The organism is Actinomadura verrucosospora (genome assembly GCF_039540335.1).
GTDB lineage: Bacteria > Actinomycetota > Actinomycetes > Streptosporangiales > Streptosporangiaceae > Spirillospora > Spirillospora verrucosospora.
The window spans coordinates 57,672-113,468 of record NZ_BAABEV010000024.1 but is presented as its reverse complement, the minus strand read 5'-3'; the positions used below and the strand labels follow the sequence as shown (position 1 = coordinate 113,468).

The 55,797-nt window shown below is 69.3% G+C and carries 54 protein-coding genes and 5 pseudogenes (1 of these 59 cut by a window edge); 23 read left to right on the top strand and 36 right to left on the bottom strand.

Annotation, left to right across the window (positions count from 1 at the left end; translation table 11 throughout):
* Window positions 1–530, top strand: the final stretch of a protein-coding gene (locus ABD944_RS24680) for a SulP family inorganic anion transporter (RefSeq protein ID WP_345180201.1). Its footprint begins 934 nt before the window's first position; the window shows 530 of its 1,464 coding nt (coding positions 935–1,464); its start codon lies off the left edge, out of view; the stop codon is at window positions 528–530.
* A 564-nt stretch (window positions 531–1,094) separates the two neighbouring features.
* On the opposite strand, the pseudogene ABD944_RS24675 reads toward ABD944_RS24680, so the two are convergent.
* Window positions 1,095–1,490, bottom strand: a pseudogene (locus tag ABD944_RS24675) (M24 family metallopeptidase); the annotation flags it as partial.
* A gap of 322 nt (window positions 1,491–1,812) precedes the next feature.
* On the bottom strand, window positions 1,813–2,268 hold the full coding sequence (locus ABD944_RS24670) for a nuclear transport factor 2 family protein (protein ID WP_345180199.1): 456 nt from the start codon (window positions 2,266–2,268) through the stop codon (window positions 1,813–1,815).
* A 364-nt stretch (window positions 2,269–2,632) separates the two neighbouring features.
* On the opposite strand from ABD944_RS24670, the gene ABD944_RS24665 reads away from it, so the two are divergent.
* Entirely contained in the window at window positions 2,633–2,971 is a 339-nt protein-coding gene (locus ABD944_RS24665) for a hypothetical protein (protein WP_345180198.1), read from the top strand.
* A 23-nt stretch (window positions 2,972–2,994) separates the two neighbouring features.
* On the opposite strand, the gene ABD944_RS24660 is transcribed toward ABD944_RS24665, so the two are convergent.
* The 3 genes from ABD944_RS24660 to ABD944_RS24650 form a co-directional block, all read right to left on the bottom strand.
* Window positions 2,995–3,342, bottom strand: a complete 348-nt coding sequence (locus ABD944_RS24660) for a hypothetical protein (RefSeq protein WP_345180196.1) — start codon at window positions 3,340–3,342, stop codon at window positions 2,995–2,997.
* A 410-nt stretch (window positions 3,343–3,752) separates the two neighbouring features.
* Window positions 3,753–4,730, bottom strand: coding sequence for a VOC family protein (locus ABD944_RS24655; RefSeq protein WP_345180194.1), 978 nt, complete (start codon window positions 4,728–4,730; stop codon window positions 3,753–3,755).
* A gap of 2 nt (window positions 4,731–4,732) precedes the next feature.
* Window positions 4,733–5,104, bottom strand: coding sequence for a DoxX family protein (locus ABD944_RS24650; RefSeq protein ID WP_179843825.1), 372 nt, complete (start codon window positions 5,102–5,104; stop codon window positions 4,733–4,735).
* 265 nt (window positions 5,105–5,369) lie between these two features.
* Here ABD944_RS24650 and ABD944_RS24645 point away from each other — a divergent pair, with 265 nt between their 5' ends.
* Window positions 5,370–6,137, top strand: coding sequence for a winged helix-turn-helix transcriptional regulator (locus ABD944_RS24645; protein WP_345180191.1), 768 nt, complete (start codon window positions 5,370–5,372; stop codon window positions 6,135–6,137).
* 348 nt (window positions 6,138–6,485) lie between these two features.
* On the opposite strand, the gene ABD944_RS24640 is transcribed toward ABD944_RS24645, so the two are convergent.
* The 4 genes from ABD944_RS24640 to ABD944_RS42500 all read right to left on the bottom strand — a co-directional run bounded on the left by ABD944_RS24640 (window position 6,486) and on the right by ABD944_RS42500 (window position 10,744).
* Window positions 6,486–7,613 (bottom strand): hypothetical protein, encoded by a 1,128-nt coding sequence (locus tag ABD944_RS24640; RefSeq protein ID WP_345180189.1) that lies wholly within the window; start codon window positions 7,611–7,613, stop codon window positions 6,486–6,488.
* A gap of 116 nt (window positions 7,614–7,729) precedes the next feature.
* Window positions 7,730–8,062, bottom strand: a complete 333-nt coding sequence (locus ABD944_RS24635) for a helix-turn-helix domain-containing protein (RefSeq protein WP_345180188.1) — start codon at window positions 8,060–8,062, stop codon at window positions 7,730–7,732.
* 1 nt (window position 8,063) lies between these two features.
* On the bottom strand, window positions 8,064–9,137 hold the full coding sequence (locus ABD944_RS24630) for a tyrosine-type recombinase/integrase (RefSeq protein WP_345180186.1): 1,074 nt from the start codon (window positions 9,135–9,137) through the stop codon (window positions 8,064–8,066).
* 1,208 nt (window positions 9,138–10,345) lie between these two features.
* Window positions 10,346–10,744, bottom strand: a complete 399-nt coding sequence (locus ABD944_RS42500; protein WP_378190013.1) for a transposase — start codon at window positions 10,742–10,744, stop codon at window positions 10,346–10,348.
* Between the two features lie 337 nt (window positions 10,745–11,081).
* Here ABD944_RS42500 and ABD944_RS24625 point away from each other — a divergent pair, with 337 nt between their 5' ends.
* The 4 genes and pseudogenes from ABD944_RS24625 (at window position 11,082) to ABD944_RS24610 (ending at window position 13,890) form a co-directional block, all read left to right on the top strand.
* Window positions 11,082–11,393: a histidine kinase dimerization/phospho-acceptor domain-containing protein gene (locus ABD944_RS24625; RefSeq protein WP_345180184.1), complete on the top strand. Its 312-nt coding sequence runs from the start codon at window positions 11,082–11,084 to the stop codon at window positions 11,391–11,393.
* Between the two features lie 88 nt (window positions 11,394–11,481).
* Window positions 11,482–12,202, top strand: a pseudogene (locus tag ABD944_RS24620) (IS5 family transposase); the annotation flags it as partial.
* A 58-nt stretch (window positions 12,203–12,260) separates the two neighbouring features.
* Window positions 12,261–12,743 (top strand): ABC transporter ATP-binding protein, encoded by a 483-nt coding sequence (locus ABD944_RS24615; protein ID WP_378190016.1) that lies wholly within the window; start codon window positions 12,261–12,263, stop codon window positions 12,741–12,743.
* A gap of 469 nt (window positions 12,744–13,212) precedes the next feature.
* Entirely contained in the window at window positions 13,213–13,890 is a 678-nt protein-coding gene (locus ABD944_RS24610; RefSeq protein WP_345180182.1) for an FtsX-like permease family protein, read from the top strand.
* Window positions 13,891–14,331: 441 nt separating this feature from the next.
* On the opposite strand, the gene ABD944_RS24605 is transcribed toward ABD944_RS24610, so the two are convergent.
* The 12 genes and pseudogenes from ABD944_RS24605 to ABD944_RS24550 form a co-directional block, all read right to left on the bottom strand.
* A complete protein-coding gene (locus ABD944_RS24605) occupies window positions 14,332–15,477 on the bottom strand; it encodes a thiolase family protein (RefSeq protein ID WP_345180181.1) in 1,146 nt (381 codons plus the stop codon).
* Between the two features lie 80 nt (window positions 15,478–15,557).
* On the bottom strand, window positions 15,558–16,499 hold the full coding sequence (locus ABD944_RS24600; protein WP_345180178.1) for a cyclase family protein: 942 nt from the start codon (window positions 16,497–16,499) through the stop codon (window positions 15,558–15,560).
* A gap of 35 nt (window positions 16,500–16,534) precedes the next feature.
* Window positions 16,535–18,048 (bottom strand): annotated as a pseudogene (locus tag ABD944_RS24595) (amidase).
* A gap of 142 nt (window positions 18,049–18,190) precedes the next feature.
* Complete coding sequence (locus ABD944_RS24590) at window positions 18,191–19,375, bottom strand: acyl-CoA dehydrogenase family protein (protein WP_345180176.1); 1,185 nt, start codon at window positions 19,373–19,375, stop codon at window positions 18,191–18,193.
* Between the two features lie 16 nt (window positions 19,376–19,391).
* Entirely contained in the window at window positions 19,392–19,706 is a 315-nt protein-coding gene (locus ABD944_RS24585) for a DUF7508 domain-containing protein (RefSeq protein WP_345180173.1), read from the bottom strand.
* 19 nt (window positions 19,707–19,725) lie between these two features.
* Window positions 19,726–21,567 carry an acyclic terpene utilization AtuA family protein gene (locus tag ABD944_RS24580; RefSeq protein WP_345180171.1) on the bottom strand — a complete coding sequence of 614 codons (1,842 nt, stop codon included), beginning with the start codon at window positions 21,565–21,567 and terminating at the stop codon, window positions 19,726–19,728.
* Window positions 21,568–21,569: 2 nt separating this feature from the next.
* Window positions 21,570–22,022 carry a MaoC/PaaZ C-terminal domain-containing protein gene (locus ABD944_RS24575; protein WP_345180169.1) on the bottom strand — a complete coding sequence of 151 codons (453 nt, stop codon included), beginning with the start codon at window positions 22,020–22,022 and terminating at the stop codon, window positions 21,570–21,572.
* Window positions 22,019–22,522, bottom strand: coding sequence for a MaoC family dehydratase (locus tag ABD944_RS24570; RefSeq protein WP_345180167.1), 504 nt, complete (start codon window positions 22,520–22,522; stop codon window positions 22,019–22,021). The genes ABD944_RS24575 and ABD944_RS24570 overlap by 4 nt, the downstream gene beginning before the upstream one ends.
* Before the next feature lie 8 nt (window positions 22,523–22,530).
* Window positions 22,531–23,727, bottom strand: a complete 1,197-nt coding sequence (locus ABD944_RS24565) for a CaiB/BaiF CoA transferase family protein (protein ID WP_345180165.1) — start codon at window positions 23,725–23,727, stop codon at window positions 22,531–22,533.
* Between the two features lie 271 nt (window positions 23,728–23,998).
* A complete protein-coding gene (locus ABD944_RS24560) occupies window positions 23,999–24,571 on the bottom strand; it encodes a nuclear transport factor 2 family protein (RefSeq protein ID WP_345180164.1) in 573 nt (190 codons plus the stop codon).
* Window positions 24,568–25,332 (bottom strand): nitroreductase family protein, encoded by a 765-nt coding sequence (locus ABD944_RS24555; protein ID WP_345180162.1) that lies wholly within the window; start codon window positions 25,330–25,332, stop codon window positions 24,568–24,570. The genes ABD944_RS24560 and ABD944_RS24555 overlap by 4 nt, the downstream gene beginning before the upstream one ends.
* A complete protein-coding gene (locus tag ABD944_RS24550) occupies window positions 25,329–26,114 on the bottom strand; it encodes an enoyl-CoA hydratase/isomerase family protein (RefSeq protein WP_345180158.1) in 786 nt (261 codons plus the stop codon). Before ABD944_RS24550 ends, ABD944_RS24555 begins: the two co-directional genes overlap by 4 nt.
* Before the next feature lie 132 nt (window positions 26,115–26,246).
* On the opposite strand from ABD944_RS24550, the gene ABD944_RS24545 reads away from it, so the two are divergent.
* The 5 genes from ABD944_RS24545 to ABD944_RS24525 are packed head-to-tail and all read left to right on the top strand — an operon-like array spanning window position 26,247 to window position 30,886.
* Window positions 26,247–27,029 carry an enoyl-CoA hydratase/isomerase family protein gene (locus tag ABD944_RS24545; RefSeq protein WP_345180157.1) on the top strand — a complete coding sequence of 261 codons (783 nt, stop codon included), beginning with the start codon at window positions 26,247–26,249 and terminating at the stop codon, window positions 27,027–27,029.
* A gap of 35 nt (window positions 27,030–27,064) precedes the next feature.
* Entirely contained in the window at window positions 27,065–27,877 is an 813-nt protein-coding gene (locus ABD944_RS24540) for an enoyl-CoA hydratase/isomerase family protein (protein ID WP_345180155.1), read from the top strand.
* 29 nt (window positions 27,878–27,906) lie between these two features.
* Entirely contained in the window at window positions 27,907–29,058 is a 1,152-nt protein-coding gene (locus tag ABD944_RS24535) for an acyl-CoA dehydrogenase family protein (RefSeq protein WP_345180153.1), read from the top strand.
* The gene (locus ABD944_RS24530) at window positions 29,055–30,131 is read left to right on the top strand and encodes an acyl-CoA dehydrogenase family protein (protein WP_345180151.1); all 1,077 of its coding nucleotides are present in this window, start codon (window positions 29,055–29,057) and stop codon (window positions 30,129–30,131) included. The genes ABD944_RS24535 and ABD944_RS24530 overlap by 4 nt, the downstream gene beginning before the upstream one ends.
* Window positions 30,128–30,886 (top strand): crotonase/enoyl-CoA hydratase family protein, encoded by a 759-nt coding sequence (locus ABD944_RS24525; protein WP_345180149.1) that lies wholly within the window; start codon window positions 30,128–30,130, stop codon window positions 30,884–30,886. Before ABD944_RS24530 ends, ABD944_RS24525 begins: the two co-directional genes overlap by 4 nt.
* Window positions 30,887–30,968: 82 nt before the next feature.
* Here ABD944_RS24525 and ABD944_RS24520 read toward each other — a convergent pair whose 3' ends face one another.
* From ABD944_RS24520 to ABD944_RS24505, 4 genes are all read right to left on the bottom strand, one after another.
* Window positions 30,969–32,057, bottom strand: a complete 1,089-nt coding sequence (locus ABD944_RS24520; RefSeq protein ID WP_345180147.1) for an ABC transporter permease — start codon at window positions 32,055–32,057, stop codon at window positions 30,969–30,971.
* On the bottom strand, window positions 32,054–33,565 hold the full coding sequence (locus tag ABD944_RS24515) for a sugar ABC transporter ATP-binding protein (protein WP_345180145.1): 1,512 nt from the start codon (window positions 33,563–33,565) through the stop codon (window positions 32,054–32,056). Before ABD944_RS24515 ends, ABD944_RS24520 begins: the two co-directional genes overlap by 4 nt.
* Window positions 33,566–33,597: 32 nt before the next feature.
* Entirely contained in the window at window positions 33,598–34,737 is a 1,140-nt protein-coding gene (locus tag ABD944_RS24510; RefSeq protein WP_345180144.1) for a sugar ABC transporter substrate-binding protein, read from the bottom strand.
* Between the two features lie 206 nt (window positions 34,738–34,943).
* The gene (locus tag ABD944_RS24505; protein ID WP_345180142.1) at window positions 34,944–35,861 is read right to left on the bottom strand and encodes an acyl-CoA thioesterase; all 918 of its coding nucleotides are present in this window, start codon (window positions 35,859–35,861) and stop codon (window positions 34,944–34,946) included.
* Window positions 35,862–35,951: 90 nt separating this feature from the next.
* On the opposite strand from ABD944_RS24505, the gene ABD944_RS24500 reads away from it, so the two are divergent.
* Window positions 35,952–36,602: a TetR-type transcription factor C-terminal domain-containing protein gene (locus ABD944_RS24500; RefSeq protein WP_345180141.1), complete on the top strand. Its 651-nt coding sequence runs from the start codon at window positions 35,952–35,954 to the stop codon at window positions 36,600–36,602.
* A 112-nt stretch (window positions 36,603–36,714) separates the two neighbouring features.
* On the opposite strand, the gene ABD944_RS24495 is transcribed toward ABD944_RS24500, so the two are convergent.
* The 6 genes from ABD944_RS24495 to ABD944_RS42495 are packed head-to-tail and all read right to left on the bottom strand — an operon-like array spanning window position 36,715 to window position 42,073.
* Complete coding sequence (locus tag ABD944_RS24495; protein ID WP_345180139.1) at window positions 36,715–37,848, bottom strand: acyl-CoA dehydrogenase family protein; 1,134 nt, start codon at window positions 37,846–37,848, stop codon at window positions 36,715–36,717.
* A gap of 12 nt (window positions 37,849–37,860) precedes the next feature.
* The gene (locus tag ABD944_RS24490; protein WP_345180138.1) at window positions 37,861–38,874 is read right to left on the bottom strand and encodes an acyl-CoA dehydrogenase family protein; all 1,014 of its coding nucleotides are present in this window, start codon (window positions 38,872–38,874) and stop codon (window positions 37,861–37,863) included.
* A gap of 51 nt (window positions 38,875–38,925) precedes the next feature.
* Entirely contained in the window at window positions 38,926–39,690 is a 765-nt protein-coding gene (locus tag ABD944_RS24485) for an SDR family NAD(P)-dependent oxidoreductase (protein ID WP_345180136.1), read from the bottom strand.
* A gap of 37 nt (window positions 39,691–39,727) precedes the next feature.
* Entirely contained in the window at window positions 39,728–40,876 is a 1,149-nt protein-coding gene (locus tag ABD944_RS24480) for an acyl-CoA dehydrogenase family protein (RefSeq protein ID WP_345180134.1), read from the bottom strand.
* On the bottom strand, window positions 40,876–41,769 hold the full coding sequence (locus ABD944_RS24475; RefSeq protein ID WP_425550315.1) for an acetyl-CoA C-acyltransferase: 894 nt from the start codon (window positions 41,767–41,769) through the stop codon (window positions 40,876–40,878). Before ABD944_RS24475 ends, ABD944_RS24480 begins: the two co-directional genes overlap by 1 nt.
* Window positions 41,696–42,073, bottom strand: a complete 378-nt coding sequence (locus tag ABD944_RS42495) for a thiolase family protein (protein ID WP_425550314.1) — start codon at window positions 42,071–42,073, stop codon at window positions 41,696–41,698. The genes ABD944_RS24475 and ABD944_RS42495 overlap by 74 nt, the downstream gene beginning before the upstream one ends.
* Before the next feature lie 381 nt (window positions 42,074–42,454).
* On the opposite strand from ABD944_RS42495, the gene ABD944_RS24470 reads away from it, so the two are divergent.
* The 3 genes from ABD944_RS24470 (at window position 42,455) to ABD944_RS24460 (ending at window position 44,299) form a co-directional block, all read left to right on the top strand.
* On the top strand, window positions 42,455–42,646 hold the full coding sequence (locus ABD944_RS24470) for a helix-turn-helix domain-containing protein (RefSeq protein WP_345180239.1): 192 nt from the start codon (window positions 42,455–42,457) through the stop codon (window positions 42,644–42,646).
* Between the two features lie 29 nt (window positions 42,647–42,675).
* The gene (locus ABD944_RS24465) at window positions 42,676–43,779 is read left to right on the top strand and encodes a tyrosine-type recombinase/integrase (RefSeq protein WP_345180132.1); all 1,104 of its coding nucleotides are present in this window, start codon (window positions 42,676–42,678) and stop codon (window positions 43,777–43,779) included.
* A 130-nt stretch (window positions 43,780–43,909) separates the two neighbouring features.
* Window positions 43,910–44,299: a winged helix-turn-helix transcriptional regulator gene (locus tag ABD944_RS24460; protein ID WP_345180131.1), complete on the top strand. Its 390-nt coding sequence runs from the start codon at window positions 43,910–43,912 to the stop codon at window positions 44,297–44,299.
* 304 nt (window positions 44,300–44,603) lie between these two features.
* Here the strand turns inward: ABD944_RS24460 and ABD944_RS24450 are convergent, their stop codons facing one another.
* Entirely contained in the window at window positions 44,604–45,602 is a 999-nt protein-coding gene (locus tag ABD944_RS24450) for a quinone oxidoreductase family protein (protein ID WP_345180128.1), read from the bottom strand.
* 86 nt (window positions 45,603–45,688) lie between these two features.
* Here ABD944_RS24450 and ABD944_RS24445 point away from each other — a divergent pair, with 86 nt between their 5' ends.
* From ABD944_RS24445 to ABD944_RS24435, 3 genes are all read left to right on the top strand, one after another.
* Window positions 45,689–46,111: a MarR family winged helix-turn-helix transcriptional regulator gene (locus tag ABD944_RS24445; RefSeq protein ID WP_345180127.1), complete on the top strand. Its 423-nt coding sequence runs from the start codon at window positions 45,689–45,691 to the stop codon at window positions 46,109–46,111.
* Between the two features lie 500 nt (window positions 46,112–46,611).
* The gene (locus ABD944_RS24440; RefSeq protein WP_345180125.1) at window positions 46,612–47,244 is read left to right on the top strand and encodes a TetR/AcrR family transcriptional regulator; all 633 of its coding nucleotides are present in this window, start codon (window positions 46,612–46,614) and stop codon (window positions 47,242–47,244) included.
* A gap of 43 nt (window positions 47,245–47,287) precedes the next feature.
* Window positions 47,288–47,599, top strand: a complete 312-nt coding sequence (locus ABD944_RS24435; RefSeq protein WP_345180124.1) for a histidine kinase dimerization/phospho-acceptor domain-containing protein — start codon at window positions 47,288–47,290, stop codon at window positions 47,597–47,599.
* 68 nt (window positions 47,600–47,667) lie between these two features.
* On the opposite strand, the pseudogene ABD944_RS24430 reads toward ABD944_RS24435, so the two are convergent.
* The 3 genes and pseudogenes from ABD944_RS24430 to ABD944_RS24420 all read right to left on the bottom strand — a co-directional run.
* Window positions 47,668–48,117, bottom strand: a pseudogene (locus ABD944_RS24430) (hypothetical protein); the annotation flags it as partial.
* A 514-nt stretch (window positions 48,118–48,631) separates the two neighbouring features.
* Window positions 48,632–49,000, bottom strand: coding sequence for a DinB family protein (locus tag ABD944_RS24425; protein WP_345180122.1), 369 nt, complete (start codon window positions 48,998–49,000; stop codon window positions 48,632–48,634).
* Between the two features lie 914 nt (window positions 49,001–49,914).
* Window positions 49,915–50,787: a LysR family transcriptional regulator gene (locus tag ABD944_RS24420; RefSeq protein WP_345180121.1), complete on the bottom strand. Its 873-nt coding sequence runs from the start codon at window positions 50,785–50,787 to the stop codon at window positions 49,915–49,917.
* Window positions 50,788–50,914: 127 nt separating this feature from the next.
* Between ABD944_RS24420 and ABD944_RS24415 the strand changes: the two genes are divergently transcribed.
* The 3 genes from ABD944_RS24415 to ABD944_RS24405 all read left to right on the top strand — a co-directional run bounded on the left by ABD944_RS24415 (window position 50,915) and on the right by ABD944_RS24405 (window position 53,144).
* Window positions 50,915–51,394 (top strand): cupin domain-containing protein, encoded by a 480-nt coding sequence (locus ABD944_RS24415; protein ID WP_345180118.1) that lies wholly within the window; start codon window positions 50,915–50,917, stop codon window positions 51,392–51,394.
* Window positions 51,391–52,722: an MFS transporter gene (locus ABD944_RS24410; protein ID WP_345180117.1), complete on the top strand. Its 1,332-nt coding sequence runs from the start codon at window positions 51,391–51,393 to the stop codon at window positions 52,720–52,722. Before ABD944_RS24415 ends, ABD944_RS24410 begins: the two co-directional genes overlap by 4 nt.
* A 281-nt stretch (window positions 52,723–53,003) precedes the next feature.
* The gene (locus ABD944_RS24405; RefSeq protein WP_179847650.1) at window positions 53,004–53,144 is read left to right on the top strand and encodes a hypothetical protein; all 141 of its coding nucleotides are present in this window, start codon (window positions 53,004–53,006) and stop codon (window positions 53,142–53,144) included.
* 585 nt (window positions 53,145–53,729) lie between these two features.
* Here the strand turns inward: ABD944_RS24405 and ABD944_RS24400 are convergent.
* Window positions 53,730–53,903, bottom strand: a pseudogene (locus ABD944_RS24400) (transposase); the annotation flags it as partial.
* A gap of 609 nt (window positions 53,904–54,512) precedes the next feature.
* Between ABD944_RS24400 and ABD944_RS24395 the strand changes: the two are divergent.
* Entirely contained in the window at window positions 54,513–55,166 is a 654-nt protein-coding gene (locus ABD944_RS24395) for a TetR/AcrR family transcriptional regulator (RefSeq protein WP_345180237.1), read from the top strand.
* Window positions 55,167–55,797 lie beyond the last annotated feature (631 nt).

Below are 55,797 nucleotides of genomic sequence, written 5' to 3'. Positions count from 1 at the left end.
ACGGGCTCTGGATTCTCTTGTTCGCCGCGGCCTTCCCCGCGGCGCTGGGAATCATCCCGCTCGCCGCCCTCGCGGGCGTGCTCGTGCACGCCGGCTGGAAACTCATGCCTGTCAAGCAGTTGCGCCCCTTGTGGCGCCGTCATCGCGGCGAGGCACTGATCCTCGTCCTCACGGCCACGGCAGTGGTCGTCCTCAACCTGTTCGAGGGAGTGCTGCTCGGCCTGGTGCTGGCTGTGATCAAGACAGCCTGGGAGACCTCGCACATCCAGATCGAGGTGGACGAGAGGGAAGAGGTGACCGGCGCGCACGGGCGTCCGGTGCGTGTCGCCCTGGCCGGCCACGCCACGTTCTTGCGTCTACCGCAGATGTTGGACACCTTGGAGAAGCTCCCCCGAGATCGGCCGGTCCAACTGGACCTCACCGGTCTGCGGCACCTGGACCACGCCTGCCACACGGCGCTGATGAACTGGGTGGAGCGCCACAACCAGGCGAGCCTCGACATGGTCTCGGTCGGAGACGCCCGATCCTGAGGTCCGCACGGAACCCGTGACGGGGGCAGATGCGGGCGTCCTGCCCGCATCTGCCCCCGTCACTCCGTCTCACACGGGCATGTGTGGACCCCCGTCGAGCAGGATGTGCAGGCTGCGCAGGTCAGCCCAGACGGTCAACGTTCGTCCGGCCAGACCCTGGGGAACCGAGAACCGCTGCCGTCCCGGCACCAGAGTCACCCGGCCGCTGGGTGGGACGCGGACCTCGAACCGCACCGCCGACTCCTGTGGCCGGTCGGCCGGTGGCTCGATCACCTCGACCCGCAACGGTGCCGCGGCCTCATCCTGGCTCTCGGGCTCCGGCTCGGGCTCGGGCTCGTCGGGGCGGGGGGAGCCTGCGGACGGAACACGCTGGCCGAAGTTGCCATGTTCAGCGCTTGGTGGGGCCGCTGGCGACCGGCCCTACCTCGCCCCGGCGCTCTACTCGCTGACGGTCGTACCGAGCGACCACGTGCCCGACTCGGCCAAGGCGCTTTGTGGCGAATTGACGTGGATGCACGATGGCCTCCGCGAGCCTCCACCGCGCCGGGACCGGGCGGCGGCTCCCTACGGGCGGGCCTGCTTCGGCAGGGTGAGGATCGCGGCGCCGTCGCCGGTGATCGCGATGGTGTGCTCGCTGTGGGCCGTCCGGCAGCCCGGTGCGCTTCGGAGCGTCCACCCGTCGGCGTCGGTGACGAGCTCGGCGGTGTCCGCCATGATCCACGGCTCCAGCGCGAGCAGCAGCCCGGGGCGCAGCCGGTACCCGCGGCCGGGGCGCCCGGTGTTCGAGATGTGCGGGTCCTGGTGCATCGTCGAGCCGATGCCGTGGCCGCCGAACTCGGTGTTGATCGAGTAACCCGCCTCCCGGAGCACCGAGCCGATGGCGTGCGAGATGTCCCCGGTGCGGGCCCCGGGCCCGGCGGCGGCGATCCCCGCGCTCAGGGCGCGCTCGGTCGCGCCGATCACCCGTGCCTCGGGCCGCAGCATCTCCATCACCCACCGAACGATCAAGAACGATCGCCTCGCCGCCGCAGGGTTCGTCTGGGCCTTCACCGCTTCCACCAACTACGAACCCGCACGGGCCCACTATCAGCGACGCCGAGAGAACGGGGACAAACACCCCGGCGCCCTGCGGCACCTGTTCAACCGGATGCTCGGCCAGCTCTTCCACTGCCTCCACACCGGCCAGACCTACGACGCCGGCAATGCCTTCACCCGCGCTCTGCCGACCGCAGCATGACGGCTTAGCGCCATCGGAGGTCTCGCTCCGCCACCGGCGGCCCGATCAGATATCTGATCGCCTATCTTGCGCCGCCCGGCCGGAAGCATGGAGACGGTGTCCGAGGGCGTCGAGCACGGCGGCGGTGTCCAGATAGAAGGGACGCATCTCGCGGATCAACCCGTTCTCCAACGTGAACCACTGCATCACCGAGGTCTTCAGGGCACGGCCAGTCGCGCGGGCCCGCAGCATCCCCCTGTTGTAGACCGCGACAGTGGGACCGTCGGCGGCGAATCGCTGCTCTAGGAATTCCAGCGAGGTCCACTCCTCGCTCATCGCCGCCATGAAGGACTCGATGCCGGCGGGCCCGGTCCATTCACCCCCGTACGGCAGGCTCCCGGCCTGATACATGACGACGTCCGGGTGCAGGTGCGCGGCCATCCCGGAGAAGTCGGCCTTGCCGGGGCCACCGGCGGTCACGTAGGCGGCCTCGGCCGCGAAGAAGTCCTTGAGCGTCCTCAACGAGTCGTTCATGGACAGGCGAACACCACGGCGGGCGAGCGGGTTGCAACCAGCCAGGGCCGGTCGCCGTCCTCCTGGCGCTCGTCCTCGTCCGCCGTCCGCTCTTTCGGCAACGCTCGCCGGAAGTCCTGCAAGGCGTCCCTGGGGACGCGCTGAGACGTCCTCTAGCGGGCGGTGGACGTCTAGAGCTTGCTCGAAGTGGCCTCGACCACGCGCTCGAACGCTTGACCTGGCCGGCGGAGCGAAGCCGGAGGCGAGCGGAACCGGGCGGATAGCGAAGCGATGCCGCATTCGCCCAGGCCCGGTCACGGAGCGAGCCGCCAGGCGAGCGAAGTGGGCCGGGACTTCGAAACACTGCCTAGCCGTGAAGCCCAGCGAAATGCCCGGCCACTCCACCTGCGCGAACGTGATCCGCGACGTCCTGGCCTCCAAGGGCGCAGAGATCACCGTCGGCACCGCGCCGCCGGTCGTGCACAACCCCTACGTCACCGACCCGATCCTTCTGCCCGCACAAGGTCGCCTTCTGGATCGAGCCGGCCGGCGAGCAGATTGCCCAGTGGGCCAAGGACGCCGACCAGGAGGACCGATGAACCCCGCGGTGCCGGACGACCTGCTGCTCGTCGCCCTGTCCGCATGGACCGGCAAGACGCTGCGCAGCCTCTACGACCTGATCGAGGACGCCGCCGCCGGGTTCACCGGCTAGGCGCATCCACATCAAGGCCACGCTCACCCGCCCACTCCGGTCAATGCTCCGAGGTAGGGCTGCAGGGTCTGCACCAGCCGCTGGGGGTCGACTCCGGCCACTCCCTGCAGCTGGCCGGGGCTGACACCGACCAGCAGGTAGGCGTTGCCTTCGCACCACTGCGCGGCCACCTCCGGATCCCGGTTGGCGAAACCCAGGATCTGCCGGACCAGATGCAGCAGCCCGGGCTGCGAGGTCAGGTCCAGCGTGCTCTTCCACTCCACCCACAGCGACTCGTCCTTGTCGTCGGCGGCGCGCACGGCCTCGACCAGACGCCGCAGCTCACTCGGGCGGCGGAACGGACGGGACAGGTCCTCGATCGGAAACGGCACAGCCCGCAACGCTACGCCGCCCATCCGGAGGCGACCAGCGGTTTTGCGTCGAACCGCCCTCTATGGCCAACTGCGGCAGCTGACCGTCCGGTGCGGTCGCCCGGGGCCGGGCGCGTTCAAGGCTGCCGGGCAGGTCCCGGTGCCGGCGGCGGACAGCAGGTGCGCAGGTAGGCCTGCAGCTGCTGGATCGACGCTCGTACTTTGTGAATCCGAGCTTGGCGTACAGCTTGAGGGCAGGCGTGTTTGTGTCCTTGATGTCCCGTAGGACGTACTCCTCGTAGCCGGGCAGAGCCAGCAGGTGCTGCAATGGTGCCTGGCCGACCTCGGTCTCACCTTGTCGAGGAGGTCCACACCGACGACATCTACGCGCGTCTTGCCGAGCTCGACCACTCGGCCAGCTGACCGCCGGTTCAGCTCGTCATCGCCGCACCGACATCGAACTCCGTGCCGAACGGGTCCGTGATGTGAGCGACCCGCCCGTAGATCATGTCGTAGGGCTCGGCCGAGGTCCCACCCGCGTCGACCGCTCGCCGCGCCGCCGCATCGGCGTCGTCCACCTGGAACAAGGTCCCCCAACGGGACTTCGTGGCCTTTGGGTCACCGGCGATGCCGCCGATCTCGTGGCCATCCGGTCTGCGCAGGAACGTGAAGTCGAGCTCAGGCATGTCCGGGTTGGCATCCAACGTGTAGCCGAAGACCGCGACGTAGAAGTCGCGCGCGGGCCCGGATTCCGCGGTGACCAGGTCGTTGCGGAGCAGGGCGTTCGGCTCGTTGACGATCTCGCAGCCGATGTGGGCACCGGCCTGCCACAGTCCACACTGCGCACCGGTGGTGTCCTTGATGATCGCCGTCCGGCCCTGGTCCAGCACGTCCATCGGGCCGGTGATGATCGAGCCGCCCGCGTCCCGCGCTCGGGCGGCCGCGGCGTCACAGTCATCCGTCGCGAAGTAGACGTTCCACCAGAAGTCCGTGGCGTCGGGATCGGGGTTCGGCCTGATGGCCGCGACGGGTCTGCCCCGTAGCAAGCACTGGGTGTAGTGGCCGAACTCCGCCGGTCCCACATCGAACTCCCAACCGAACAACGCGCCGTAGAAGGTCATCGCGCGGTCGAGATCCGGGATGCCCAGGTCGATCCAGGTCGGTGTGCCAGCCGGCTGCGTGGTGGTCAGCTCGCTCATCGTCTCTCCTTGTCGTGTCCCCATCTTGTCCCGCATGACCCCGGAACCTAAAGCACCGGTGTAAACCCAGCTCACACCGACGTGGGCTGCCCCCTCCCTCACTTGCACTTCGGGCCGCGCATAGGCCGTGACGTCGTGGCCGCGCTCCAGGAGTTCGACGACGGTCAGGGAGCCGATCGCTCCCGTCGCGCCGAAGACGGTGACGGTCATGCTCAGAACGACCAGGGACCGAACCGGGCCACGGCCACGAAGGCCGCGACGACGAACAGCACGCCGGGGAACGCGATGGCGCCGGGCTCGTGGCGGCGGCGGTGGGCGTTCATCGCCAGGAGCATGGTGATTGCCAGGCCGGTTGCTGCGAGCGGCGTGAGGATCGGGGCGATGTCCAGAGCGGCCGGGAGGATCAGGCCGATCGCGCCGAGGAACTCCGCGGTGCCGATGAAGCGCACGGTGCCGGTCGAGTAGTCCTCCACCCACGGCAGCTTCTCGAGAAGCTTCTCCTTCGACTGGGTCGTCTTCATGACGCCGGCCATCAGGAACATCGCGGCCAGGATCCCCTGGAGCACCCACAGGAACACGTTCATCAGTCAAGGTCCTTCTCGTTCGAGACTTAGTGGCGCGGACGCTCCGGGTCGGTGTTGCGAACGGATTAGTTGAGCACGGTGCGCGGCCAGCGCCTCGGCGAGTGGGGCGTTCTCCGTTCCGTCGTCGAGACCGCCCCCGACCAGGATCACCGGGGCCCGTCGCCGTGCCGTGTGTAGCCGAAGGTGGTGCCGTCGACGGAGGTCACAGTGTTCATGCTCCTAATTTAGGAGCATTCACACCTGGTGCGCAAGTACACTCGGGTGCATGAGCAAGAAGCGGCTGTTCGACGACCCCTGCGGCATCGCGCGAGCGCTGAACGCGGTCGGCGAGCGGTGGGCGTTGCTCGTCGTGCGGGAGCTGGTCTTCGGCCCGAAGCGCTACTCCGACCTGCACCGCGGGCTGCCGCAGATGAGCCAGAACGTCCTCGCGCAGCGGTTGCGCGAGCTCGAAGCCGACGGCCTGGTGCGGCGAAGGCGCCTGGGACCGCCTGCGCCCGCCGCCGTGTATGAACTCACCGAGCGCGGGCAGGAACTGGAGCCCGTGCTCCGCGCGCTCGCCCACTGGGGCAGCCGCGCACCGCTGCCCGAGGACGGCGCGGCGGAACTGAGCGTCGACGCGCTGCTGTTCGCCCTGCGCGCCACCTTCGATCCGGCACTGGCGGGTGAGCTGTCGCTGCGCTGCCAGCTGGACGTCGCGGGCGATCGGTTCCGCATCACCGTTGCGGGCGGGCGCCTCGATCTGGACCGCGGTGAGCACGCCGAACCCGAGGCGTGGCTGAACGTGCCGGAGGCGGCGACATTGCGCGATCTGGTGTTCGCCGGTGCGGCGCTGCACGACGCCGTCGAGCGGGCAGACACCGAGGTGACGGGCGATACCGCGCGGCTCGCCGCACTGCTGCGCTGCTTTCCCGCAGCCGTGCGGTATCCGGCACCACAGGACCCCGGGCCGCCGGATCCCGTGTCGCCGGGCCTCGGGTCACCGAACGCCGAACTCCCGGATCCCGCCGTCAGCGCAGGAAGTCGTCGGGGGTGAGCGGCAGTCCGCGGACCCTGGACACCGGTGGCGAGGTTACGCCGGCCGACAGTTCAGACTCCGCGGGCTCGTGGAACTCATCGCCGAGACGAAGACGCACCACTTGGATAGCGACCAGCAGCTCAACGCCTGGCGCTGGTCCACGACCGAGCATGATCGACTTGTTGCAGTAGCCCATCCCCTAACGGACACGCACATCGGAACGGAATGTCACGCCAGCGTCAGCCGGAACGACCGCCTAACGAGACTTTTCGTTCCGATGCTGGTCGACCCTCCTCCTTTGAACCCCAGGCTAGTCGAACATGTTTTCGGTTCCGGCTGCAGGGTGGGAACCGGGCGGGTTCTAGCTCAGGGCGCCAGGATGCGCCGGGCGACCGCGGCGTAGCGGGCAGCCGTGGTGTGGGAGACGTTGAAGACCATTGCCAGGTGCAGCGGGTCCGGCGCCGCGGTCAGCGCCTCGTGCAGCAGCCGGTCGCGGCGGATGCGTTCCAGGTCCACACCGCGCCGGGACACGTTCGCCTTCAGGAAGGCCGACGAGACCGGCCCCTGGCCGAGCGCGGATTTGGCTGACAGCACCAGGTGCGGGTTCGGGGTGGAGGGCCAGGTCGCGTGGCGGTGGTCAAGCCAGGTCACCAGCGTGCGGTAGGGCAACTCGCCCAGGCGCTGCCGGTGCCCGGCCAGAGTGATGCGCCGGTTGGGCAGGTCGACGTCCGGCAGGGCAAGGAGCCGGATCGCCTTCGGCCGTGCGGCGTGGACGGCGGCCAGGGCGACCACCATCCGTTGCAACGGGGTGGTGGTGAGCTGCTCAACGGCCCGGATCTCCTCCTCCGTCATCGGAAGGAAGCTGGGATCGACGGTGGGCAGGGTCAGCCGGGTCGTGGGATCGGTGAAGATCAGGCCGCGTCGCTTAGCGAAGCGGAACAGCGATCGCAGGGCGTTGATCGCAAGGCAGCGCTGGGCGACGGTCAGCGGATCGAGTCCGGCGGTGATGTCGGTCGCGGTGATCTCCCGCAGATGGCGGCGGCGCACCGCCCAATCCATCAGCAACGGCCGGACCGCGCCGAAGTAGGCGTAGATGCTGGAGTGGGCCCGCGGCCGGGACCGATCCTCCCCGTCCAGCAAGACCAGCAGCCACGCGCGCACGTCGTCGGCGAACCCGGCGGGCAGTTGCCCGGTGCGCCGGTCGATCCAGGCGCGGATCGGCGCGACGGTGTCGTCAACGACGATCAACCCGATATCGCTGAGTACCTCGCATATCCGGGGAGTAGACCCGGGCCCCCGCAGGGCGTGGATATCGCTGAGCGTGATCTGCCGGTCCGAGACGGGTCGGGCGAGCACCGCGGTCAGACCGTCGAGGGTCTTGAGCAAGGTCGTAGGCGACCAGCCGTGCAACTCGGTCAGTTCCTGCGCTCGGGCGGCGGCGGCCGCCAGGACGGGATCGTCGGCGGTGAGCGCGGGATGCCGCCAGCGCCCCATGGGCGCCAGTCCGCGGGCCTGCCGGGCGCGGCCACAAGCGTCACGGCAGCGCCGGTCGCAGAAGAGCCGATCGCGGCGTGAACCTCCCGGCAGCGGACTGCCGCAGTGCCGGCAGTTCACCGGGGCGGCAGTGAGCGACCGCTCCGGGGTCGAGGAGTCACCGAGGGCGCCACCGAGGGCGGCTGCCCGGCGGCTTTGCGTTGCTGGTCATCGGCTTCTGGAGCGGGGACGCTATCGGGTTCAGGCAGCAGCAGCTCCTGCACGCCGCAGCCGAGCACGGCGCAGATGACGTCCAGCTCGTCCAGGCGGACGCTGTTGGGCTGGCCCGACCACAGTCCCGACATCTTCCCCGCGCTGATGACCATGCCGCGCTCGGCAAGCATCCGTTGCAGCTCGCTGGCCTTCCAGATGCCGCGGTTGGCCGCGGCCAACCGCAGGTTCCACTTCATATCAGGCCAGTCCCTTCCATCGGTCGGTCGCGCGCTGCTGCCCCTGCACCCAGGCGTCCTCGACATGAGTGTGGTTGACGTGGACGTATCGGACCGTGGTGCCGGTCCAGGCGTGTCCGAGGAGTTCCTGGATAGCCAGCAGGCTCATCCCTCCCCTGTACCGCTGGGACGCGGAGTAGTGCCGAAGCACGTGCGGAGTGAGCCGACCCGTCCACTCCGGGAGGTGCTTTGTGGTCGCTTTGGCCAGCGACCTGCGGAAAACGTCCGCCGTTACCCGGCAGCTCGAACCGTCCTGGTTCTTGCGCTCAGAGGGGAACAGCGGGGCGCCGGGCCGGGCGTGGTCCAGGTCGAAGTAGCCCCACACGTCCTCGATGAACCAGCGAAGGCTGCGGTCGGCGCCGTTGATGAGCGGCACGAGCCGCTGCTTGGGGCCGCGCCGCCGGGCGCCCTTGCCATGCCGGACGTTCAGCTTCCCGAACCGGCCCAGGCCCCAGCGGACATCGTGCAGATCCAGCATCCGCGCCTCGTTGATCCGCAACCCCACATCGGCCGCCAGGCGCGCAGCCGCGTAGTTGCGCGCCGTGGGCGCGAACTTGCGGCAGACCGCCAGGTCCTGCCGCCACCCGGCGAACAGCGCCTCGATCTCGGCCTCCGAGGGAGGCACCCGCAACTGCAGCTCGATCGACAACTGCGGTCGGTTGATCTCATCCAGCGGGCACTCGACCCGTCGCCCGACGATGTTGTACAGCTCCACGGCATGCCGCAGCTCCAGAAACTGGAAGTACACCGTCAGTGCGCTGGCGCGCCCCTTGCGCGTTGCGGGGCTGGCGTCCCGCAGCACCTTGCCGAAGTAGACATCGGCATCAGCCGGCTCCATCTCCCACAGCGGGCGATCGAACCAGCGCCGCATCATCTCCAGCTGAAGCACGTCCGAGCGGATCGTGCCGTCAGCAAGTCCGGCCGAAGACCGCGCCAGCACGAACCCGGCCAGCACATCGGTCTCGAAGTCGAGGAGCTCTTCCTGGCTCGCCGGAACCCGCTGGTCACGTAGATCACGGACAAGCGCCAGAGTCACCCGAACCTCCTTGACTTCACCCACACCATGGGATCGTCAGGGAGCATGGAGATGTTTCACTCAGGCTGAAGTTTGCTCAGACAGCCCACGGGTCGCTGGGCAGGCGCTTCACCCCAGGTCCAGCGGCGATGGGAACCTGAGCCTCGATTCGAACCCACCGGTTGTTGCTCAACTGACGACCCGAAAACGGGATGTTGCCAGAGCCAGTTTTCACGTGTCGCCGACACACCCGACCTGTTGGGCACACCGCGATGCAGACGACAGCCCAACCCGGCTGGTGGACCTGAGCGGACATGGCGGCGAACGCTCAGCCCGCTATCGACCACACAGAGTGACAGGTAGTGCGGTCTTCTTGTGGCCTCGTTCACGGTGGGCGAAGGATGATCTCCCAGATTCCTCCCACCGGACCACTGATGGCCTGCCCCGGAGGCGGAGATGGCCCCGTGGGGTCGAGGCGGTGCGCTGCCGGTTCGGAACCCGTGACCTCTTCGGAGCTGCGACAACGCCAAAGAGGCCTGCTCTTCATCCGAGCAAGCCTCTGAGCTGGGGAAACGTGGGCGATACTGGGTTCGAACCAGTGGCCTCTTCGGTGTGAACACGATCAATCAAGCCCAGGGGAAGCCACCTCTTAACAAAGTCGCAGGTCAGGCAGTGTCCTTCGCTTCACCACAGCGCACTTTAGGGAAGATCAAGTACGTTGCGATCTCCCACAGTTAACGCCGCCGCTGCCACGACCGCGGTAACCCACGGTAGCCGGAGGTGCCAGGCCTGTCCGGACTCATTGAGAAGCCGCTCCGGTCTTGTTTATGGGCATGTCACTCCCTGACGCGTCCGAACTAGCCCGCCAGCGACAGGGTGATGACCACCACAACAAACGCGCAATGCCCGGCCCAGCGGCCGCAGTGCGCCAACGCTCTATCTCGGCGTCGTAGCTCCATTCACGGCAGCGGCGTGGTCGTGGCCATCATCCGGACTCATCCTCTGACGTGGCCTGGGCGGGCGGTGGCGGGGACGTGACCCTTCGGACGACGCAGGGCAGGCCCTTGGCCCCAGGTACGTGCACGTAGAGCAGAACGGCTAACGATCAGCAGCCAGACGATCGAGGGCGCAAGTCGTCCGGGCGGGCGAGCAGAGCTCAGGCTAGGCGAATCTGGCGGGCGTCAGCGTCAGCGACACACCAAGCCGCTGTCCGCGGAGGCAAGCGGCAGCTAGAAGACTGCTGAAGATCTTGTTAGAGGGGCTGTCCGCCGTGGGCTGGACAGCCCTCTGTGGTCAGGCTTGGGCCGAGGACAGGTGCCAGGTGTGGTTGGTTCGGGTGAGTCCGAGGTTGATGAGGCGGCGGAGGTTGGGGCGGCGGCTCGGGTGTGGAGCCAGGCGTCGGCATTGATGGTGCCTCGGTGGCGGAGGCGGCGGTTGCCGTGGTGGACGAGCCAGGCGACGGCGCGTTCGACCGGTGGTCTCCAGCGGCGGTAGTCGGCTTGCCAGTCCGGGTCGCCGGCCGCCTGTCGGCGGGCGGCGGCTTGGAGGTCGTGGTGGGGGCGGATGGTCAGGATCCGGCCGGTCTTGGCGTTAGTGCACTGCTCGCGCAGAGGGCAGCCCGTGGACATCGAAGCTGGTCATTGACGTAGAAAAACCTACTGGGTAGCATGTTATTTGGGTGATGCACACCACTTCGCCGGGGCGCGGTCCGCTCCGAGCTCCAGGCCCGCGGCCGGGGTCGGGAGGCCGAGCGGAGTGGAACGTCGCAAACGCGGTCCCGAGCGACATCGCTCGACGAGCCGAAAAGAGATGGCATGCGAACAAGGCTCCGCACCCCTGTCTCCACACTCGCCGCCGGCGCGCTCTGCCTCATGGCCGCCGCCTGCGGCAGCGGCGGTAACGCCGACTCCCCCGGCCCTCCATAGGAGGGGCGTACACCCGCCGCACCAGCGAAAGGACCCGCAATTGCGCCAGGACATCGAGTTCACCTCGGCCGGGACGACCGAGGTAGGCAAGAGCTTCGACGCCGACCGGCGCGCCCTGTTCAACGGCGAGGCGCCGGCCGAGAGGCAGCGCCGATTCGTCGTCCAGGCTTCGCACGAGATGCGCACACCGCTTGCCGCGCTGCGACTGGAGTTGGAAGAAGCCCTGACCAACAGGGATGTCGCCGACCCTTTCGCGGCGTTGAAGGAAGCGTTGCAGAGCGTCGAGCGCTTGGAGAACACGGTCATCGCCCTGCTCTGGTCGCTCCAAAGGGACGCTTCGAAGCGCCCTTAGAGGTAATAACAAAATGTGTATGTGAAGTGACACCGCGTGGTGTCGGGTGTGGTGTGGGCGGGTGCGTAAGGGTGAGCAACCTCCATGGATCGTGGCCGACAGTTTGTGGGAGCGGGTTGAGCCGCTGCTGCCGAAGGTCGAGCGCCGCAAGCGCCATACCGGCCGCAAACGGCTGGACGACCGCAAGGTGCCTTGCGGGATCCTGTTCGTGCTGCACACCGGGATCCGGTGGGAGTTCCTGCCCCAGGAGCTGGGGTTCGGCTCGGGGATGACGTGCTGGCGGCGGCTGGCCGAGTGGCACCAGGCAGGCGTGTGGGACAGGCTGCACCGGCTGCTGCTGGAGGAGCTGCACGCCGCCGAGCAGCTGGTTTGGTCCAGGGCGGTGATCGACAGCTCGCATGTCCGGGCTTTGAAGGGCGGCCCAAAACCGGGCCGAGCCCGGTCGACCGCGGCCGGCCGGGCACCAAACACCACGTGCTGACCGACGGGCACGACACCCCGCTCATGGTGTCGTTGACCGGCGGAACCGTAACGACGTCACCCAGTTGATGCCGCTGCTGGACAAGGTGCCGCCCCTGCGAGGCCGGGTTGGACGGCCCCGCCGAAGACCTGAGCGGCTGCTGGCCGACCGCGGCTACGACCACAACAAATACCGCCGACTCGTCTGGGCCAAGGGCATCAAACCGGTCATCGCCCGCCGCGGCAGCCCGCACGGCTCGGGACTGGGCATCCACCGCTACGTCGTCGAGCGCACCATCGCCCTGCTCCACTGGTTCCGCCGCTTACGCATCCGCTGGGAGATCCGCAGCCATCCTCTGCTGGCGCCGCCTCGTCCGCTGATTCTGTTACGACCTCTTAGCTCCCGGGATGACGGCGTTGGACAACGTCGCCGATGGCCTGCTCTACGCGGGGCTGCCGCCGCGGGAACGCCGCCGCCGCGCCGCCGGCGTCCTGGAACGCGTCGGGCTGGCCGACCGCACCGGGCACCGCCCGCACGAGCTGTCGGGCGGCCAGCAGCAGCGCGTCACCATTGCCCGCGCCGTCGTCGGCGCGCCCGACCTGCTGCTGGCCGACGAGCCGACCGGCGCGCTCGACACCGCCTCAGGGGAGGCCGTCATGGAACTGCTGCGCGAACTGAACGCCAGCGGCACCACCGTTGCCGTCATCACTCACGACAACGAGATCGCCGCCGCGCTGCCCCGCCAGGTGCAGGTCCGCGACGGTCGCCTGGTCGCCGACACCCCGGCGGGCACGCCGCGAGGGGGCAGCGGCTGCGCCCCGCCCGGCTCAGCCCGCGCGACGTGCTGCGCGTCGGCTCGGCCGGCCTGCGCTCGCGACCCGCCCGGGTAGTCCTGTCGGCGCTGGGCATCGCCATCGGCATCGCGACGATGATCTCCATGGTCGGGGTCTCCGCCTCCAGCCGGGCAGGGTGGTGCGGGAGCTGGATTGGCTCGGCACCAACCTGCTGGTCGCCTCCCCGGGCGAGTCGATGTTCACCGGCAAGGAGACCAAGCTCCCCAAGGGCGCCGAATGGATGGTGGGCCGCATCCCCGGCGTCGAGCACTCCGCCGCGACCGGCACGACCTCCGCCACTGCCCGCCGCACCGACCGGGGTCTCCAAGGACCAGACCGGCGGCATCGCCGTCCAGGCGACCACCGAGGACCTGCCGGCCACGCTGCGCGGGCGCGTACGCCAGGGGACCTGGCTGAACGCCGCGACCGGCCGCTACCCCGCCGTTGTGCTCGGCTCGGTCGCCGCACGACGCCTGGGGGTCACCGCACCCGGCGAGCTGGTCTTCATCGGCGACCGCTACTCACCGTGATCGGCATCCTGGACCCGCTGCCGCTTGCGCCCGAGATCGAACGCTCCGCCCTGGTGGGCTGGACGACCGCCCAGAAGCTCCTGAACTTCGATGGCCCCCCCACCTCGGTCTACCAGCGCTCCTCCGATGCCACCGTGGCGCACGTCCACACGCTGCTGCCCCGCACGATCAACCCCGAGAACCCGCAGGACGTCCAGGTCACCGACTCCTCGCAGGCGCTCCAGGTCAAGGCCACGGCGACCGGCGCGTTCACGAACCTGCTGCTCGGGCTCGGCGCGGTGGCGCTGCTGGTCGGCGGCGTCGGCGTTGCCAACACCATGGTCATCTCGGTGCTGGAACGCCGCCACGAGATCGGCCTGCGGCGTTCGCTGGGCGTGACGCCCGGCCAGATCCGCCTCCAGTTCGTCACCGAGTCGCTGCTGCTGTCGGGGCTGGGCGGCGGGATGGGGGGCGGTGCTGGGCTCCGTCGGGACCTTCGGACACGCGACCTCGATATGCCTGCCGCCCACGGTGCCGCCCTGGGCGATCCTCGGCGGCTTCGGAGCCACGCTCGTCATAGGCGTGCCAGCCGGACTGTATCCGGCCGCACGGGCTTCCCGCCCGGCCCCCACGATCGCGCTCCAGGCGACCTGACCATGACCGCCTTCACCCCCGGTCTCTGCCCTCCTCGCTGAGCGAGGTGGAAGATAATCTCGCGTCGATACACAGTCCGACGTCGCCCGCGGAACCGATCAGAGGCGGGCCGGGCACCGGTGAAAGGTCTTATCGGCCATGGTCGCCAGCGGTGGGCAGGCAGAGGGCGCGCAGGTCGTCGAAGGCTTGCAGGAGGTGTGAGTCCAGGCTCTGTGAGGGGTCGTCCCTGGCCTGCGCGGTACCGACCCCGGCAGGCCGGCATGGCAGCTCGGCACCACAGATCCAGCGTTGCCACCAGCGGGCGCGCCGGGCGATCCGCTCTTCAGGAATGGAGGCGGCGGGGCGCAGATCGTCATCCCCGGAGGCAGTGCGGCCGCGGCGCGCGCGGGTCTCGCTTGGGCCACGCGTTCAAGGGCTTGCGCGAGCGCGGCTCGGCAGCGCGGGCGCGTTCCGTGATCCGCGCCGCCCCCGTTTCCGGGTGCTCACGGGACGAGCTCGAAGATCGTTGCGTTTGCCTGGCCACCGCCTTCGCACATCGTCTGAAGTCCCTTGCGGATTCCGTGGTCGACCATGTGATGGATCAAAGTGGTGGCGATGCGGGCACCGGATCCGCCGAGCGGGTGACCGAGCGCGATCGCTCCACCGACCGGATTGAGCGCCGATTCGGGTGCGTTGTACTCGGCCTGCCAGGCGAGCGGGACCGAGGCGAACGCCTCATTCACCTCGAACGCGCCGATCTCGTCGATGGTCAGGCCGGACTTCGCGAGCGCTTTCGCGGTCGCCGGGATCGGACCCGTCAGCATGATGTTCGGCTCGCTGCCCACCACGACCGCCGTATGAACCCGAACGAGGGGTCTCCAGCCGTGGGCGCGCGCGATGTCCGAGGTGGTGATCAGCAGAGCGGCGGCGCCGTCGCTGATCTGGGAGCTGTTGCCTGCACTGATGACGCCGCCGTCGAGGAAAGGGGTGCGCAGCGGTGCCAATGCCTCGATCGAGCAGTCCGGACGCACTCCTTCATCGGAGCGCACGACTCCCTCGGCGGTCTCGATTTCCACGATCTGCTCGTCGAAGGCGCCCCCTGCAGCGGCGCTCGCGGCCCGGTGATGGGAGCGCTCGGCGTAGGCGTCGAGGTCGGCTCGGCGGATCGACCACTGGCGGGCGATCTGCTCAGCGCCAAGGCCCTGGTTCGGCAGGACATCCCCGTACCGCTTCGCGTAGAGATTCCCGAGGGGGGATCGGTCGCCGACAGCCGAGCCCATGGGAACCCGCGACATCGACTCGACCCCGCCGGCCACGACGACGTCGTAGTGCCCCGCGATGACGCCTGCGGCGGCGAAGTGGATCGCCTGCTGGGACGAGCCGCACTGGCGGTCGACCGTCGTGCCGGGCACCGACTCCGGCCAACCCGCCGACAGCGCCGCGGTGCGGGCGATGTCGAAGGTCTGCTCACCGACCTGGCTGACACAGCCCCAGACAACGTCGTCCACCAGTGCCGGGTCCAGCGAAACTCGACCCGCGAGGGCCGAGAGCACCTGCGCGGACAGGTCCGCGGGATGGACGCCCGATAGCGCTCCGGCGCGCTTGCCGATAGGGGAACGGACGGCCGCCACGACGACAGCGTCTCGCATGAGATCTCCTTACTGAGGTGTGAGATTGCCACCGATCCGGTTCGGCGCCTCAGCCGGGGCCGAACCGGATCGGGCCGGGCTCAGTCCTTGCGGAATGGGAAGGCCCACGGGCGCAGCGGCGACCCCGTGGCGCCGCGCAGGCGCAGGCAGGCCGCGAAGAAGCCGAACTCGTACACCTCCGCCGCGGCGAGCCCTTCCAGGTCGAGCACCTCGATCAGAGGCGCGCCGGCCTCGGCGAGGAGGTAGGTGTGCACGGGGGTGTAGTTGTCGGGGTCGGCAGCCGGTCCCTGCTCGACGCACATGGTGTCGGAGCCGACGATCATCGCCCCCATCTCGACGAGGTGCACGGCGGCTGCGCGGGTCAGCCCGGGCGGGTTCTCACCCCATTCGGTGGCATCCGGCCACGCCCGCATCCTGCCCGTCCGGACGAGCGTGACGTCGCCGAGCCGGATCTCGACGCCCTGCTTGGCGAGACACTCGTCGACGTCCTCGGGGGTGATCCCGTATCGGTCCGGGAGCATGTCGACGCCGCGCAGGGCGGCGAAGTCGAGGAGAACGCCGCGGGCCACGATCGGTGGAATCTTGTCGGCGCCAGCGACCCGCCAGTGCCGGGTCCCGAGGTGTTCCCGCTCGGTGAAGTTGTTGTAGATGCGACCATTGTGGCCATAGTGGTTAAGGGTGTCGATGTGGGTGCCGGTGTGGGTGTACATCGCGATCGAGTCGCCGGAGTAGCTGATGTACTCGGTCATCTCCCGCGAGATTCCGGGGAGTCCGTCGATGACCGTGCCGTGCGGCGTGTGCGTCATCCATATCTGGTACGCCGGGTCGCCGATCAACTGCCACGACGGCATCCCGATGAAGTAGTCCACGGACAGATCGAACATCTGGCTGGCGTCGATGCGGCTGATCACGTCGGCACGGGACTCCGAGGTCATCAGGTTGAGCCGGCCGATCTCGTCCTCCGGCCCGTACGGGCTGGTGGCCACCTTCCGGTCGGCGCCGGACGCCGGGTTGTCGGACATGTGGACTCCTCTTCGAGGTGGGGTGGGATGTCGGCCTATTGCCCAGGTGCGGGCGGAGCCGCGAGATGGAAGTCGGTCAGCCGCTGGTAGGCATCGGCCACACGCAGGATGGTGGCCTCGTCGAATGGTCGTCCGATGACCTGCATGGAGACGGGCATGCCGGCGGTGTCGAAGCCGACCGGAACGGCGCACGCGGGGTGCCCGGTCAGGTTCCACTGCGACGTGAAGCTCGCGCTGGACCAGCGATCGAGCATCGCAGGGTCGGTCTCCAGCAGGAGTCGGGCGCCCGTCGGCATGGTCGGCACGATCAGCACGTCGCATTCCCACATCGCCTCGGACACCTCGCGGCTGAAGTTGGTGGCGATGCGCTTGGCCTGGACGTAGTCGGCGGCGCCGTACAGCGCGCCTTTGGCGAGCAGCCCGCGCACGTGGCGTCCGTAGTCGGACCAGTGCGCGACCAGGTCGTCCTGGTGGTAGGGGAACGCCTCGCACAGCAGGACGACGAAGCTCGCGACCCTCGCCATATCGGCATTGGGCAGGTTCACCTCCGCCACGTCGGCGCCCGCCTCCTGCAGGACGGAAACGGCCGCCGTCACCCGCGCGCGGACCGGATCGGCGACGTTACCGGCGTCGAGGAAATAGCGTTTCGGCAGGCCGATCCGCAGGCCCTGCACGGAGCCGTCCAGCGCATCGAGGTACCGCGGGACGGCCGCCTGCTGGAGCCGCCGTCGCTCGGGTCGTGACCGGCGATCGTCTGGAGCAGCAGAGCGCAGTCCCAGGCGGAGCGCGCGACGGGGCCGACGGTGTCGAGGGATGGTGACAGCGGCATCGTCCCAGTGGTCGGGACGCGCCCGCGGGTCGTCTTCAGGCCGGTCACGCCGTTGAGCGCAGCCGGATGCCTGATCGAGCCGGCGGTGTCGGTGCCCACTCCGCCCAGTGCCAGGCTGGACGCGACCGCGATGGCCGTGCCGGAACTCGACCCGCCGGCATAGCGGTCGGCGGCCCAGGAATTGCGCGGCATAGGGAACCCCGAGGCGGGGTCGTTGGGGCCGAGGGCGAACTCGTTCGTCGTCGCCTTTCCGACGACGATCGCGCCGGCGTCCCGTAGCCGTACTACCACGGTCGCGTCGCCGTCGCCGCGCCACTGCCGGGGCACGACCAGGCTGTTGGCCCGGGTCGGGCCCTCGATCGTGGCGATGACGTCCTTGATCGCCAGCGGGATCCCGTGCAGCGGGCCGCGGTCTCGCCCGGCGGCCAGGTCCCGGTCCATACGGTCGGCGGCCTCCAGGGCAGCGTCGCGGAACGTACCGACGTATGCTCCGAGGTCGGTGTCGAGCCGGTCAATTCGTGCGAAGACGTTGCCCGTGAGTTCGACAGCCGACGTCGTCCCGTCGCGAAGCAAGGACGCGAGGTCCCGGATCGTCGGGGCGGTTGTCCGGGGGCCGGCCGAATCGACGGGGTCGACCGCCTTGAAGGCTGATGGTGTCGAGGTGTCGCGGGCGATGCCGTCGGCGCAGGTCCGGTGCAGTTCGTCGGCCTGGTGCCGCATCGTCGGGTAGTCGCGCGCCATGGTGGCGATCTCTTCGGTGCTCATCTCCAGGCCGGCGATGTCGAACAAGATCCGTACCCGCTGCTCGGCCGACGTCATCGCCCACCGGTCCTGGAGCGCGGGACGAGCGGACGCCTGCCGGTCACCGGTCTATCCAGCTCGTGTAGCGGCCCTTGAGCATGTCCCGGCTGATGATCATCCGCTGGGTCTCGGTGGAGCCTTCGCCGATCCGGCGGATCCGCAACTCGCGGTACCAGCGCTCAAGCGGGAGGTCCTTGGTGACCCCGTAGCCGCCGTGGATCTGGATGGCGCGGTCAACCACCCGTCCGGCGGCCTCGGTGGCGGCGATCTTGGCGATCGCCACCTCGGTGCGGAACGGCCGACCGCTGTCGGCGCGTTCGGCGGCGTCCAGCGTTAGAGCAGCCGCACCCCGCAGATCCATCTCGCTGTCGACGAGCATCCATTGGATCCCTTCATGCTCGGCGAGTTTGGAGCCGAAGACCGACCGGGTGCCGGCGTACTCGACGGCCATGCGATGCGCCATCATCGCCACGCCCAGGCAGCCGGCGGCGTAGGGGATGCGGTTCTTGGTCAGCCGCTCGTTGGCCATCGCGAAGCCCTGGCCGACGTCGCCGAGAACCGCCTCGTCCGGCACGCGGACGTCCTCGAAGACCAGTTCGGTCGGGTAGTGGCCCGAGCGCAGGGTGTGGATCACGCGCCGGACGATCAGCCCAGGGGTGTCGGCGTCCACGATGAAGCAGGTGATGCCGTCGCGCCCGGATCCCTGGTCTCCGGTGCGCGCGAAGACCAGCCCGAAGTCAGCCGAGTCGGCGCCGCTGATGAACGTCTTGTTGCCGTTGATGACCCAGTCCGAGCCGTCTCGCTTCGCTCGGGTCTGGATCGACCGGGCAGGGTCGCTTCCCCCGGCCGGTTCGGTGAGCGCGAAGAAGGAGCTCTTCTCACCCCGCAGGACCGGGAGAAGATAGCGTTCCTTCTGCTCGTCGGTCGCCTCGTACAGCTGCGCCATGTCGGGCTGGCCGAAGGCGGCGTAGCAGGGCGAGTACAGGCCGGCTCGGTGCTGCGACATCTCCATGGCCAGCAGTGTCCGCGTCACGGTGTCCGCGCCGACTCCGCCGAATTCCTCCGGGGCGTCGAGGTTGTACAACCCCATCTGCTTCGTCTTGGCGACGAGACCGGCGAGGACCGATGGGCTCAGCTCGCTCTCGTCGGGGTCCAGATCGTATTCCAACGGGATGATCTCGGTGCGAACGAAACGCCGGACGTTCTCGATCAGCGTGCGCTGCGTCTCGGTGATGGCGAATCCCATGGTCGCCCCTCCAGTTCTAGTTCGATCGAATACGTCCGGTCGGCGCGTCGCCGCCCGCCAGGTTCCGGGGAACCGCGCCGGAGTCGTTGGTGAACACCTGCACGAGCTCGCGGTAGCGCGAGAGGTACGCGTTGGTCCGCTCGTATCGGAATGACAGCCCCGCCTGTCGGCCGAGCCATGCTTCGAGCTCCCCGCGGAGGCCGAAGACACTGTTGCCGCCGGCGAAGTCGATGGCGATGACACCGCTCTCGTCGGCGATTTCGAAGACGCCGACCGAGGCGGGCACCGCCGCGACGTTCTCCGGCCTCAGCGGCGTCCAGGGCTTGGACATGGACACACCCATCTCGTCTTCACCGCCCCACTGAGTGATCGGCTACCGCGTGCCCGTCGGGCAGCAGGACCCGCGGGATCTCCACAAATCGTGAACGCACGTATTCCCCCAGTCCTTTGGCCTGCGGATCGGGACGCGTCGTCGCGGCGACCCCGTCACCGAGCAGCCTGCGGACGACGAAGTTGACGGCCCGCAGATTGGGCAGTTCGTACCGCTCGATGGCAAGCTCCGCGGCCTCGGTGAGCAGGCTGCGCAGCCGGTCCTCGTCGAGGTGGGCCTGCAGCCACTCGAACGTCTCGTCGGTGCGGGCCCACAGGCCGATGTTGGCGTCCCCGCCCTTGTCGCCGGACCGCGCACCGACGACTCGTCCGAGCGGCGCGAAGACCGTGTCGGCGAACGCCGTGTCGTCGTCCATCGCCCGCGGCACGTGGGCGGCTTCCCCGCGGTGCGGGTCGTAGCGCTCGGTGGGCGGGCACGGCACCGGCAGCCGCCGCCCGTCCCGCAACACGACCTGTGGGCACAGGACGTCGACCGGCACCAGCGCCGGCCAGTAGACGCCGTAGGCGCTCGCCGACCGCTCGGCCCGCTCCAGATACATGCCTGGGTAGCTGGACAGGCCGAACTCCGCGACGGCATTGAAGAAGCGGCGCCCCACCTTGCGCTCGTCGCGATCCTTCACCGTGACCCGCAGGCGGGCCTCGGCCTGGACGTTCTCCGGTGCGTCCGCGACGTCGGTGCGCAGCAGCCGGACGTCGGTCTCCTCGAACGTTTCCGGCCCGCCGAGTCCGCCGACGAGGGAGCGGACGGCGTGGTCGGCCTTTGCCTCGATGTCCAGGCCGGTGACGATGAATGTGGCGCTGTTGCGGTAGCCGCCGTGGTAGTTGAGGCAGACCTTGGCGGTGTCGGGTGCGGGACGGCCCCGGACACCGCTCACCCGCACGCGGTCGGGGCCGTCGTCGGACAGGGCGATGGTGTCGAACCGGGCCACGACGTCTGGGTTGAGGTAGTCCGGCGCGCCGATCTCGTAGAGGATCTGCGCCGTGACCGTCTCGACCGTCACTGCGCCGCCCGTGCCGGAGTGTTTGGTGATCACGGACGAGCCGTCCGCCGCGATCTCGGCGATCGGGTACCCGGGCCGTCGGCCGTCCGGCAGCTCTGTGAAGAAGGAGAAGTTGCCACCGGTGGCTTGAGGGCCGCATTCGAGGATGTGCCCGGCGACAACGGCGCCGGCCAGCCGGTCCCAGTCGTCGAGACGCCAGTCGAAGGCCCAGGCTGCCGGCCCGACCACCAGTGAGGCGTCGGTCACTCGCGGGCACACGACGATGTCGGCGCCGCAGCGCAGCGCCTCGGTGATCCCCCAGCCGCCCAGGTAGGCGTTGGCGGTGACGGGCTCCACGGCGGCCTCGGTGAGGCTCTTTCCGGAGCCGAGATGCGCGAGGGGGTGCCCCTGCCGCTGAAGTTCCGGAAGGCGGTCGAGGAGGTCGTCCCCCTCGATGTGCGCGATGGTGGGATGCAGCCCGAGCCGCTCGGCCAGGCGCCCGAGCTCGATCGCGAGCCCGGCGGGATTGAGCCCGCCGGCATTGGTGACGACCTTGATGCCGCGGTCCAGGCAGGTGCCGAGCACCTCTTCCATCTGCGCCAGGAATGTCGTCGCGTAACCGCCGCCCGGGTCCCGTCGCCGGGACTTCCACAGGATCAGCATCGTCAGCTCGGCGAGGTAGTCGCCGGTCAGGATGTCGATTGGGCCGCCCTCGACCATTTCTCGGGCCGCGGCGAAACGGTCCCCGTAATATCCGGAACAGTTTCCGATCCGGAGGACGTCGTATGTCGCCGGCATGTTCCCCTTTTCCTGTTCGCTCATGGTCACAGCGGCAATTCGATCGTCGCGGTCGCGATGGCGCACACCGTGCCGTCGGATTCCCGGGTCTCGGTGACGCCGAGGCGGACCAGCCCGTGACTTTCGCCGGCCTGTTCGACGTCCTTGACCTCGCCGGAACAGACGAGGAGATCGCCCGGTACCGCGTAACGCCGGACCGAGACCTCCAGCCTTGTGAGGCGCCCCCTCCTGCCCATCCAGTCCGTGCACAGTGACACCAGGAAGGCACCGTGCAGATGGGACTGGACGAGAACGTCCGGATATCCCTCGGCGGCGGCGTAGTCCGGATCGAAGTGGATGCGATGGGTGTTCCAGGTCACCGCGCTGTATCTGAAAAGCTGAAGCCTGGTCGGCGTATGACGCGCTTCAGGCAGGCGGTCACCGATGCGCACGGCACCGAACCGCAGATCCCGGCTGGTAGCCGCGCTGGAGCCAATCATCGGAGCAGAACCTTCCGTGTCGAGGTCACCAAGGGGAGCCCGGCGTCGTCGACGAACTCATGTCGGTAGCGGACGACGATGAAGCGGCCGGTGCGCCCCTGCAGCAGTTCGGCGTCGATCATCGTGGATCGCTCCACAACGGTCGTACCGGCCGTGATGGGCGTGTGGAACTCCATGTCCTCACCGCCGCCCATCACCCGCACGCCGCTGGTGGGAAGACCGCTCAGCTGCGGCGTCCTCGGCGTGCCGTCGGTGCTGAGATCCTCGGCGGCGGGTCCCTCGTCCCAGCAGGTGATCGCGGTCACCAGGTTGGGCGGCGCCACGATGTCGGCATGTCCGCAGCCGCGGGCGAACTCAGCGTCGTAGTGCAAGGGGTTCGACTCGCCGATGGCACGGGCGTAGCGCCGGATCATCAGGGCTGTGATCGGCCCGAGAGTGTGAGTGGTCTCCGAGCCGATATTGGTCCGGATGGAGTCGAGCAAGGTTTCGTCGACGGGCATGAATTCTCCTAGACGATGTTCTCGTCGCGCAGTTCGCGGACTTCGGAGGCGTCCAGGCCGAGCCGCCGCACCAGGATCTCCTCTGTGTGTTCGCCCAGGTCGGGGGCCGCCTCGGCCGGCAGCGGCGGCGAGTCCGCAAGGCGCAGTGGACTGCCGAAGACGTACGCCGGGTGGTCGCCCGCCCCGCGCACCGGCCGGATCATGCCGTCGGCGCCGACGAGCGGCCCGGCCATGACGTCGGGCAGGCCGAGCACGGCCGCGCAGGGCACCCCGGCGGCCTGCAGCCGGCCGACGATGGCGTCCCGGTTGAGTTGCCCGGTCCACATCGCGACGATCTCGTCGAGCTTGTCCATCTGCGCCACGCGGGCTGGCGGTGACGCGTACGCAGGGTCGCCGGCGAGATCCGCGCGATCCATCAGTCGGCACAGGGACTGCCAGTGCCCGTCGGTCATGCACAGAATCGCCACCCAGCCATCCGACGCTGGGTAGACGTTGTAGGGGCAGACCGCCAGCCCCCCGTGCCTGTTCCCGGTCCGTTCCGGGAGGGTCCCGCCGCTGTCGAGGTGACCGGCGATGCTGGATGCCAGGGACGGGGTGACCGCGTCCTGCATCGCGACCTCGACATGCTGGCCCCGTCCGGTCACCGTGCGCTGGTACAGCGCCGCGGCGACCGCCCCCATCAGGTGGGTGCCTCCGAAGAAGTCGGCGACCGCGGGGCCTGCCTTGGTGGGCGGCTGGTCGGGCCGCCCGGTCGTGGCCATCACTCCGGTCACGGCCTGGATGGTCAAATCCATGGCCCGCATCTCGGCCTGTGGCGTGGACGCGCCGTATCCCCGGCCGGACGCGAGGATGATCCGCTCGTTGGCCTGCGCCAGCACCTCGTACCCGAGGGACAGCCGCTGCAGAGTACCGGGGGCGAAGTTCTCCACGACCACGTCCGCCCGCGATACCAGGCGCAGGAACAACTCTCGCCCGCGGGGATTCTTCAGATCCAGCCGCAGGCTCTTCTTCCCGCCGTTCAGCAGGTCGAACGCGGCCGTCTGCTGCTCGCCGACGACGCGCCACCGCACGGGCTCGCCCCGGAACGGCTCGATCTTGATGATCTCCGCGCCGAGCTGCCCCAGCAGCAGGGTGCAGTAGGGGCCGTTGTACACCTGGCTGAGGTCGAGCACGACGATGCCATCGAAAGCCCTCCGTTCTGTCAAGGCAGGTCCTTTCTCCGGAACAGGACAGGGCGGAGCGGCGAGTAGGCGTTCCATCTGACCTAGATCGGGCCCTCACCTGCGAGCTTGCACGAAAAACATACTACCGCGTATCACTTTTTGGAAGAGGTTGTCGGGCATCCAGATCGACGGAATGCGATCGGGACGGGGAGCCGGGGGGCCTGCCGGCATCCAGCGCGCGCGGCAGGCCCGGCCGTGCCGCCAAGGGGCCGTGGATCGGTGATGCGATGTGCCCGAGGTCGGCTTCCGGCCGTCAGTGCGCGCCCAGTTCGCGGAGGGCCACGACGGCCGGGTCACGGTCGTCTCTGTAACCCCTGCCGAACGTGTCCGCTCTGGGCGCGGGCGGCGCGTCACCCAGCTCGCGGCTCCAGTCGATTACGCAGATGCGCCGCAGAATCCGCCAGGCACCGTTTCGCTTTTCGAGCCTGTCGACATAGCGGCCACCGAACATGCTGATGGGCGCGATCGCCCGTGATCCGCCGAGACCCTCCATGTAACAAAGGAAGTAGGCCTCGGAGACGGCGGATCCGCCCCGGACATCGATGAGCACGTTCCCGATGAGGTGCTGGCTGACGCCCTGCCCGGAGGGCCGTTTTCGCAGCGCGGCGGTGAACTCCTCGACGGTCCCGCTGGCGTAGCCGTGATCGTCGTACGCTCCCGGGTGATAGCAGGACGCAACCAGGTCCACGTCACCGCGATCGACGCCGTGCGCGTACTGCAGGACGATCCGGGCGATGTCCCGTTCGTCCAGCAGCAGACGCAGGAGCTCGGGGCCCGGCCGCTCGTCGTGTGCCGTTTGATCATCGAGGGTCCGGCGCTCGGTCATGGACGACCTTCTTCGTCTGTCCACCGGTTCCAGCGGGTGATGGTCTCGATGGGAGGGCGTTCGGCGGGTCTGAACTCGTCACCGATCGTGTAGGCGACGGGAAGAAGGGCGATGGGCGTCATCGTGTCGGGCAGCCCCAGGATCTCGGTGTACCGCCGTTCGTCCTCCCCCACGAACGGCGTCGTCAGCACCGAGCCCATCCGGCGGGACCGCAGCGCGAGCTGCAGGCTCCAGATCGCCGGGAAGATCGAGCCATAGAACGCGGCGGCATTCGCCGCGCCGGGCCCGTCCAGCCGTCCCCGGACGCACGGCACGATCAGCACGGGGACCCGCGCCATGACCGTGGCCAGGTAGCGGGCGCTGTCGTAGACGCGCCTCGTCTGCGGATCCCGGATGCGCGGATACTGCCGGTCGATCGTCTCCAGGGTGCGGTGGGCATACAGGTCCGCCACGTCCGCACGTACCGCGGGGTCGTCCACGACCAGCCAGCGCCACGCCTGCTTGTTGCCGCCCGTGGGCGCCTGCACCGCGAGGCGAAGGCACTCGAGGATCACCTCGCGCTCGACCGGCCTCTCAAGATCGAGCCGGCGGCGTACGGCGCGCGTCGTGGAGAGCAAATGATCCGTTGCCGCGATGTCCATGAAGTCCCCCGAGGGTGACACGGCCCGGCTGGTCCGGGTCTTGTTCGTCCCCGTCGACGTTACGCTCGCACCGGCGGATCCCCCGGTGCAGTGCTCGGCGGCGCGGGTCGTGGTCGTCATGTCCTGCCGTCCTTGGCGAGGAACTGGGCGACGCGGTCTTTGATGTCGTCGGTGCCGAAGGACTCGTATTCGGCGGCGAGGGCGAAGTTGAGCACGTTGTTCGCCGAGTCGAGCAGATGCATGTTGAGAGCGCGCTTGGTGTCGCGCACCGACTGGGCCGGCAGCGCGGCGAAGCGATGCGCGAAGTCCTTGGCGGTCCGCAGCACCTCGTCGGCGGGCACGACCCGGTTGCACAACCCGGCCCGTGCGGCTTCGGCGGCGGGGATCCGGTCGCCGAGCAGCAGGAACTCCTTGGCGGTGAGCATGCTGGTCAGCCACGGCCAGGTGACCGAGCCGCCGTCACCGGCGACCAGCCCGATGCTCACATGCGGGTCGCTCATGAACGTGTCATCGGCCATGACCACGAAGTCGGCCATGGTGGCCAGGCTGCAGCCGAGCCCGACGGCCGGGCCGTGCACAGCTGCGACCACCGGTAGCTCGCACGACATCATCGCCCGCGCCAACCGCTCGCCTTCCCGGATGTCGCGCCGCCGCGCCACCGGGTCATGGTGATTGCGGAGGAAGTTCGGCACGTGCCCGCCGGCGCTGAACGCCCGTCCCGCACCGGTGAGCACCACCGCATGCGCGTCCTCGTCATCGACCAGCAGATCCCATACCCGACGCATCCCGACATGTAGCGCATCGTCGAACGAATTCAGCTCATCGGGCCGGTTCATCGTGATGATCCGCAGGGGTCCGTCCGCCTCCACCAGCAGTGTGGGCGCCAGAACCGAGTAGTCCATCCAAAGCCTCCTGCGTGCTCACTCCCCGCCGCACGGCGCGATCGGGATCGAGAAGCAAAATAACCTACGTGGTAGTATGTTTTCAATACATGCCCCTGCTTCCGCCCGGCTGCGCCTAAGGAGAACCCGCACGTGGCAGACCTGGAATACGCCGTACAGGACGGGATCGGCACGATCCTGCTGAACCGGCCGCACATGAAGAACGCGTTCACCCTCGACATGATCGACCGCTGGGAGGAGGCACTGCGCTCGGCGCGTACGGACCCCTCTGTACGGGTCGTCGTCGTCACCGGCGCCGGCGACGCCTTCTGCTCCGGCATCGACCTCAACGCGTTCGACGCGGAGGCCGATAGCCCTCTCGGAGTCAAGACCCTGCTCACCGATCGCATCCACAGGGTCGCCCATGCCGTCGAGGATCTGGACAAACCCCTGATCGCGGCCGTGAACGGAATCGCCGTCGGCGCCGGTATGGACATGGCGCTGATGTGCGACGTCTGCTTGCTGGCACGGTCGGCCAGGCTGTCCGAGGGCTACATCCGGATCGGACTCGTGCCCGGAGACGGCGGCTGCTACTACCTGCCCCGTCTGGTCGGGATGGCCAAGGCCCTCGAACTCCTGTGGACCGGGGACTTCGTGGACGCCGACGAGGCGCAGCGCATCGGCATCGCGACCCACGTCCACGCCGATGAGGACTTCGCGGACGCGTGGTGGAACTACGCGCGCAAGCTGGCGGAACAGCCGCCGATCAACGTGCAGATGATCAAGAGGGCGGCCTACCAGTCCGCGCGCTCCGACGTGCGGACCGCGCTCGACCTGATCTCGTCGCACATGGCGGTCGTGCACAGCACGCACGACTCGGCCGAGGCGATGGCCGCGTTCCGCGACCGTCGCACACCCGCGTTCGAGGGACGCTGACCACGGAAAGCGCCGCAAGCGCGGAAAGGTGGAGCATGACCGCGGAGACAACCCCGCCGACCGGACGGGATCCGGTGATCGTCACGCGAGACGGCGCGGCGGCCACCCTCACCCTCAACCGGCCGTCCCGTAGGAACGCCATCGACGACCAGGGCTGGCGATTGCTGCACGCCGCCATCAAGGACGTGGCCGACGACGACACGATCCGGGTCGTCATCGTGACCGGGGCGGGCAGAGACTTCTGCGCGGGCGCCGACCTGGGGCGCCAGTCCCGCAATGAGCACCCGATCGCGCGGATGCGGCGGATCGGCGGCATCGCCGCCGCGTTGAGCGAACTACCGAAGCCGGTGATCGCCAAGGTCGAGGGTGTGGCCGCGGGGGCCGGCTGGAACTTGGCGCTGGCCTGCGACTTCGTGGTCGCCTCGGACTCCGCCCGGTTCTCCCAGATCTTCGCCCGGCGCGGACTGTCGATCGACTTCGGCGGATCCTGGTTCCTGCCCCGGCTCGCCGGTTTCCAGCAGGCCAAACGACTGGCGATGCTCGCGGAGACGATCGGCGCCGGAGAGGCCCGCGAGCTGGGCCTGGTGACCTGGGTCAAACCGGAGGACGAACTCGCCGGCTTCGTCGCGGAACTGGCCGGACGGCTCGCGGTGCTCCCGCCGGTCGCGCTCGCCCAGTCGAAGGCGCTGCTGCAACAGAGCGCCACCCGGACACTGCGTGAGGCGATCGACGACGAATCGCGCGCACAGGTGGTGAACCTGGCCACCGAGGACGCTCCGGCCGCGTTCCGCGCCTTCCTGGAAAAGACCGAGCCGCCGGTCTACACCGGTCGCTGGGCGTTGCGCTGAGGGTCGGCCGAGGAGAGAGAGCGAAAGCCATGGATCTGTGGAATCTCGAACCTGTCACGCTTGCGCCTGAGTTCGACATCCTGCGGAGGGACGTGCGCGCGTTCCTGGCCGAGGAACTGTCGATGGGACGGATCACACCGCGTTGCGATCAATGGTTGGGGGGCTGGGATCCCGCGTTCAGCCGCAGGCTGGGCGAGCGCGGCTGGATCGGCATGGCCTTCCCGGCGCGGTACGGCGGGTCGGCCGCCGGTGCGCTGGCACGGTTCGTCGTCACCGAGGAACTGCTCGCGGCCGGAGCGCCCGTGGCCGCCCATTGGATCGCCGACCGGCAGTCCGGGCCGGGCTTGCTGAGGTTCGGGACCGAGGAGCAGAAGCAGGCTTACCTCCCCGGGATCGCTCGCGGTGAGTGCTTCTTCGCCGCCGGGATGAGCGAGCCCGACACCGGGTCCGACCTGGCATCGGTGCGCAGCCGCGGCAGGCGGGTCCAGGGTGGTTGGCGGCTGGGCGGGACGAAGACCTGGACGAGTGGAGCGCATCGGGCGCACGCCATGATCGTCCTGGTGCGCACCGAGCCCCGGACCGCCGACCGGCACGCCGGGCTTACCCAGTTCGTCGTCGATTTGCCCGATCCGGACGTGCACGTGCGGCCGATCCGTCTGCTCACCGGTGAACACCACTTCAACGAGGTCGTCCTGGACGACGTCTTCGTCCCCGACGCGCGGGTGCTCGGGGAGGTCGGCGCGGGGTGGCGGCAGGTCACCAGCGAGCTGGCGATGGAACGCAGCGGCCCGGAGCGGATCCTGTCGACCTTTCCCCTGCTGGACGTCGCCGTGGACCACCTGTCCCAGCAGGGCAAAGGGCCGGACACGGCTCGGGTCGGCGCGGCGGCCGGGCGGATGTGGGCGCTGCGCCAACTGTCCCTCGCGGTCGCCGGGAGGCTGGAGGCCGGCGTCGCACCGACCGTGGAGGGGGCGGTGGTCAAGGACCTCGGCACCCGATTCGAGAGCACCGTCATCGACACCGTCCGGCTGCTGAGCCAGGTCCTCCCGGACCCGGGCTCCGATCAGCGGCTGCCTCGCATGCTGGCCGAGTCGATCCTGCACAGCCCCGGCTTCACTCTGCGGGGCGGCACGAACGAGATCTTGCGCGGCGTAGTCGCGAAGGAACTGGGGGCGCGATGAGCGAGATCACCGCGGCACTCGCCGCGACCGTGCGGGAGGCGTGCGTCAGGGAGAGCGACGTCGGCACGGCTCCGTCCCGCGCGGACGACGGCTGGAACCTCGGGCTGTGGGCGGCGTTGGAGCAGATCGGTGTCACCACGCTGGCGGTGCCGGAGGAGCATGGCGGCGCGGGTGGAGACGTCGCCGCTGCCGTGGCCGTGCTGGAGGTGCTGGGAGAGTACTCGGCCGGCGTCCCGCTCGCTGAGACGGCGCTGCTGGCCGGCTGGCTGCTCGCCGGCTGCGGAGCCGCGGTGCCCTCCGATCCGATGACCGCCGCGGTCGCGGGCCCGGGACTGCGGACCAGTCCGGAACGCGCCGGGTTGTCGGTCTGGGGGACGATCGCCCGAGTGCCCTGGGCCCGATGCGCCCATCGGGTCGTCGTCCTGGACGACCGCCGCGTCATCGTCCTGGAGCCCGGCGACCTTCTGCTGACTCCAGGCGCGAACCTCGCCGGAGAGCCCCGGGACGATCTGGCCGTCGACGCAATCGTCCCCGCATCCAGGGTCTATGACGTACCCGCGGGCTCGGCGATCTCCGTGCGGGCGTTCCGCGGCCGGGCCGCACTCGCCCGGGCGGCGTTGATGTCCGGCGCCGCCCGCCGGGCCCTGGAACTGTCCGTCGCCTACGCGGGCGAGCGGGAGCAGTTCGGCAGGCCGATCGCCAAGTTCCAGGCCGTCCAGCAGCACCTGGCCGCGATGGCCGGCGAAACGCTGCTGGCCAAGGTAGCCGTCGAAGCCGCGGCGCTCGCCGTCGACGCCCATGGCGACGCGGACCTCGCGGTCGCCTCCGCCAAGGTGGTCGCCGGCCAGATGGCCGGCGTGGTCGCCTCGCTGGCCCACCAGGTCCACGGCGCGATTGGATTCACCGAAGAGCATTCACTGCGGCACAGCACCACAAGACTGTGGGCATGGCGCGACGAGTCGGGCAACGAGGACGCGTGGTCCGTGGATCTCACAAGGCGAGTGATGTCCGCGGGCACCGGCGGACTGTGGCCGTTGCTCACCGGAGCACACGGAAATGGAGTCCAACGATGAGTGTGTCATTCGAGTGCGCGGACCGGATCGCCGTCATCACGATCGACCGTCCGGAACACCGCAACGCCGTCGATCTCGCCGTTGCCCGGGGTATCGCGGCCGCGATCGACGAGTTCGAGGCACGCGAGGATCTCGGCGTCGCGATCCTGGCCGGCGCCGGTGGCACCTTCTGCGCGGGCCTGGACCTCAAGGCCTTCACCCGCGGGGAGATCCCGATCATTCCGGAACGGGGTTTCGGCGGTCTCACCGAGCGACCGCCCGCCAAGCCGCTCATCGCGGCCGTCGAGGGATGGGCGCTCGCGGGCGGATTCGAACTCGCGCTGGCCGCCGACCTGATCGTCGCCGCGCGGGGAGCGAAGTTCGGCCTCCCCGAGGTCAGGCGGGGCCTGGTCGCGGGGGCGGGCGGACTGCTGCGGCTCCCGAAGACCCTGTCCTACCAGCTGGCCATGCAGCTTGCCCTGACCGGGGAGCCGATTACGGCGGAGACGGCCCACGCGCACGGGCTGGTCAACCTCCTCACCGAACCGGGGGGAGCGTTGGCCGCCGCCCGCGACCTGGCGGGCAAGGTGGCGGCGAACGGGCCGCTCGCCGTCCGCACCAGCAAACAGATCGTCTCGATGTCGGCCGGTTATGCGAGCACCGAGGACTTTGACGCGCAGCGAACCCTGGTTGAGCCGGTGCTCGCCTCCGCCGACGCCCAAGAGGGCGCCCGGGCGTTCGCAGAGAAGCGGGACCCGGTCTGGACCGGTCAATAGCCGGGCCGGGATGCGTTGACGGGCGGTGCCGCCATGCGGCACCGCCCGTCAACGCGTCCCCTGTATCAGGGCGCCTCGTTCGTCAGGGCGCGCTCGGCGTGCCCTCGGCGCGGCTTGCCCGCCGGTTCTGATTCTGCCTGGGCCGGCGCTTGCCGCTCAGGACCGCGGCGCTCACCGCGGTGAGCAGCGCGAGACCGTTGAACAGATCCGTCACCCACAACTGGGTCCCGTTGAGTTGCAGCCCCTTCACGCCGATGGCGAGCAGCAACAGCGCGACGACGGTGCCCCCGACATTGAACCGGCCTGGCTTGAGCTGAGTCGTGCCCAGGAAACAGGCGGCGAAGCCGGGCAACAGGTAGGCCGGGCCGAGCGTGGGCGCCACATTGCCGATCTTCGCGGTGACGAGCACCCCGGCGATCGAGGCGAACAGCGACGTCACCACGAACGAGCCCGCGATGTACCGGACGGTCCGGACGCCGGCCAGCCGGGAGGCGTCCGGGTTCGCCCCCACCGCGAAAGCGCGGCGTCCGACGGGCGTGTGCTCCAGGACGTACCACGCGAGCACCGAGAGGATGACGGCGTACAGAGCGACGCTCGGGAATCCGAGGATCTCATGGTTGGCGATCTTCTGGAATCCGCTCGGCACCGGGCCGACGAATTGGTAGTCCGAGACCTGTTCGGTGACCGCGAGCAGTACCGAGCTCATGCCCAGCGTGGCGATCAGGCTGTCGATGCCGACCAGCGCCACGAAGATCGCGTTGAGCACACCGACCAGGAGTCCGATCAGTAGTGTGATCAGCACGGCGACACCGGGACTCACGTGGTGATGGACCATCAGGACGCTGCAGATCATGGCGCTCATACCGAGGTTCTGGGCGGCCGACAGGTCGAGTTGGCCGACCGCCAGGGTGACCAGCAGCCCCAGCGCGAGGATCATCGTGATCGATTGGTCACCGGCGATGCCGATGACCGTCGACCTCGTCGGGAACGTCTGTGGTAGCTGAACGGAGAACAGGACGATCAGCGCCCCGCACAGCAGCAGTCCGCTGTACCGGCCGACCTGCACCCGGCCGGCGATCAGGTGCGCGAGCCGGGTCGCCGGCGGCCTTCCGTCTCGGCCATCGGGCCGAGGGCTCGACTCGGTGGTGGGGGTCCGGGATTTCAAGCTCATGCGCGCGGCCCTTTCTGGGCGTCGTCGGCGGAGTCGCGGATCGTCTCGCTCACGATGCGCGCGACCGAGAGATCGCCCTTGGCCAGTTCGGCGCGGATGGCGCCGTGGCGCATGATGAGCACCCGGTCGCACACGGCGCAGAGCTCTTCGGCGTCGGAGGACGACAGCACCACAGCCCGTCCCTGGGCGGCGATGCCGGACAGCACGTCGTAGATCGACGCCTTTGCGCCGGCGTCGACGCCGCTGGTGGGCTCGTCCAGGAGAAGTACCCGGGCGTCGACGCGCAACCAGCGCGCCAGCACCAGCTTCTGCTGGTTACCGCCGCTGAGGAGGGCCAGCTGCCGGTCGGGATCCGCCGGCACGACGTCCAGGCGCTCAATCCACGGACGGACCTCCCGCCGTTCGAAGCGGGCGCCGAGCCAGCGAGCGGGCCCGGCGGCCGGAAGACGAGGCAGCGTGACGTTCTCGCGCGCGGTCCACTCGGGAATCGTGGCTAGCCGCTTCCGGTCGGCCGACGCGTAGGCCAGGCCGGCGGCGATCGCCTTGTCCGGCCGGTTCGCCGGCACGGCGCGGCCCCCGAGTCGCACCTTTCCGCCGCCGCGGCGGCGCGCCCCGAAGGTCAAACCGAGTGCCTGGTCGTATCCTGAGCCGACCAGGCCGCTGACGCCGACGATCTCGCCGGCCCGGACCTGCAGGGAGAAATCGGCCACCTGCTCACCCGACACCCCGGACGCGCTCAGCAGCACCTCCGAGTCCGGTGCCGGGAGGGGCGGGGAGAATTCGGCCGGAGCCCGGCCGATGATGAGCCGGACGAGTTCGTCGGCACCGTCGACAGTGTCGACGGGCCGGGTCGTGATCCGCCGCCCGTCGCGCAGCACCGTGACCCGGTCGCCGATGTCGAACACCTCACGCAGGCGGTGCGTCACGTAGAGGATTGCCGCGCCGCGGGCGCGAAGCCTGCGCAGCAGGTCGAACAGCTGCTCGACCTGGTGCTGCGGCAGCGACGCGGTGGGCTCGTCCAGCACCAACAGGGCCGGTGCCCCCTCAGTCGCCGCCACCGCCCGCACGATGGCCACCATCGTCCGCTGCCCCGGCGTGGCCGTGGCCAGCGGGCGGCCTGGGTCGAGGTCCAACTCGAACTCTGACAGCAGCCGGGCCGCCGCGCGGCGTTCGCGGCGGCCGGACAGCCACCACCGGCCGGCGTACCGGTTGCCCAGCGCCAGATTGTCCACGGCGTCCAGCTCGGCCACCAGTCCGAGATCCTGATGGATGAAGGCCACCCCCCGCGCGCGCGTCGCGGTGCCGCCGAGCGTCATCGGGGCTCCGTCGAGCGTGGCCACCGCCCCGGGGTCGGGCGAGTGATAGCCCGCGAGAATCTTGATGAGGGTGGACTTCCCGGAACCGTTCTGCCCGAGCAGGCAGTGCACCTCTCCCGCCCGCAGTTCCAGATCGACGTCGTCCAGCGCCTTCTGGGCAGGGAACGTCTTGGAGAGCGAGCCGATGCTCATGACGATGGGCGGAGCCGGGGAACTGGCCGCGCTCATCCCACGTGCCAAGCCGTGTGGTACGTCGCCGCGTAGTCCGGCGGCTCGGGCTTGGTGCCGGTCTGGGGCACATTCCCCTTGATGTAGATCTGCTGCCAACCGGGGGCATCGGCGCGGTCGCCGAGCGGGACGCCCATCATCATCCGGATGAGCTGGTCGACGGCGCGGTAGCCGCCGGCGGCGAGCTCCAGGCCGACCGAGGCCCACTGGGTCCCTGCCTGGATGGCCTTGAGGGAGGACGCGTCGGCGGCGCGGCTGAGGATCTTGACCTTGCCGGCCAGTCCCGCGGCCCGGAGCGCTGCGTCGAGCCCGGTGTTGTAGTCGACGACCGCGAGGGCCACGTATTTGGTGTCCGGGTGGGCTTGGAGATAGCTGACGATCTGCCCCTGAACCGTCTTGCCGATGTTGGCGTTCGAGACGTCCAGGACACCGGCCTGACGCCCGGCTCCCTTCAGCACCTTCTGGTAGGCGTTCTTGATCGGCCCCCAGGAAGCGACGAATGAGGGATCCCAGACGAACACCGACTTCGCCGGGCCGTCGGCGTCCGCCACGACCGCCTGGCCCATCAGCGTCCCGGTCAGCGCGGCGTCGCTCTGCCCGAACACGACCGCCTGGACCGGGCCCTTCTGCTTCAGCGGGTCGCCGAGCGGGGCCACTTCCGTGATCTTCGTGCCGGCGGCCTGGAGCTTCGCCAGCTGCGGCCGGATCGAGGAGTCCGGCACGGTCGGGATGTAGGCGAGCGCGTCCGGAGGGTCGGCGGCCACCTGGTCCATCACCGAGACGAAGCCTTGGGGCGTGCTGTTGGACTGCAGTGTCGTGACCGTCCAGCCCAGTCTGCTCGCCGCCTCCTCGGCACCTCTCGACAGGGTGACGCACACCGGGATCGAGCAGGTGACGATCGCCAGCCGCTTGCCGCGAGGCGCGGGCGAGGGTAGTGCGGGGACCGAGGCCGCGGGTTGCGGCCTGGTGTACTTGGCGTACGCCGCCTCCGCGTCGGCGATCACGGCCTTCGCGGCGGCCGAGGTGACCTGGCCGCCGTTCGCCTCGGCGCTGCCGCCGCTGCCGCAGGCGGCGGCCATGAGGCAGAGCGCGCCGGCGGCGAGTGCGGAGACAGGGGTACGGAGCCTTGTTCGCATGCCATCTCTTTTCGGCTGGTCGAGCGATGTCGCTCGGGACTGCGTTTGCGACGTTCCACTCCGCTGGGCCTCCCGCCGACGGGCGCGGGCCTGGAGCTCGGAGCGGACCGCGCTCCGGCGAAGTGGTGTGCATCACCCCAAAAAACATGCTACTCAGTAGGTTTTTATACGTCAATGACCAGCTTCGATGTCCACAGGCCGCGGGTCTATCCCGGTTCGGCGACGCGGAGGACGGCTTCCTGGGTCGTGCCGGCGCACAGCCGTCCAGCCCGGTCGAACAGCCGGCCGCGCGTCAGGCACCGCCCGCCACCCGCCCAGTCGCTCTCGACCTCGTAGAGCAGCCAGTCGTCGGCACGAGCGGGCGCGTGCTGTACGACGGAATGGCAGATCGTGGCGAACCACACCTTTCCGTCGGCGATGTGGTGCGGATGCGGTCGCAGGCTCGCCGCGAGCATGAACAGGTCGGACAGGTAGACCAGAGCCGCGGCGTGGATCTCTGGTGAGTCCGCGAGCGCGTGCCGGGTGCGCATCCACACGCGCTGCGCGGCGATGTGCCCGTTCTCCCCCCAAGCGCCCAGCGATCCGTCGAGGAAACGGACGTCGACCTCCAGCCGGCCGATCACCTCGGAGATGAAGCCCAGGGTCAGCAGGTCGTCCGCCAAGGCATCCTCCACGGAGGGCAGCGTCTCCGGCGTTCGCACCGGAGCCGGAGCCACCTGATGGCCGAGTCCGCGCTCCGGTTTCTGGAACGACGCGGTGGCCACCAGAATCGGGCCGCCCGGCTGGGACGCCTCGACCGTCCTGGTGCTGAAGGCGCCCCCGTCCCGCGCGACCCCGACCTTGTAGGTGACGGGCACCGTGGAGTCGCCGGGGAGCAGGAAGTACGCGCCGAGCGAGTTGAGTGCGCGTCCCGGCGGCGCCGTCCGGCTGGCCGCCAGCATGGCCTGAGCCGCGACTTCGCCTCCGTACAGCCTGATCCGCTCACCCATGTGGGCCCGGCTGCGGAAGATCAGCGGTTCGAGCCGCTCCAGTTCGAGGAGTGCGCCGACTCCGCCTTCAGGGTCGCCGCATCCGGCTCCCCCCACGTCCGTCGACTGCCCGATGCACAACTCGGCCGAACACATCTAAAAATACTACCACGTAGGTTTTTTTCTTGGCCGGCGGCCCGACCTGGCGAGGACGCTCGGCACCATTCGGCCGAGTAGTATGTCGCCATGCGGCAAACCTTCGCCAACGGACGGACGCTGAAACTGGACTCCAAACGCCAGGCGAGCGCACGCGAGATCCTGGACGCGGCGGCGACGGCGTTCTCGGAACGGGGATACGCGGCCACCTCGATCGACGACGTAGCCGATGTGCTCGGCTGCACCAAGGGCCGCATCTACCACTACTTCCGAACCAAGGGCGATCTGTTCATCGGGATCCACAGGCAGGCGCTGGAGTGGGCACTGGAGGCTGTCGGGCCGACCGCGGAGCGGCAGGATCTCGGCCCGGAGGAGAAGCTGCGCGGGATGGTGCACCACCACGCGATGCACCTCATGAACAGGGCAAGCTACATGGGTCCGGCGCAGTACCAGATCGAGATGAACCTCGCCGCCGAAGGCCGCAACAAGCAGGAGCAGATGGCCCAGATCATGAAGATGCGCCGCCAGTTCGAGGCGTACTTCGTGGAGGTCCTCAAGGAGGGGATCGAGGCCGGTGTGTTCCGCGACACCGAGGTGAACATCCTCGTCAAGGCCGTACTCGGCACGGTGAACTGGATGCACGCCTGGTTCCGTCCAGGCGGGTCGAGGGGGTCGGCGGCCGAGCGAGAGCGGATCGCGGCACAGCTCGCCGAGTACGCCGTCCGCGGTGTCCTCGCCTGACCACGGCCCATGGCCTCACCCCGGGCGCATGGTATGACCCCGAGCACCGCCTGTCCCCCGGGCACCAGCCCACCGGCCGGCGCCCGGGTTCCGCCACCGCGGATCGGCGTCCCTACCCGGGGCTCCGCGGCAGGCCCAGCAGCCGTTCGGCGAGAATGTTGCGCTGGATCTGGGCCGTGCCACCGTAGATGCTGCCGGCGCGGCCATAGAGGTAGCGGTCGAACCACTCGGCGCGACCGGGCGTGGTGGCGGCGGTGAGCAGGCCGAGACTCAGCGCCGTCAGCTTCTGCTCCACCGCGGTCATCAGCAGTTTGTCTATGGAGCTCTCCGGACCGGGAGGCGCGCCCGAGACGCGATCGCTCAAAGTGCGCAGGCAGTGCATCCGCAGCACCTCCAGTGCGGCGGCGACCTCGCCGAGCGCGAGCAGGGTGGCTCTGTCCGGTTCCCGCGCCCGGGTCCTGGCGACCGCGGCGAGTTCGAAGAGGTAGCGTTCGAACTTGGGCAGGTACCCGGTCTCGACGGCTCCCCTCTCGTAGTTGACCACGTCCATGGCGATCCGCCAGCCGTCGCTCGGCCGGCCGAGCATGTTCGCCTCCGGGATGCGTACGTCGTCCAGGAAGATCTCGGCGAACTCCTCGTCCCCGTTGGCCAGCACGATCGGGCGGACGGTCACGCCCGGCGTCCGCAGCGGGACGATGAACGCCGAGATCCCACGGTGACGCGGGACGTCCGGATCCGTCCGGGCCAGCAGCAGGCAGAAGTCGGCGAACGCGCCGTAACTCGTCCAGGTCTTGTGGCCGTTGAGCACCCATGCGCCGCTCTCGCGCACGGCACGAGTCTGCAGCGAGGCGAGGTCCGAGCCGGCTTCCGGCTCGGAGAATCCCTGGCACCAGATCTCATCGGAGGCGAGCAGCGGCGGCAGGTAGCGGCGCCGCTGCTCGTCGGTGCCGTACCTGAGCAGGGGCCGACCCAGGTGGCCGAGCGGCAGCAGGGTGGGAGCGTTGGCTCTGCCGAGTTCCTCGCTGAGGATCGCCTCCTCCATGGGACCTAGCCCCTGGCCGCCGACCTGCGTCGGATAGGACAGGGCGATCCAGCCGCTCCTGTACAGGCGCTGCTGGAAGTCGCGCATGTACGGCCAGCGTTCGGCGAGCATGGCCGGTTCCGGGTCGGCCGGTATGTTCTCCTCAAGCCAGGCGCAGAGCTGTGCGCGGAAACGAGCTTCTTCCGGGGAGTCGCGAAGGTCCATCTGTGATCGCCCTCAAACCTGGTCGAGTACGCGGCCGGCGAGCAGCATCAACGGCGCGTCCGTGTTGCCGAACGCCGCGTGGTGCAGGTGAGCACTACGCAGGCGCAGGTGGGCGTCGTGCTCCTGTGTCACGCCGATCCCACCGAGGACTTGGATTGCGGTCTCGCAGACTCTGATCGCCGCCGCACCGGCGTAGCTCTTCGCGGCCGAGGCCACCCTTTCCGCCTCGTCGATCGGGGCGTGCTCCGCGGCCCAGGAGGCGCCGTAGGCGATGGAGCGTGAGGTCTCGACGTCGAAAAGCATGTCGGCGCAGAGATGTTTCACAGCCTGGAACGAGCCGATCGGACGGCCGTACTGCTCGCGTTGCCGCGCATACTCGACGGCCTGGCGCAACGCTCCGTCGGCGAGGCCGGTCAGAAACGCCGCGGCTCCGGTCCAGGTCACGGCTCGCGCCCTGCGCGCCCCCTCGCCGGAGGCGGGGCCGGCGAGGATGGGCCGGTGGCGGCCCAGGCGGTGCAGCGGGTCGATGTCCGTGATCGGGTCGGTGTCGGCGAGGTCGTGCACCGTGGCGAGTCCGCCCGGGGAGAGCGCGACCCCCTGAGCGCCCTCGACCCAGTCGAACGCCACCGTTGCCGTGGCGAGCGGGTCTTCGAGGTGATCATCGAGAAGGACCGAGTAGGCCGCGCCGCGGCACAGGCGCGCGAGCGACTCCTCCGGCCCGCCCGCGAAGCGGAGCAGGGCCGCCGCCGCGATGGCGGTTCCGACATACGGCACAGGGGCGATGTGGCGGCCGAGCACCTCGGCCACGACGCAGGCATCGGTCAGTGAGCCGCCGGCGCCGCCCTGGTGCTCGGGTACCAGCAGCGCGACGAGGTCGAGGTCGACCAGCGTCGACCACCATCTGGCGCGCAGAGCGCCTCCGTCCGTTTGCGCGTCGCCCACCGGCGCCTCCGCCGACAGCCGTGCGCCGACGGCGTCCGCCGTCTGCTGGAGGACGCGCTGGCCCTCCGAAAGAGCGAAGTGCATTCGGCCTCCGGAAGTATCACTACTGCGTATGTATTCAGCGGAAGGATCGGTTCACAGCCTGAAGCCACCGTCGACGTAGAGCGTCTGCCCGGTGACGTACGACGCCTCGTCGCTGCACAGGAACGCCGCCGCGGCGGCGACGTCCTCGGGGGTCCCGACTCGCCTGACCGGGGTCTTCTCGGCCCTCGTCCGGCGGAACTCCTCGGCGTCCACGTTGAGCCGGCGTGCGGCGCCGTCGGTCATCTCCGAGATGATGAAGCCCGGCGCGATCGCGTTGACGTTGACGCCGAACGGGCCGAGTTCGATGCCGAGCGAGCGGGTGAAGCCCTGCAGACCCATCTTCGCGGTCGAGTAATTGACCTGACCTCGGCTGCCGAGCGCCGACGTGCTCGAAAGGGTGAGGATCTTGCCATACCGCTGGGCGACGAAATGCCGCTGCGACGCCCTGGCCATCAGGAACGCCCCTTTGAGGTGGACGCTCATGACGAGGTCCCAGTCGTCCTCGGTCATTTTGTGCAGCAGGCTGTCACGGGTGACACCGGCGTTGTTGACCAGCACATGGATGCCGCCGAGTTCCTCGACAACGCGCGCGACCGCCGCGTCGACCGCCGCGCCCTGGCTGACGTCGGCGGCGATACCGATCGCCTTCGCGCCCTTGGCCAGCGGCAGCCGGCCGGCGGCCTCCGCTGCGGCGGCAGCGTTGAGGTCGACCACTGCGATCGACGCTCCCTCTTCCGCGAGGCGGGCGGCGATCCCGAACCCGATACCGCGTGCTGCCCCGGTGATGGCGGCGACCCGCCCGTCGTAGCGACCCATTGTCTTCTCCTCGTCGTTGTCGGCGTTGCGTGCTGGGTCAGAGGGAGCGGGCGATCAGTTCCTTTTGGATCTCGTTGGTGCCGCCGTAGATGCGCTGCGCCCGGGCATCGGCGTACAGCCGGGCGATCGTGTACTCGGTCATGTAGCCGTATCCGCCGTGCAACTGCAGGCATTTGTCGATCACCTGGCACTGGACATCGGTGAGCCACCATTTGCACATCGCCGATGTCGGGAGGTCCAGCCCGGTCGACAGCTGGGTGGCCATGCACTCGTTGAGGAAGACGCGGGCGACCCTTGCGAGGGTGGCGCATTCGGCGAGCTCGAAGCGGATGTGCTGCTTGTCCATCAGTGGGCCGCCGAAGGCCTCGCGCTGCTTCACGTAGTCCACGGTGACCGAAAGCGCCAGTTCGGTCGCGGCGACCGCGGTAATGCCGACGATGAGGCGCTCCCGGGGCAGCTTGTCCATCATCATCGCAAAGCCGCTCCCTTCCTCGCCGAGGAGGTTCTCCACCGGCACGAGGACATCGTCGAAGAAGAGCTCGTTCGTGTCCGCCCCGTGCTGACCGATCTTGTCCAGGGGCCGCCCTCGGGTGAATCCGTCCGCTCCCTGGGTCTCGACGACGATCAGAGAGATGCCCTTCGCGCCTCTCGACGGGTCGGTGGAGCATGCGACGACGACGAGATCGGCACTGCCGCCATTGGTGATGAAGATCTTGGACCCGTTGAGGAGCCACCCCTGGTCCGTCCGGACCGCCTTGGTGCGGATCGCCTTGAGGTCGGAACCGGCGGATGGCTCGGTCATGGCCAGTGCCCCGATCAGCTCACCGGTGGCCATCTTCGGCAGCCAGCGCCGCCTCTGCTCTTCCGTCCCGTACTCGTATATATAGTCGGCGACGACTCCGCTGTGCATCGAGTTGCCCCAGGAGCGGTCACCGTGCCGCGCGTAGGCATCCTGAATCGTCGCCTGGTGGAGGAAGCTGCCGCCGCCCCCGCCGTACTCGGTGGGGACGCTCGCGCACAGCAGTCCGAGTTCGCCGGCTTTCAGCCAGAAGTCGCGATCGACATGACGTTGTGCCTCCCACCTTTCCCTGTTCGCCGGGATCTCACGGTCGAAGAAGGCGGTGGCCATCCCGAACAAGTCGGCCGCGTCGCCCGTCATCCAAGGCCGAGCCGTAGTGTCGATCATCAGGGCCCTTCTGTGAGTCGTTCGAGGACGGTTCCCGTCCCGAGCCCCCCGCCGCAGCACATCGTGATCAGTGCGTAGCGACCGTCGGTGCGCTCCAATTCGTGGAGCGCCTTGGTGATCAGGACGGCTCCGGTCGCGCCGAGCGGATGGCCGAGGGCGATCGCGCCGCCGTTGACGTTCACCCGGTCCATGTCCGCGCCGTACTCCTTCGCCCATGCGCAGGCGACCGAGGCGAACGCCTCGTTGATCTCGACGAGGTCGATGTCGTCCAGCGAGAGCCCGGTCCGCGCCAGGATCTTCGCGGTCGCCGGAATCGGCCCGGTGAGCATGAGGACCGGATCGGAGCCGACCAGGACCGAATCGACCACGCGCGCCCGCGGGCGCAGCCCGAGAAGCCCTGCCTTCTCCCTGGTCATCAGCAGCACCGCGGCGGCTCCATCGGAGATCTGGGACGAGTTCCCCGCGGTATGGAAGCCTCGCGGTACCCGGTCGGGCTGATTGAGCCTCAGCCCGGCGAGACCCTCGATCGTCGTCGACCGCAGTCCCTCGTCCCGCGTGATCGTCGTCGTCCCGACGATCACGCCGTTCCCGTCGGCGGCCGGGGCCTCGACGGGGACGACCTGACCGCCGAAGCGGTCCTGCTCCCACGCCACCGCGGCCCGGTCCTGGGAGGTCTTCGCGAACTCGTCGAGCTCCTCGCGGCTCAGCCGCCAGCACTCGGCGATGCGGTCGGCGCCCTCGAACTGGATCGTGGGTTCGTAGACCTCGGCGTACCTGCCACCGCGAGGGTTGCCGTGAGGCCCGTCTGGGGGCATGTTGCTACCGAGAGGGATCCGGCTCATGACTTCGACACCGCAGGCGATCGCAACATCGGCGGAACCGCCCGCGATCATGGACTGCGCGACAAGAAGGGCTTCCTGCGACGAGCCGCACCTGGGCGTTCACGGTCGCCGCGGGCACCTCCATCGGGAGGCCGGCGGTGAGCCAAGCGTTGCGCGCAACGTTCGCGGCCTGCATGCCGAGCTGCAGGACACATCCTCCGACTACATGATCGACCTCGGAGCCGGAGAGGCCGGATCGCTCAAGAAGCCCGACCAGGACATCGCCGAGCAGCTCGTTGGAGTGCTTGTGGACCAACCCGCCGTTGCGCTTGCCGATCGGTGACCGGACCGCATCGACGATGACGACTTCCCGCATATGAACTCATTTCCGCGTAGGCAAAACATACTACCACGTAGGTTTTTTGGCCCACCTGGTGCATCCGATGTCCGGCAGGTCAGCACGTCGGGCGTTCACGGTTCGGTGAGCCCAGGACGGTGACCACCGAGCAGCCCGCCGCCCGCGACGCGGACACCGGTTCGTCCTGCGCTCACCGGGCCCCCGCCCCCGCAGGGCGAAGCCGCGTCGTCCATCTCTTGCGAAGGGTGCTTTCGGTCCCTGACGTGGGGCTGCTAGTGCGGGCGCATCTTCGCGCCTCCTGCGGTCCGGTGGCGAGAGCGAGGTGTGACCTTGCAGGGTGAGCCGAGCGCTCAGCGGCATGATGCCGGTCCAGAACACAGGTCCAGTCACGAGGTCCGGCTGTACACGCCTGCCGAGGCGGCGGCGATGTTGCAGGTGCGCGAGTCGTGGCTGCGCAAGAAGGCCAGTGCGCGGGTCATCCCGTGCACCTTCATCGGCAAGCATCTGAGGTTCAGCGATCAGGACATCGCCGGGATCATCGCGGCCGGCGCCAAGCAGCCGGTGGTCCGCCGGCGGCGCGGCCGGTTCTGAGCCGCGGAAGACACAAGGAGGAGCAAGTCATGGCGTATGCCGAAAAGCGTGGAAACAAGTGGCGGGTCCGGTACATGCGGCCGGATGGCAGCGCGGCTTCGCAGTCGGGGTTCGAGACGAAGAAGGCCGCGCTGAACTGGGGTGAGGAGCAGGAGGCCGGTATCCGGCGACATAGTTGGAACGATCCTCGTGACGGGGCGGCGTTACTGGCCGACTGGGTCGAGCTGTGGTGGTCGGGGCAGGATCTGGAGGCCACGACCGAGGCCAAGTACCGGTACCTGATCGATCACCACATCGTGCCGACGTTCGGGAACCGGCCGGTCAACACCCTCACCAGCCCCGAGGAGATCGTGGCCTGGGAGAAGCGGACACGGACCAGAGGGTTCTCGCACCGGACCGCAGCCGATGCCCGGTCGCTGCTGGGCACGATCCTTGGAGATGCCAAGGAACGCGGGATGGTCGCGACCAACGTCGCCGTCAAGCGGCGAGGACGCGGCCGGAAGCGCGCACGTCGGGCCATCGCGGTGCGGGGGCCGGAGAAGGTCTGGGCCACTCCCCTGCAGACCCTGCTGCTCGCCGAGCGATGCGCGCTGCTGTCCGGGCGGGATGACGACTTCGTCCTGATCGTCCTGACCGCCTACACCGGTATGCGGTGGGGTGAAGTGCACGGGCTGGAGCGGCCGGCGTGCCGACTCGACCGGATCCAGGTCGACTGGCAGCTGCGGGAGCTGGCAGGGCGGCTCGAGAAGGTGCCGCCCAAGGACGATTCGCACCGGCCGGTCGATCTGCCGCCCTTCCTGTCGGCGCTCGTCTCGGAGCAGAGCCTTCGGACGCCTGGCCGCTGCGCCTGTCCGGGACGGGCGCCTGTCTGCGGCGGACGCGGGCAGTACCTGTTCCTCAGCTCGGAAGGTTCGCATCATCGTCGTTCCCGGTCGGTGTGGCTGCCGCTCATCGAGGGGCTCACGCCGCACGGGCTGCGGCATAGTCACAAGACCTGGATGCTGGAGGACGCCATTCCGGAGGTGCTCCAGGCCGAACGGCTGGGTCACACGGTGCCTGGCATCCGTGGCGTGTACTCCCACGTCTCGGACACCATGCGAGATGTCATATGCATACTCCAGCCACAGAGATAAGGAGACGGGCGCGCTGTCTTGGAAACCGTTGTGGTCTGACGCGGGCCTGGTTCATGCTGGCCGGAGCGCCTGCATTCTTTCAAGTACCTATATTTCTGCCGGGTACTGACATAAGTGTGAGTATGGGCCGGTGAAGGAGACGAAGAAGCGGACGTTCACCTGCGGTCTCGACGCTGCCATCGCCGTCATGGGAGGCAAGTGGAAGGGTCTGATCCTGTTCGCACTCCAGGACGGTCCCCTGCGCTTCGGGGAGTTGCGGCGCGCGGTGCCCGGCATCAGCGAGCGCGTGTTGATCCTGCAGTTGCGTGAGATGGAGACCACCGGGCTGCTGCATCGCGAGGCCCATTACCAGGTCCCACCGAAGGTGGAGTACTCGCTCACCGCGTTCGGCCATTCACTGAACACCGCGATGGAACCGCTCGGGCGTGGGGCGAGGAGCACATCGAGCGCATCGAGGCCATCCCGTGGGGCCAGGTGGGGTGAACTGGCGCGGGATCACGTCAAGCGGCAAGCGTTGTGACCTGGGACGGCGGAACCGGGGACAAGACCCGGTTGTCTGGCAGCACGGCCCACAGCACGTCGACCAAGCGACGCGCCAGAGCCAGTAGTACCTGAATTTGGATCTTGTTCTCGGTTCGTTCGCGCTGATAGAACGCCTTGGATTCGCCATCGGCTCGGATGCTGGACAGCGTCGAACGTCCCGCGTTGGCGAAGGCGGCGCGGACGTCCCCGCCGGTGGCGACGATGAACTGGGCGCCCAGCCGGGCGTCCTTCGCGTCGGTCTTGACCTCGCCGCGCCGGAGCCCCGGGCCGCTTGTCGCTTCCTATCCGACCTTGAGGGCCAGCTTCCCGACGTAGTGATTGTTCAGGGCGCGATGCGCATCCTTGACTCGCTCCATGGGGAAGGTCCGGGCGACGTGGACCTCGAAGGAGCTCGCCTCGATGATCGCGTTCAGCCGATCGGTGGCGGTGCGGCTACGATCGCCGTCGTAGTAGGACACCGTCGCGCCCGGCGGCGTTACGGGGACGGGTAGGACACCGTTCGGCCAGGCGATCTGTCCCGAGCTCTTGATCGCGCGAAGAGATCGTTCGGCGGTCTCGCCTCCCACGGTGACCAGCGCCGCGTCGAGCCCGCCTGGTGCGAACTCGAGTGCCGCGGCTAGCACATCCACTTTGCGTCCGTCGATGGCGTCCTCGGCGCCCAGCCGCCGGGCCAGGGCGACACCGTCGTCACCAGAGGCCACGACCAACACTCGGGTGCCGCTGTGCCGCGCCAGCTGCACGGCCATGTGGCCGATACCCCCGCTGGCCCCGAAGACCATGAGCGTCTCATCCGACCGCAGGCCGAGCAGATCGAGGCCGCTCAGTGCAGTCAGGGCATCCCAAGCCATCGCGCCGGCCTGTTCGGTCGGCATCCGGTCGGGCACGCGCGATACGAACTCCGCCTCAACGACGCCGTACGCGGCGTAGAAGCCGCCACGCCGCACCGGCATCGTCGCAGCGTAGACACGCTCGCCCACATCGAACCGGGTGACGTTGCGTCCGCCCGCAGCCACCGTACCCGCCGCGTCCCAGCCGAGGACATAGGGGAAGGCCGACGTGACGCCGAAAGCGTCGTCGTAGTCCCCCTCTCGCTCGACCGCGTCCCAGGACGCGACGCCTGCGAACTCCACCCGGATGAGGACGTCGTCGTCGCCGATCTCCGGGAGCGGTATCCGGCGCGGCGAGAGTTCGTCGACTCCGCCGAACCGGTCAAGGACGATCGCGTCCATCTGCGGCACCATGATCGCGCCATCCGCTGTGCTCTCGACTCTGCCGTCCATGGGCTCTCCTCGTTACTTGAGTGAATCAAGGATTATTGGACCACAGTTACTTGAGGCAATCAAGTAACTGCTCTAAACTGGGAGCCATGGCGCTGCCGAGCGGACCCGTAGCTACCTCGTCCGAGGCCGAGGCCGTCTTGTTCGACCTGGTCGACGTATATGACCGCGCCTACGAGGCGGCCGCGGCCGAGCTGTCGCTCAGCTCGGCGCAGGCATGTGTGCTCGGGCGACTCGATGAGCGACGCGCCATGGGCGCCTTGGCCGAGGAGCTCGGCTGCGATGCCTCCAACATCACCCAGATCGTCGCGCGTCTCGAAGCGCTCGGCCTCGTGACCCGCGAACCGGATCCCCGGGACCGCCGCGCACGACTCGTCGCGCGAACTTCCCGAGGAGACGAGATCAACCACCGGTTCGCCACAGCCTTCACCTTCGCCCGCACGGCGGTCGGACGACTCTCACCCGACGAACAGGATCAGTTGACGGCGCTGCTGCGCAAAGCACTGGGCTGACACGCGCCCGCAGCCCCACCCGACCAAGGTGGATCCAACCGCTTCATGGTGCGGGCAGCTGCAGCACAACGCCGCCAGCCGCGGCCGCTCATGAGTCAACGGTGGAGGGCGCCCGCGTCCGGGCCGCCCTCCGCCTGCCTCCCCCGACCGCGCCGCCGGCCGCTCGGCCTGGCATCTGAACCCTGCGGCGAGTGCCGCCAGCAGGCCCCGCGGGGGCGGGGTCTCGTCCAGGAACTCGCTGGCCAGGGCGGTGGTCCGGTCGCCGCCCCGCGGGTCGCCTCGTCGATCGCCGCCATCTGCGCCGCCGTGCCGGCGGCGCCCAGTAGGCGGGCCGGTTGACTGCGCGGCGGGTCGGCGTCTCGCGCCGAGGCGATTCGGCCCGGCACTCGGCCGAGCAGGGCCACCAGGCGGGCGGACCTCCAGCTCATCTGACACCCGACTGTTAATGCGAACGATTTCGCGTTATCCTGTGACACAACCCATAGAAAGGAGCGTCTCGGATGGACGCGAAGCCGCCCGCGACGGGGGCCGTGCGCCCCGGCGGCCGGACGGCGCGCACCCGTGCCGCGGTGCTGGCCGCGACCCGGGACGAACTGGAGGCCGGCGGCTACGCCGGGCTCACCCTGGAGAAGGTGGCCGAGCGCTCAAGCGTGCATCTGGCCACGCTGTACCGGCGATGGCGGACGGTCGAGGGACTCGTCGTCGACCTGCTGGGCGAAATGGGCAAGACCGAGATCCCGATACCCGACACCGGCTCGCTGAAGGACGACCTCCGGGCGCTCGCTCTGGACATCGCCGCCCTCTACCGGCAGCCCAGGGCCCGGGCGCTCGTCGAGGGCGTCGTGGCCGCCGCCGTCCGATCTCCCGAGGCGTCCACCGCCTGGGCGACGGTGATCGCCGAGCGCAACCGCCTCGCGTCCCGGATCGTCGAGCGGGCCGTGGGACGCGGCGAACTGCCGCCGGGGACCGACGGCATCGCGGTCACCAGCGCCGTCGGCGCCCCCATCTACTACCGCCTGCTCGTCGCCCGCGGGCCGGTGGACGACGAGGTCGCCGAAAGCGCCGCAGCGGCCGCACACGCCGCCGCCCTCAGCGGCGTCTTCACCCCCGGTGACCCCCCCGGCCCTCCATAAGGCAGCGGCGTACACCCGTCGCACCAGCGAAAGGACGCGCACAATGCGCCAGGACATCGAGTTCATCTCGGCCAGGACGACCGAGGTAGGCAAGAGCTTCGACGCCGACCGGCGCGCCCTGTTCAACGGCGAGGCGCCGGCCGAGAGGCAGCGCCGATTCGCCGTCCAGGCCTCGCACGAGATGCGCACACCGCTTGCCGCGCTGCGACTGGAGTTGGAAGAAGCCCTGACCAACAGGGATGTCGCCGACCCCTTCGCGGCGTTGAAGGAAGCGTTGCAGAGCGTCGATCGCTTGGAGAACACGGTCATCGCCCTGCTCTGGTCGCTCCAAAGGGACGCTTCGGAGCACCCTTAGGCTGCAGCGGCGGGCGAGTGCTACCGCCGCCGGCACCGGCATGGCGGGTCGGTCAGGGGATGGCCCGGTCAACGGACTGAGATGGGAGGCCGTTCTGCTGAGCGGCGGCCGGAGCCCACCGGTCCACCGTCTTCTTGGCGGCGCCGGAGTCGATGGCCGCTGCCGCCCCTAAGGCCGGCGGCCATGCGGGCGCGCACATCGCCGTCCAGCCCGCGGTAGGCGGCGATCGCGGCGGCCGCGTTGATCAGTACGGCATCCCTGCCCGGACCGGTGTCGCCTTCGACGATCCTGCGCGCGACAACGGCGTTGTGGGAGACGCCACCACCCCGCAGGTCGCCTGGGACGGATCGGGGTTGGCCGAATTCGGCCGCGTCGATGGTGGTGGGCGTCACGGCGTTGCCGGTCACCACCCACACACGTGTCGGTGCGGCGGTGGAGATCTCGTCGAGACCGTCATGGCCGCACACCACCAGCGCTGAGCAGCCGCGGTCGGCGAGCACTAGGGCGAGCACGGGCGCGACATCGGCATTGGAGCTTCGAGTATCCGCACGCCCCGCTTCACGTCCACCCTGGCCAACACCTCAGCCGCCAGGCGATCGGAGGCCCTGAGGGTGGCGTCGTTGAGGACGGGTTCGGTGGCGCGGTTTTCGGGGCAGGCACGCCGCCTTTCCTCGCCGACGTCGGGCGCGGCCTGGCCCGCGGCCGCGAGACCAAGGACCAGGCGATCCGCTGGCTCCGCCGGGCCGAGAACACCGCCCCCAGTGGATCCGCAACAACACGCCGGTGCGGGAATTGGTCGCCGTCCTGCTCAGCCAGGCCCGCACCGACGCCGGCGGCCGCGAACTGCGCGGCATGGCCGCCCGCATGGGCTTGCCCCACTGACCTGCAACGGATCAGACCGGCTGCTCACCACGGGGTTCACGCCTATGAAGACGGTCCGGTTCACGCCAGTGAGCGATCCCAGCCGCCTGGCACCCGGTGACCACGCGGGCTCGCCGTATCAAGTGGTCGGCAAGGTGGACGGTGCGCCGGTCAATGCCGTGCGCGGCGCAGGATAAGGAGCTGGCCGATCTCGGAGACGTTCTTCATGAGCTCGATGTTCACCCCTGCGCACATGTCGGCGACGGTGTGGCCCGCCTCCTCGGGCCAGGGGAACGCCGATCGTTCGTCGAGTCGGTCGGTGGCCGCCAGCGCCGTCCGCCATGCCTCGTGGATGTCGCCCAGCCATTCGGTGATCGAGGTGCAGGTGCCCGGCCACTCGATCTCTTCGCGTGCCGGGATGTCGGTCTGCTTCAGATGAGCGAGCGCCGTGGTCCACCACCAGCCGATGTGCCAGGTCAGCCAGGCGATCGTGGGGGCCGGGACGGGAGTGGGCTCGACGTCGGAGAAGTCCGGGGGCAACCGCCCTCGATCTGGTGCATGGTCCAGTGCGACGGTGCCGGTTCCCAGAACAGGTCGTCCTCGTGCCACTGCGGCGCGTGGTATTCGAAGAGCGCCCAAGCGGTCGACAGTTGCTGCGGGAGCACCTGCTTGACCTCGGTCATCCGGTCCACCTTCGTTCCATGCCGCGTGCCCGCCGCCCCGGTCTTCGTCGAGGCCGACGCCCTACAGAAGCGCCGTGGAGGAAGCCGCCGACAGCGTCCTCCGCCCATCGTGGCGATCGGCAGGCGTGCCCAGGGGCGGTCACGACGGGCGTGTGGACGAGCTCGCGATGATGGGGCACCCGAGCGGCCCGCTCCACGGCCATCTTGGTCGTGTCCAGCACCCAGCGGGTGGTGTCGTTGAGGGCGGGGTCCTTGACGCGGGTTTCGAGTAGCCGCACACCCCGCTCCAGGTCCACTTCGTGTAGCGGACGAACGTGTCCTCTCGGCCCTGAAGAGCGTCCTGCACAGCCTCTTCGATCCGGCGCGGTCACCACAGGCGGGCGGGTGAACGCCAGAAGCGGCCGAGGCGTTGAAACGGCGTGGACGAGGCGAGGAGGTGGCGCGGATTCGAGCTCGCGGCGGAGGAAGCCCGCGGCTCAGGCCGCGCTGCTGGTGGCCGGTGTCAGATCTGACACCAGGAAATCACTTCCCGCTACGTAACGAAGCCTTCGCGGAGGGGGCTTGGTGACGCAGACTCGGAGAACAGCCGCTGATATGCCGTGACCAGAACCGACGCCAGGGCCACCCCTTTCGCAGAGATGCTCCTCGATCTCCTGAGCACGTCGCCCGCGACATCAGCGCCACCTGGAACACCTCTTCGCGTCCTACCGTTTCGCGCTGCCCGTACGGCTCCTTCCTCTGCCAAGCCGAACCAGCCGCCCACGGTCTTTGTCAGGTGACCCGGATCAAGCCTTCCAGCAGGTGGCGAACGGCCGGGACGGGCGGGCCCGGCGGGACGGCGAGGTAGGTCGTCATCGTGGGAGAGGTGAGGCGGCGGACGGTGACGCGGGGGATTTCGGGGAGGCCCGCCACCTCGTAGAAGACGGTCCAGGACGGGTCGCCCACGCCGATGTCGGTGAGGGTCTCCTGGAACGTGGTGAAGGGCGGGCCGAGCGGCGGCGCGATCCCGGCCGTCCGGCAGGCGCTGGTGATGAGGTCGTGGAAGGGCGGGTTGTCCTCGCGCGGGGCGAGGCGGAGGGGGAGGTCCGCCAGATCCGCGAGGTCGAGTGCGGGGCGCTGCGCCGGGGCGTGCCCGGCGGGCAGGGCGACGTACAACGGGTCCGTCCAGACCGGGAGCAGTTCGAGACCGGGGGCGTCGCTGAGCGCGCGGATCAGAGCGGCGTCGAGCTCCCCGGAGCGGACGGCGGACAGCCGGTCGGGCAGGGCCAGGCGGCGGGGGCGGACCTGGACGCGCGGCGCCACGGCGGCCAGCTCGCTGAGGACGCGGTAGATCCGGTCGCCGGGGCCGTGCACGGTGCCCAGGCGCAGGACGCCGTCGACACCGGCGCGGACGTCGGCCGCGACCTGCCGTGTGCGGTGCAGGGCGGCGAGGACGGCACGCGCCTCGGGCAGCAGCCGCTCGCCCGCGCCGGACAGCTGGACGCGCCGGGTGGTGCGGTCGAAGAGCCGCACGCCCAGCTCGCGTTCGAGCCGGCGGACCTGCTGGCTCACCGCCGACTGGACGATGCCGATGCGCTCGGCGGCGACCCCGAACCCGCCCTCCTCGGCGACAGCTACGAAGTACTCCAGCTGGCGCAGTTCCACCCGGCCCCCCTCGATTCATCTCGATCCGTGATGACTCAGGGTCCAAAGCGCCTGTGGTTCGCGGGTTGTTCCCCGGCTCGAATGGAGCTCGGACGAAAACCCGATATTCGACAGGAGCGTGAGGTCGTTGCATCCCCTCGTTGTCATCCCGGAGGCCGCGGAGGCCGTCGGACTTCCGGAAGGTGGGGCGTTCACCCTGCTCGCCGACGCGAGCCAGACCGCGGGCGCGCTCGGCGCCAACCGGCTCACGGTGGGGCCGGGCCGCGACGGCGCCGCCCCGCACTACCACGCGCTGTCCACCGAGCTGTTCTATGTCGTGGACGGGACGATGGAGTTCCTCCTCGGCGATCGGGTTGAGACCGTCGCGGCGGGCGGGTTGGTCGTCGTCCCGCCGCGGCTACCGCACGCCTTCGGCGCGGCGGCCGGCACGGGCGCCGACCTGCTGGCCGTCCTCGCGCCCGGGGTCGAGCGCTTCGGCTACTTTCGGCGGCTGGCCCGCGTCCAGCACGGGCTGGAGCCGTTCGAGGGACTGCGGGCCGAGCAGGACCGCTACGACGTGCACTTCGTGGACGACGAGCGCTGGTCGTCGCTGCGGGGCGACCGGTGACCGCGACCGCGGAGGCCGGGGTCGCGGCGCCGCGCATGGGCCCGGCGCCGACCGCGCTGCGGCTCGGCGCACTGTTCGGGCCGTCGGTGTTCGGCGTGACGGCGGCGGCCGTGGCCCTCCCGGAGATCGCCAGGGAGTTGCACGCCGGGCCCGCGGAGGTCGCATGGGTGCTGACGGCGCACGCGCTGGCGCTCGGCGTCGGCACCGCCGTCTTCGGCCGTCTGGCAGATGGGTGGGGCACGCGGGCCACGCTGCTGATCGCGGCGGCGGTGCTGGCCGCCGGGGCGGTCGTGTGCGCCGCGGCGCCGAGCCTCGGCGTCCTGGTGGCCGGACGGCTCGTCCTGGCGGCGGGGTCCGGGGGGACGGCGGCGGTGGGGGCCGCGCTGCTCGCCGGTGTGGAGCCCGCCGATCGTCCGAGGGTGCTCGCCGGATACGGCGCGGTCATGGCGGTGTTCGCCTCCGCGGCGACGCTGGCCGGGGGCGCGGTGACGACCTGGCTGAGCTGGCGTGTCACCGTCGTGCTTCCTGTGCTGTCGGTGGCGGCCGTCCCGTTCTGCCTCGGGCTGGCGCGGCGGCCGGGGTCGCGCCGTTTCGTCGATGTCGCGGGGGCCGCCGCGCTGACCGCGGCCGTGAGCGCGATGCTCGTGCTCATCCAGGCCAGGACGCTCGACCTTGGCGGCACGGTCGTCGCCGCGCTCGCGGCGGCGCTCGTCCTCTCCGGCGGGGCGCTGGCATGGCGGGTGGCGCGGCGGCCGGACGGGTTCGTCCCGCACCCGGTGCTCGGCGAGGCGGGCTACCGGATCTCGGCGGTGATCGGGGCCGGGGTGTTCGGCGGGCTCTTCGCCGCGATGTACGTGGTTCCGCAGATCCTCGCTGGGGAGCACGGCTGGAACGTCCTCAAGATCGGCGCCGCGCTGCTGCCGGGCGCCGTGGTCGGCGCGGCACTGGCCCGGCGCGCCGGCTCTCTCGGCGCGCGGGGCGGCCGCCTGCTGCTGGCCGGCACCGCGCTCGCCGCAGCCGCCGCACTGGCCGCGGCTTCCACAGGTGAGGGCGGCCCCTGGCCGCCGGTCGTCGCGGCGTCGCTCTGCCTCGCAGCGTTCGCCGTCACCCAGGTCGTGATCACCGGTGAGGTGTCGGCACGACTCCCGATGCCGCTGCGCGGCGCGGGCATGGGCCTGCTCAACCTGACGTTCTTCGTCGGCGGCGGGATCGGCTCGGCTCTCGCCGGGGCCCTCGCGGAGTCATGGAACCCCTCCCCCATCCTGGCGGTCACGGCCCTCTTCCCCCTGACTGCCGCCGCCCTGGCCACCGCCCGCCGCTCCACTTGAAGGCTGCTGCGGCCCCCTCCGCCGGGCGGAGGGGGCCGCAGGTGTTGGCGGATCATGAGAAACCGTCAGCTCGGAGTGTCGTCGCTGGACGGTTCGCCGTTCAGGGCAGGCGCAGAACGAACCGGGCATCTTGCAGCCGTCTGAAATCGTCAGCAAACCGCCGTCAAACCAGGCGACCTCTAGAGCGATGGGCAAGCGTCCGAGGCCGACATACTTATCCCATGTGGGGATTCCTCGGTGTAATCGTGATGATCCAGGGCTTTGGCTCGGCAATCGCCACGATGTTCAGTGACGACGCGAAGTTCGGGTTCCTGCTGAAGTGGGCGCACGAGTACCAGCCGTTCATCGGCATCGCGACCGGGCTCCTCGGGATCGGGGTGCTCGTCCTGGGCGAGCGCAGCAAGAGTTCGAACGGCGGCTGATGGCGAGGGCCGATCCCAGCGAGAAGGACGGCGCCAGGACCACACCGCTGGTCCCTCGCGGCAGGAACCCACAACCGTGCTGCCGGGCCTCCGGTTCCGACGACGGCACGATTCGCAGCCGCTCATCGGCCAGGACCCGGTGCGCCTGCTGCTCGGCCAGACGGGCCGCGTGCCATCTGCGGCACCGCAGCAGGTGGCCGGTCAGCCAACCGCCGGCGGGAACCACCCAGGCAGCGGCCGTTCCCTCCGGCGGCCGCCACCCGCAGCGGCGGTCGCGCGCGACGGCATCCGCCCAGCGCGCGGGCCGACCACCGCGGAGGCTCGATGGACGTGACAGTGCACAGCACGAGTGCGGACGCCGCAACGGATCCCACAGCACACCGGTCACGGCCGCGACGCACGATAGGGCCGTCGCCACTGCCCGCGCGCGCCGGGGCCAGCGCCACCGCATCGCGATGATCGAGCCCAGCGCGACCGTTACCAGGAAGGGCAGGGTGAAGTCCGGCCGGTTCTCGAGCATGTTCCCGGCGTCCACCACGTCCACCGCGACCACGGCGCCCGCCAGCGGCACGTCCAGGGCCAGGGCTGGACTATCGTGCGAGGCCAGACGGTCTCCACCGCCTCGAGCAGGCCCTTGAGGCCGTCGCAGACCAGCATCAGGACGTCCTCGACGCCGCGGTCCTCCAGCTCGGTGAACACGTGCAGCCAGTACTTGGCGCCCTCACCGCCGTCGCCGGCCCAGGTGCCCAGGATGTCGCGGTGGTGGCCGGGCCGGATTCGCCGCTCGGCTCAACTGAAGGCCGGACCACTCGCCGCACTCGTCCCTCCGAGAGACGACTTCCCGACTTCCTCACCCCGGACCTGGTCCGCCGGGGGGTTCGGAGCCACCCCCGAAACCGTGCCGAACACCCCAGCCGCACGCATTCAAGCGGATCTCACCCACTGCGACACCGGCACGCGCCCCCACGCCGAACTGAATGCCGGCCAACCGGCCGCCGTGTATCCGCTGGACGCCGCCGGAGCTGCACGCGCACTACCCGATCGACCGCGGCTCGACCTCGTCGGCCGCGACCTCACCCCCTGATTGCCCCTCCCTCCCCTACCGAGTCGACGACAGTGGGGCGACCCCGGCTGTTCTGCGTCGCAGCTCTTCGCCGGCTGCTCGGGACCCGGGTGGCAACGACCATCCGCTCGCCGCGGACGCGGGCGTCGAGCTGCACCCGACGGCTCGCAGCGCACTTGGGCATGGGGCGATATATCCCCATCCATTGCGCCCGCAATACCCGGTTTTGACTATTTCTCTATGTTCGGCCTGGTCCGGTGAAGAATACGCTGTTGAGTGAGTCTTATGGAGGGACGGTGCTGTCAATGCCGCACACGTACGAGGCTTCAGACGGGGACGGCGGCCGCATCCCCGAGCGCGTACTCACCACTGCCGCACGACTGTTCTCCGAGCTCGGCTACGACGAGGCTTCCACGCAAATTATTTCCGATGCCTGCGGCATCGAGCACAGCGTGGTGACCGACCACTACGGCGGCAAGATCGGCTTGTACAAGGTCGTTTTGAGGGAGCTGACCGCACTCCGTATTGAATCCATGAAAGGTGCCTTGAAGGAGTTCACCCCCGACGTCGCCGGCCTCATCCGCCTGATCGACTCATACTTGGACTTCTGCCTGCAGTACCCAGAGTTGCCGGCGCTCTGGATGCACCGCTGGATGTCCGACGCCACTGACATCCCGGAGGCGGAGGTGCGCGACAGCCTTCGAGAGCTGGACCAGATCGTCGGCCTGATCGCTCAAGCCGTCGCGGAAGATGTGGACCCGGAAATGTTCAATTGGAACGTGGTCTGGGTGGTCAACAGCTTCATCAGGGGCGGAATCACCGATTCCGACGGAGTGAGCCATCGCGCCGACGATCCGGACACCCTTATGCGGTTCCGGCGTTATTTGCATCAAACTGCACAGTGGGCAGCCGGACCTCGCTTGCCGACCGGCGGGGCGTCGAGGTCACCGTACCGATGACCTCGACGCCCCTTGCCTGGCCCCCATAGGCATACCCCACGCAGAGTCAATGCCTTCGCGGGACGTCCGTCGTGGGGCGCTACTCACGTTTTCTCAGTGCAATGATCTGCGCGAGGTAGCGCGAAGTGCACTCAGACGGACGGGCCTGGTGTCGAGCCATAGATGCACACAGACGTAAAGCCTCTGGTAAGACAGGCCTCACCACAAGGTCATGCCCGTAGCTACCAGAGGCTTCACGTTGGTCACGTATGTTGCCACGCTCGACGTTTCGCGCACATCGTGGAGTACCTTGCGCGCCTGCTCGCCGCCCACCGCCGCCGGATCGGCACCCCGCGCCGCAGCCGGGCGCTGGGAGCGGCAGCGGCCGGTCGCGCACCTTGTCGTGCTCCGGCGCCACGCCACGGCCGGATCAGCACAGACGGGTAGGCCCCGTGACGGACCTCGATGGAGCAGACCGGTCCGTCGATCTGCTCGGTCGACGACGTACTGGAGCGAGTCCTCGATCGGGTCCCGGTGCCGAAGCGCTGCCCGAAGTCGTAGAGCGCCTCGGCCTCGAAGGCCCGTGCCCGCTCGATCGCCACCGCCCCTGACCGTCGATCACCTGCGTCAGCGCGATCTCCTCGGTGCTCAC

Coding starts and splice junctions, on each gene's coding strand:
- ABD944_RS24655 (WP_345180194.1), bottom strand. CDS start 4,730: ATGACCGTCACCGTCTTCGGCGCGACGGGAGCGATCGGCTCCCTGACC.
- ABD944_RS24650 (WP_179843825.1), bottom strand. CDS start 5,104: ATGAACGTGTTCCTGTGGGTGCTCCAGGGGATCCTGGCCGCGATGTTC.
- ABD944_RS24645 (WP_345180191.1), top strand. CDS start 5,370: ATGAGCAAGAAGCGGCTGTTCGACGACCCCTGCGGCATCGCGCGAGCG.
- ABD944_RS24640 (WP_345180189.1), bottom strand. CDS start 7,613: ATGGGGCGCTGGCGGCATCCCGCGCTCACCGCCGACGATCCCGTCCTG.
- ABD944_RS24635 (WP_345180188.1), bottom strand. CDS start 8,062: ATGAAGTGGAACCTGCGGTTGGCCGCGGCCAACCGCGGCATCTGGAAG.
- ABD944_RS42500 (WP_378190013.1), bottom strand. CDS start 10,744: ATGTCCACGGGCTGCCCTCTGCGCGAGCAGTGCACTAACGCCAAGACC.
- ABD944_RS24615 (WP_378190016.1), top strand. CDS start 12,261: ATGACGGCGTTGGACAACGTCGCCGATGGCCTGCTCTACGCGGGGCTG.
- ABD944_RS24605 (WP_345180181.1), bottom strand. CDS start 15,477: ATGCGAGACGCTGTCGTCGTGGCGGCCGTCCGTTCCCCTATCGGCAAG.
- ABD944_RS24600 (WP_345180178.1), bottom strand. CDS start 16,499: ATGTCCGACAACCCGGCGTCCGGCGCCGACCGGAAGGTGGCCACCAGC.
- ABD944_RS24590 (WP_345180176.1), bottom strand. CDS start 19,375: ATGGGATTCGCCATCACCGAGACGCAGCGCACGCTGATCGAGAACGTC.
- ABD944_RS24585 (WP_345180173.1), bottom strand. CDS start 19,706: ATGTCCAAGCCCTGGACGCCGCTGAGGCCGGAGAACGTCGCGGCGGTG.
- ABD944_RS24580 (WP_345180171.1), bottom strand. CDS start 21,567: ATGAGCGAACAGGAAAAGGGGAACATGCCGGCGACATACGACGTCCTC.
- ABD944_RS24575 (WP_345180169.1), bottom strand. CDS start 22,022: ATGATTGGCTCCAGCGCGGCTACCAGCCGGGATCTGCGGTTCGGTGCC.
- ABD944_RS24570 (WP_345180167.1), bottom strand. CDS start 22,522: ATGCCCGTCGACGAAACCTTGCTCGACTCCATCCGGACCAATATCGGC.
- ABD944_RS24560 (WP_345180164.1), bottom strand. CDS start 24,571: ATGACCGAGCGCCGGACCCTCGATGATCAAACGGCACACGACGAGCGG.
- ABD944_RS24555 (WP_345180162.1), bottom strand. CDS start 25,332: ATGACGACCACGACCCGCGCCGCCGAGCACTGCACCGGGGGATCCGCC.
- ABD944_RS24550 (WP_345180158.1), bottom strand. CDS start 26,114: ATGGACTACTCGGTTCTGGCGCCCACACTGCTGGTGGAGGCGGACGGA.
- ABD944_RS24540 (WP_345180155.1), top strand. CDS start 27,065: ATGACCGCGGAGACAACCCCGCCGACCGGACGGGATCCGGTGATCGTC.
- ABD944_RS24535 (WP_345180153.1), top strand. CDS start 27,907: ATGGATCTGTGGAATCTCGAACCTGTCACGCTTGCGCCTGAGTTCGAC.
- ABD944_RS24530 (WP_345180151.1), top strand. CDS start 29,055: ATGAGCGAGATCACCGCGGCACTCGCCGCGACCGTGCGGGAGGCGTGC.
- ABD944_RS24525 (WP_345180149.1), top strand. CDS start 30,128: ATGAGTGTGTCATTCGAGTGCGCGGACCGGATCGCCGTCATCACGATC.
- ABD944_RS24520 (WP_345180147.1), bottom strand. CDS start 32,057: ATGAGCTTGAAATCCCGGACCCCCACCACCGAGTCGAGCCCTCGGCCC.
- ABD944_RS24515 (WP_345180145.1), bottom strand. CDS start 33,565: ATGAGCATCGGCTCGCTCTCCAAGACGTTCCCTGCCCAGAAGGCGCTG.
- ABD944_RS24510 (WP_345180144.1), bottom strand. CDS start 34,737: ATGCGAACAAGGCTCCGTACCCCTGTCTCCGCACTCGCCGCCGGCGCG.
- ABD944_RS24505 (WP_345180142.1), bottom strand. CDS start 35,861: ATGTGTTCGGCCGAGTTGTGCATCGGGCAGTCGACGGACGTGGGGGGA.
- ABD944_RS24500 (WP_345180141.1), top strand. CDS start 35,952: ATGCGGCAAACCTTCGCCAACGGACGGACGCTGAAACTGGACTCCAAA.
- ABD944_RS24495 (WP_345180139.1), bottom strand. CDS start 37,848: ATGGACCTTCGCGACTCCCCGGAAGAAGCTCGTTTCCGCGCACAGCTC.
- ABD944_RS24490 (WP_345180138.1), bottom strand. CDS start 38,874: ATGCACTTCGCTCTTTCGGAGGGCCAGCGCGTCCTCCAGCAGACGGCG.
- ABD944_RS24485 (WP_345180136.1), bottom strand. CDS start 39,690: ATGGGTCGCTACGACGGGCGGGTCGCCGCCATCACCGGGGCAGCACGC.
- ABD944_RS24480 (WP_345180134.1), bottom strand. CDS start 40,876: ATGATCGACACTACGGCTCGGCCTTGGATGACGGGCGACGCGGCCGAC.
- ABD944_RS24475 (WP_425550315.1), bottom strand. CDS start 41,769: ATGATCGCGGGCGGTTCCGCCGATGTTGCGATCGCCTGCGGTGTCGAA.
- ABD944_RS42495 (WP_425550314.1), bottom strand. CDS start 42,073: ATGCGGGAAGTCGTCATCGTCGATGCGGTCCGGTCACCGATCGGCAAG.
- ABD944_RS24465 (WP_345180132.1), top strand. CDS start 42,676: ATGGCGTATGCCGAAAAGCGTGGAAACAAGTGGCGGGTCCGGTACATG.
- ABD944_RS24450 (WP_345180128.1), bottom strand. CDS start 45,602: ATGGACGGCAGAGTCGAGAGCACAGCGGATGGCGCGATCATGGTGCCG.
- ABD944_RS24445 (WP_345180127.1), top strand. CDS start 45,689: ATGGCGCTGCCGAGCGGACCCGTAGCTACCTCGTCCGAGGCCGAGGCC.
- ABD944_RS24440 (WP_345180125.1), top strand. CDS start 46,612: ATGGACGCGAAGCCGCCCGCGACGGGGGCCGTGCGCCCCGGCGGCCGG.
- ABD944_RS24435 (WP_345180124.1), top strand. CDS start 47,288: ATGCGCCAGGACATCGAGTTCATCTCGGCCAGGACGACCGAGGTAGGC.
- ABD944_RS24405 (WP_179847650.1), top strand. CDS start 53,004: ATGTTCAGTGACGACGCGAAGTTCGGGTTCCTGCTGAAGTGGGCGCAC.
- ABD944_RS24395 (WP_345180237.1), top strand. CDS start 54,513: ATGCCGCACACGTACGAGGCTTCAGACGGGGACGGCGGCCGCATCCCC.